Source organism: Bifidobacterium olomucense (assembly GCF_012932375.1).
In the GTDB taxonomy this organism is placed as follows: Bacteria; Actinomycetota; Actinomycetes; order Actinomycetales; family Bifidobacteriaceae; genus Bifidobacterium; species Bifidobacterium olomucense.
In genome coordinates this window covers 1-57,671 of the sequence record NZ_JAAIIG010000009.1, presented here as the reverse complement: position 1 = coordinate 57,671, position 57,671 = coordinate 1, and the positions used below count along the sequence as shown (strand labels likewise).

Here is a 57,671-nt window from a genome sequence, read left to right as displayed (position 1 = left end):
TGCCACCCAGTCGGTAGGCGCGCGGACCGCCGATTCTCGCGGTAATCCAGATGAAGAAACCGACGCACGCGATGCCGAACAGCAGGTTGACGCCTGTGGCGAGCGAAACGGTCTGTGGATCGAGCAGCAGCACGAAAATCACGAAGTAGGTATTCAGCGTGCCGCGCACCGTACGGAACATCTCCTCCGACAGGTACAAACCAAGATAGTTGCGGAATTCCTTGACCTTCAGCACCGAAAGGAAGTTCCACACCACCGAAACCAACCGCTTGCCGACACCGATGTGTGTCTCGCCGCCATCGCCGGCAGCCCCGTCGGCGGAAGCCACGTTGGTGGATTCATCAAACGGACGCTCCTGAATCGATAGGAAGCCCAGCACCAGCACTGCGGTGCCGATGATGCCGTACAGCAACGCCATGTTGAAGTACGATTCCCAGTTGTCCTTGCCCCAGATAGTGAACAGGTACACGTTGAGCACCGAGAGGAAGGTGCCGCCGATGGCACCGGCGATCTGATTGACGCCTACGAGCTGCGCGCGCTGGCTTGGGTTCTCGGTCATTTCGCTGGGCAAGCCGTACTGCACGGTGGTGATACCGGCGAAGAACGCCCAGTACAGCAGATTGGCGAAGAAGTAGACGGCTATCGGCAGGTTGGGGATCCACAACAGCAGATAGAACACGAAGTTCGCGGGGATGGCGAAGATCAGAATCGAGCGACGGCGGCCGAAGCGGCGGCCGAGCGCATTGTGGTACATGCGGTCGGAGATGTAGCCCCACACCGGGCCGATCACCGAGGCGACGATCTTGCCTGTGGCGATGAGCACTGCGGTGACGGCCATCGATACGTTGAGGAACGTGGTGAAATAGAACATCTGCCAGGTCACGATCATCGTCTGCATCACATACGACAGCGAGAATGTGGCGTAACCGAGTTTGGACTTCCATGACAAGGCGGCATCCACCGCTTCAGATGCCGTAGTGGCACAATGAATACGATTGTTGCCGTTGTTCGCTCGTGGCATCGTCACGCTCCTTCCTCAAACGGCCGAACACGGCACCGTGTCTCCGGTCGGTACGATCTCAAGATTGCCTCGGCGTATTCGCGCCATCGCGACACGCCGCTTGGTTGTGCTGCCTCAAACTCTATCATCGTTAAGATTTATGCACCATATACGGCGTTTTGAATCCCGTCAAAACCGTTATTTGTTCACAATCTTATCGTTGAGATGTTATGATGTGTTTCGTCAAAGACGAACTCCCCTGGACTCCTCATTGAACATCATCACTGAAGAAGCCAGAGTCACACGTTTCGATTGATCAGCCCCGACGCAGGAGCCAAGAAACCACTCACCACATCATCCAAGGCATGGAGGTCTTATGATGACAACAAGCAATCGCCCGGCAGCCGAAGAGGTGCTCACCGGACGCTCCAACAACTTCAACTCGGGCTGGCGGTTCTTCCGCGGCACACCAAACGGCGCCGAACGCCCAGAATTCGACGACTCCGACTGGCGCAAGGTCAATCTGCCCCATGATTACGGCGTGGAAGGCAAGTTCTCCCGCAACGCACGCGCCACCGTGGGCTATCTGAAGGTGGGCGAGGGCTGGTACCGCAAGACGTTCACCGCTCCGGCCGAGCTCGCCGGCAAGTACGTGACCCTGGACTTCGACGGCGCCATGGACCGCGCCGAAATCTGGCTCAATGGCGAGAAGCTCGCCGAGCATCACTACGGCTACACCAACTTCGCGGTTGACCTGACTGGCAAGATCAAGCCCGGCGAGGTCAACGTGCTCACCGTGCGCACCAACAACGAGGAGCCGAGTTCCCGCTGGTATGCCGGCGCCGGCCTGTACCGCGACGTAACACTGACCGTCACCAACCCGGTACACGTGACCCGCTTCGGCACCCAAATCACCACCCCGACGCTTGAGGAGGACGTCAAGGAAGGCCATGCCACCGTTGCCGTCTCCACCATTGTGGCCAACAGCACCCCAGCCGATGCCGCAGTCACCTTGCGTCACGAAATCCTCGACGCCAACGGCACTGTGGTCGCCACCGACGATGCCGCAGTCACCGTCCCAGCCAACACCCCGGACACCACCAAGGCGGCCGCCGCCTACGATGCCGCAGAAGCGCCGAACCGTTTCTCCACCACGCTCTCTGTCACCGATCCACACCTGTGGAGCACCGCCGACCCGTACCAATACACGTTGCGCAGCACCGTGCTCGACGTCAACGGCAACGCCGTGGATACCACCGAAACCAAGTTCGGCCTGCGCTGGATCATCCTTGACCCGCAGCGCGGCCTGTTTCTTAACGGTGTGAATATGCGTGCTCTTGGCATGTGCATGCACCACGACCTCGGCTCCCTGGGCGCCGCCACCTACCGCCGCGCCGTGGTTCGCCAGCTCGAGATTCTGCAGGATGCCGGCGTGAACGCCATCCGCACCTCGCACAACCCATGTTCCAAGGTGTGGGCCGAGGAGTGCAGCCGCATGGGCTTCCTGCTGCTCGAAGAGCTTACCGACATGTGGACCGCTCCGAAGAACCGCAACGACTACTCCAACTACTTCGCCCAGGATTATCCGGAAGACTTGGCCGCCATGATTCTTCGCGACCGCAACGAGCCGGCCGTGTTCATGTGGGGCATGGGCAACGAGGTGGCCTGGCAGGAGAGCGAGATTCCGATCGCCGCCGACCTGACCCGGCGCTGCCATCTGCTGGACCCGACCCGTCCGAACTCTGTGAATGACGCCTCGTACCTGTCCAAGGGCATCGACGGCATCGGCAACAAGATCCACGAACAGATGGATGTGCGCGGCTACTCCTACATCAACCGCGGCCAAATGGAGCAGGTGCATGAGAAGCATCCGAACGATGTGATTCTGAACTCCGAATCCGGCAACTGCACGCCATGCCGCGGCTTCTACGTGCACCCGACGATCCTCACCGACGAATGGCAGCTGCGCGGCCGCGACTACCCGTTCGCCAAAGGCCGCCAGCCGTGGAAGGAAGACACCTACGAAATCTCCGACTACAACGTGACCACCAACCGCGGCTACCCGCTCGACATCGCGTTCGACCGCCTCGTGAACCTTGAGTTCAACGTGGGCGAATTCGCCTGGACCGGCTTCGACTACATCGGCGAACCCGCTCCGTACATCTCCAACTTCTACTGGAACAAGCCGGATATGCCGGAATCCGACGGCACGGTGCTGGCTCCGTTGCGCTCCTACTACGGCATGGTGGATACGGCCGGCTTCCCGAAGAACCCGTGGTGGCTGTACAAGGCGTTGTGGACCGACCCGGATGATGCTCCGGTCGTGCACCTGTTGCCACACTGGAACTGGGAGCAGGGTGAATCCGTGGCGGTGTGGGCGTACACCAATGCCGCTTCCGCCGAACTGTTCCTCAACGGCAAATCCCTGGGCAAGCGTGAGTTCGAATCGCATCAGGCCACCTTCCATCTGAGCAACAAGTATGCGGACAAGCCGTTCGAATACCGCTATCAGAAGAACGGCAACGAGCCCAAGCAGCTCACCCTGCAGTGGGAGGTACCGTTCGAGCCGGGTACGGTTGAGGTTGTGGCCTATAACAAGGCCGGTCAAATCGTGGCCCGCGACTCCATCACCACCGCCGGCGCACCGGCCGGCATCAAGCTCATCCCGGACCGCCACGTCATCGACGGCGACGGCCACGACCTGAGCTTCATCGAAGCCGATGTGATCGATGACGCCGGTGTGATCGTGCCGCGCGCCAACAACGAGATCACCTTCCACGTGGAGAACGGCACCCTGCTCGGCACCGACAACGGCTACCAGGCCAACACCGAACCGCTGCAGTCCCCAGTGCATTCCGCCTACTCCGGCAAGGTGCTCGCCATCGTAACTTCCGACGGCTCCGGCAAGCCAATCCGTGTGACCGCCACCGCCAAGGGACTGAAGTCCGACACGGTGAACGTGTTCATCACCGAGGGTCTGACCGCCGACGCCGACGCGTTGGAAGCCCGCGGCGTGGCTGTCCGTGTCCGTGCAGGAGAAACCCCGGTGCTGCCGCAGACCGTCACCGTACTCAAGGCTGATAACACCACGGCCGAGACTGCCGTGACTTGGCAGGATTCCTCTCTGGCCATCGATGTGCAAGCCGCTGCAACCAAGTCTGGCGCACAGTCGTTCACGCTGACTGGCGAAGCCGCAGGACTGCCGGTCAACGCAACGGTAACGGTGACGCACCCGGTCGCCGCCCGCCCGGCTTCACTGGCCGCCCCGGCCGGTGCCGCACCAACCCTGCCCGCCAAGGCTCTGGTCGTCTTTGACGATGGCAGTGCCGTCGATGTACCAGTGGCTTGGGATGCCGCCGAGGTCGATTGGAACAAGGCCGGCACAGTGGTGGTATTGAACGGCACCGTTGCAGGCTACAATCTGCCGACTACCGTGAACGTTCGCCTGACCGACGGCGAGACCACCGCTCACGACACCACCGACCTGGTGTCCGTGACCGTGGACGGCAAGCCGGTCGAGTTCGACGATCAGCATCGCACTGTGCTGCACCGCGCCTACACTGCTGGCGCCCCGGCAATCAGTGTCGAGGCCGCCGACAATGCCGTGGCATACGTGGTGCCGCCGCTCAACTATCCGTACGGCTCCTACGTGATTCGCGTCACCTCTGAGGACGGCGAACAGCATGCCGCGTACGCGCTTGATTTGGATGTGCCGCCGGCTCCGGTTGCCGAAGTCACCTTGGTGCCACCTACCTTCACGTTGGCCGAGGATGAAACCACCGATCTTGCGGTGTCCGCCACCGATGAGACCGGTGCAGCCATCGAGCTGGGCGAGGGCAGCGAAGCCGCAATCACGTTTGCTTCCAGCGACGAATCCGTGGCCGGCGTGGACTGCAGCGGCATCGTCACCGGTCGCCTGTCCGGCACGGCGAACATCACTGCCACCGTTACGTATGGTGGGGTCTCCAAGACCAGTACGCCGGCCATCGTGACGGTTGCCGAGGGTACTGAGCCGAAGCAGCCGGCCGACGTTCAGGTTCCTGCCGTACGTACAATGGCGGGCACTGCGCCCGCATTGCCGGCCACCGTCATCGTCAACTTCGATCACGGCGTTGCCGCGCCGCTGCCGGTCGCATGGGAAACCGTGCCGGCTGCCGCCTACGGTCACGCTGGCGAAGTGAGCGTTGCCGGTACAGTGACTCGCTTCGACCTGGATGTGAGCGTCAAGGTGCAGGTTGTTGAAGTGAGTGAGGTGCAGTCCGTGGCGTTGGACACCATTACCGGCATCGAGCCGCTCGTGGGCGAGACTGCTCCCGAGGTAACCGTCCACTGGTCTGATGGTGCCAAGGAACAGCGTGCGGTGACATGGGCCAAGCCTGAGGCTTCGCTGTATAGTCACGCCGGTGAATTCACCGTGCTGGGTGATGTGGAAGGTTTGGAACAGCAGGCTGTGGCTCATGTGCGCGTAACCGATGACTACGTGCAGAACCGCGATCTGTTCTCCTACCGCAACGACGTGTATCCGCAGGTGCGCGCCTCCTACACGAACCCGGATCCGAAGGCTCAAGAGGATGCTTCGCTGCTGATGGACGGCATTGTGTCCTACACGCCGCGCGTCGGCTACAACCTCAAGAACCGTTGGTCCACGTTCGGCGACCCGTCCAACACCGCTTGGCTGGAGTACCGCTTCGGCTATGGCGAGGAGGAACCGTTCATGCTCAACTCCTTCACCATCTACTACTGCTTGGATGGTGAGGATGTGGCGCTGCCCGAATCCGTGGAGGTGGACTACTTGGCCGCCGATGGCTCTTGGCAGCCGGTACGCCATCTGACCGCGACCTCCAACCCGGTTGAGCAGACCAACGATGCCGCTTGGGTGTATGCCACGGTCGGCGATAAGCCCGGCTCCTCGATGAGCTCGAACGGTGACGAAACCACCTACTCCTTCGACATGGTGCGCACGTCTCGTATCAAGATCACGTTCACGTCCGCTGCAGGCAAGTGCGTGGCCATCACCGAGGTTCGCGGCGATGCTCGCATCCCGGCCCCGCGCAGCGAAGCTACGTCCGAGGAAGCGAGGTGACACCACATTAGCGTAGATTACTCATTCCGATCCTAGCTTGGCACATGTCAAGGCCGCCCGGCTCTCATACGAGGACCGGACGGCCTTTGCTGCTAGCTATTCAGCTCTGTGGCGCCTACGCACCCAGCAGATCAAGCATTTGCGGGATGCTCTTCTTGCCGAATTCGACGGTCTGGCTGCCGTCGGACTTGTTGATCACGATGCAGGGCACGCTCATCGCACCGTACTGGTCCTTGAGCTCGGGGAAATGCGAGACATCGTAGGCTTCGGCGCGCACGTTCGGGTTGAGCGAGGCGATGCGCTGCGAGGCGAGCACGGTTTCCGGACACATCGTGCAGGTCAGGGAGACCAGAATCATCACGTCAAGCGGACTGTCGATGGCCGCAGCACGTTCGCGCAGATCATCATCGAGCGGCTGGCCCGGACCGGCCGCGTTGTAGAGGCCGAGCACGAACGAGTTGAACTCGTGACCGGACGGCACACCGTGGAAAGCCAGACCGGTGAAGGTGAGCTTGCCGTCATCACCGGCCGTGCAGATACGCACGGCCGGACGGGCGAGCGGCAGCGCCGCGGCCACGTCGAACTCAGCGCGGCCGGAGTCGTCAAGCGAACCATAGGCGGTCAGCGCAGAGCCGTCGCTCGGCAGCGTCACCTCAAGCGGCTCCCCTACTACCAAGTTCACAGGCGCCGACTCACCATCAATTGCAGTAATCAGCCCATCGGCCCCGACTGCCACCGAATTGAGCTTGCCGCCGGACAAGGCGACCATCTCACCGATGAATCCTTGCAGTTCCGCGGAAAGCGGGGTGCTGTCAAGTTCCAGGGCCAACGTCACCGGGCGCGTCATACGGCCGAACACCACACCGAGCTGCTGCTTGATGGCGGCGGAGAACAGTTCGCCGGGCTTCTTGGCGGTTTGCGCCGCGGCCGCAGCGGCATCGGCGCTACGCTTGGCCGGAGCGGGGGCCGGTGACGTACCGGCGGCCGCGGTCTTGGCGGCAGTCTCGGCTTCGGCCTGCTCGTAAGCGGAGGCGGTCGGACGCGGCGGCACCAAGCCGGTTTTCTCGCTCATCTGCTTGGCGTAACGCTCCAGTTCCACGGCCGCGATGGCACCGTCAGCAGTGGCGGTGACCACCTGACGCAGATTCTTGACGCGCAGGTCGCCGGCCGCGTAGACGCCGGGCACCGAAGTCTCCAGATAGCCGTGCGTGACCACATAGCCGTGGTCATCAAGTTCGACCACACCACGCACCAGATCGGTGGCGGGTACGTAGCCGGCGAACACGAAGACGCCGAACGTGCCGCCGTCGGCCGGCTTCCAGGTTTCGGTCTCGCCGGTCTCACGGTTCAGGATTGCGGCCTCGCGCAAGCCGCCTTGACCTGCGGTGACCCCCTTGAGCTCAACGTTGTAGCGCACGTCGATCTTCGGATGATTCTTGGCCTCGGCAGCCACGGAAGCATCGCAGGTGAAGTCGGGTTCACGCACCAGCACAGTGACCTTGGACGCATACTTGGTGAGGAACACGGATTCCTCGGCGGCCGCGAAACCGCCGCCGACCACGAGCACTTCCTTGCCGGTGAAGAACTCGCCATCACAGGTGGCGCAGTAGGCCACGCCGCGGCCGGCGTATTCGGCCTCGCCCTCGAAGCCGAGCTTGCGCGGGGAAGCGCCGGTGGCGATCAGAATGCCGAAAGTCTTCAGGTCGCCGCGCGAGGTGTGCACGGTTTTGATATCGCCATCAACGTCGAGCCCGGTGGCCTCGGCGGAAAGGAACTCGGCGCCGAAATCCTTGGCCTGCTGGCGCATGGTCTGGGTGAGCGCACGGCCGGTGGTGCGGCCGACGCCCGGATAGTTCACCACTTCATTGGTGATGGTGATCTGACCGCCGAAATCATCCTTTTCGAGGACAAGTACACGGTAGCGAGCGCGGGCGAGGTATAGGCCAGCGGTAAGTCCCGCAGGTCCCCCACCGATGACGACGACGTCGTACAAATCGTTGTTGGTTTGAGTCATGATGATGCTTTCTATACAAAGGAGGCTCCCTCATTGAGGGAGCCCGGTTTTCTTACTGCGGCGCTCGCGACGCTATCGCTGTCACAGCTGGCCGACGAGGTCGAGGCTGGGCTCGATGGTCTCTTCGCCCGGGGTCCAGTTGGCGGGGCAGACCTGATCGCCGTGCTCGTAGACGAACTGGGAGGCCTGCACGCGGCGCAGCAGCTCCTCGGCGTTGCGGCCCACGTTGGAGGAAATGACCTCGTAGGCCACGACCTTACCCTCCGGGTTCACGATGAAGTCGCCACGCTCGGCCATGCCGTCGGCCTCGTTGTAGGTGTCGAGGTCGCGGGCCAACAGGGCGGTCGGATCGGCAAGCATCGGGTATTCGATCTTGGCGATCTTCTCGTTGGCGTCATGCCAAGCCTTGTGTACGAAGTGGGTGTCGCAGGACACGGAGTAGACCTCGCAGCCGATCTCCTTGAACTTGGCGTAATTCTTGGCCAGATCCTCAAGCTCGGTGGGGCACACGAACGTGAAGTCGGCCGGGTAGAAGAAGAACAGGGACCAGTGGCCGAGCACATCGTCCTTGGTCACCTCGCGGAATTCGTTGTTCTGGAAGGCCTGCACCTTGAAATCAGTCAGCTCGTGCTGCAGAAGCGTCATCATCGATCCTTTCATGACCGTGTTGTGCCGGGCACCGAGAACCGAGTCGTTTTACGGCGTCCGGCATCTGTTGCCTTCTCCATCGTAACGTTGCCGTTCAAGACACGTCCGGCGCAAGGCTATGAGCATAATCACAGCGGCGTAAAGGTAAGCCCGGCGGCAGGGCGGCAGGGGGTACGCAAGGGGTTGAAATCAGTACACACATACTGTGCACACGCTCCAGCTAAGATAGGTGACCAGCAAGAGCCAATAAACATGGAGGTGTAATGGCCTTAACGGATTCTCTGGCGGAAACCACTGCGAATGCCACGTGGAGCCGTATGTTGCAGGGCAACAGTCGTTTTGCCGAGGGCAAGGCGGAGCATCCTTGGCAGGACAAGGAAACCCGTCACATGCTGGTGGACGGTCAGAAGCCGGACGCCGCAGTACTGTCCTGTTCGGATTCCCGTGTTCCTCCGGAAATCATCTTCGATCAGGGATTGGGCGATCTGTTCACCGTACGTACGGCAGGGCAGACGATTGACGACGCCGTCATCGCCTCACTGGAGTATGCGATCACCAAACTGCATGTCAGTCTGCTGTGTGTGCTTGGTCACGCCCGTTGCGGCGCGCTGGAGACCGCGGACCGTCAGTTGGATGAGATGATGCGTGCGATTACGAACGATGCGGACGATTCCTTGACCGCCGCCGACGCCATCGAAGACTTGGATGAGCAGATCGCCGCCTCGGATTCGATTGTGATGCGTCAGGCCGGCATGTCCGTATGGCAGGCACGTGAAGCCGAGCTGGAATGCGCGGAGGATTTCGAGCGCGTGCACGTGGCCCGCACCATCGAAACGCTGGTGGAACGTTCCGAAGTGATCCAGCAGGCGCTGGCCGACGAACGGCTCATGATGGTAGGCGCACGTTACGAACTGGAATCCGGCCGCGTTGAAGTCCTGAGCTTCTGACAGATCAGGCCGGCGCGTTTTTCTTTACACACGCCCACACCCGCATTACCGTTGCCCAGCCGCTGAGCCTCGATGGGCAACAGTAATGCGGGTGTGGTATTTCTGATGGCAGAGAATGAAGAAACACGAAGAAGTCTGGACCCATGCCATCTACATTGCCTCCCACCCTTACCGTTTGTTACGGCTCCACTCAGGTTCCCGTCGATCCGGCACATCCATTGGTGATCGGCCGCGCCTCCGACTGCAATCTGGTGATTCATAATCCGTACGTATCGCACCATCACGCACGCATCAGGCTGACCAACGACGGTTGGCTGATAGAAGATCTGGGCAGCGCGAACGGACTGTCCATCAACGGCATGCACACCACTTCGGTGCTGCTGACCGGCACCACCACGGTGACGTTGGCGCGCGGGGCCGCCATTCGGTGCGTAGTCGGCGCTGTGACTCCAGCGGGCGTTCCGGCGATGCCGGCGGCCCCTGTTGCCCCGTCCGTTCCAGCGCAACCCACAGCCACCCCTGCTGCCCCGGCACAGCCCATGGCCGCACCGGCCATGCCACGTGCCGCCGCAACGCCGGCACCGGCCGCCGCAGCCATGCCCGCACGTCCTGCGACACCAGCGCCGGCCACCCCGGTTCCAGCACGGCCGCAACAGCAGCCGGCTTCAGTCGCACCGGCCATGCCTCCGGTTGCGCCGGCACAGCCGGCAGCACCGGCATCGCCCGCACCATCGACGTCGTCCTACCCGGCAACCGGCCAACCCGGCAACCAACCGACCCGGCAACCGGTTACCCCGGCGCAACGTGCGATTCCGGCACAGCCCGGTCCTACAGCGCCCCCTACAGCCCAGCCAACACAGCCGAACCCGGCCGCACAACCGAACCAGAATCTCGGCGGCACGATCCTAGCCAACAACACGGTGCTGGCCGGCAGCACGCAAGCCATGCATCTCGAATCGCAACCGGCCATCAATCGCGTCCACGGCTCGTTCAATCCGGAAACCGACGCCACGGGACTGATCGGCCGCGACCCGGCGTGCCTGATCCAGATCAACGACGTACTGGTCTCCCGGCGGCACTGCTCGCTGGAAGCCACCGGCAACGGCATTCTGCTCACCGATCTGAATTCGGCCAACGGCACGTACGTCAACGGTCGTCGCGTGGCCAAGATCTGGCTTGAGGAAGGCGACGTGGTCACGGTCGGCAACACCGATCTGACCGTGCACGAGGGCGTGCTCACCGACCGTGCGCCCTTCGCCAGCGCCGACGCGGTGATCGCCGAAAACATCGGCCTGACCGTCGGCAAAGGCACCCGCCTCCTCGACGGCATCAATGCCGTGTTCGCCAAAGGTACGCTAACCGCGGTGATCGGCCCGTCCGGTGCCGGCAAATCAACCTTCACGTCTATTGTGGCGGGCCTCAACTCCCCCACGGAAGGCCACGTGCTGTTCGACGGGTACGACGTACACCAGAACATCGAACTGCTGCGCAGCCGTATCGGTTTCGTGCCGCAAGACGATGTGGTGCACCGCAAGCTCACGGTGGACGCCGCACTCGAATACGCCGCCAAGCTGCGTCTTCCCGGCTCCACGAAAGCCGAGCGCGCCGAAATCATCGACAACGTGCTGGAGGAGTTGGAGCTCACCTCACGCCGCCAGAATCGCATCGATCGGCTCTCCGGCGGCCAGCGCAAGCGCGTCTCCACAGCCATCGAGCTGCTCACCGGCCCGGAGCTGCTGATTCTCGACGAGCCGACCTCCGGACTGGACCCGGCACTGGATCTCACCGTCATGAAGATGCTGCGCAAGCTGGCCGACGCCGGCCGCGTGGTGCTCGTCGTGACCCATTCGCTCTCCTACATCAACAAACTGTGCGACAACGTGCTTATGCTCTCCCCCGGCGGCCATCCGGCATTCTTCGGCACGGTGGCCGAAATGGAACAGGCGTTCCACGGCAAGGAGTGGGCGGACATCTTCAACGATGTCACCGAACGCCCGGAGCAGGTGTACTCGCTCACCGATTCACGACAGCGCACGTTGGAGGCCAAAGCCACGGTCCGCCAGCATGCCGATCATGAGAAACCAGCAAAGCCGTTCCGTATCAAACAGACGCTCACCTTGGTCACCAGACAGCTGCATCTGATCGTCGCGGACCCGGGTCTGCTGATCTTCCTGCTGTTGCTGCCGCTCTTCCTGGGACTGCTGTCTTTGGTGGTGCCCGGCTCGCACGGCTTGGGCGAACCTGATTTCAAGGATGCGGCCACCGAGCCGAGCCAGCTGCTGTCGCTCGTGATCCTCGGCGCCTGTTTCATGGGTTCGGCGCTGTCGGTGCGAGACATCGTCTCCGAACGCGCCATCTATGACCGCGAGCGCGCGGTGGGCCTCTCCCCCACGTCGTACACGTTCTCGAAGCTGATTGTGATGGGATTGCAGACGCTGCTGCAGGCGGCGATTCTCACCACGGCCGTCAGCATCGGCAAGCCACGGCCTGATCACGGCGTGATCACCGACGCCGGCGTGGCCGAACTGGTGCTTGTGGTCTGGTTGACCGCTTGGGCTTCCGCCATGCTGGGCGAAGTGGGTTCCGCACTGGTCAAGTCCGGCGAGCAGACCATGCCGTTGCTGGTGATTCTGGTGATGGCACAGCTGGTATTCTCCGGCGGTATGATTCCGGTCACCGACCGCGACGGTCTGGAACAGGTCAGTATGATCTTCCCCGGCCGCTGGGGCTTCTCGGCCGCAGCTTCCGACATCGATCTGAACGGTCTGTTGTACGGCCCCACCAAGGTGCCGACCTTCAAGAAGGACGACCTGTGGGAGCACACGAGCGACCAGTTCTGGCTCGATATCGGCATTCTGGCGATTATGGTGGTCATCTTCACCATCGTGCTGCGCATCTGCGTGAGCAACGCCGTGGCCAAGCTGCGCCGCCGCTCGTAGTCGCTTGGAATCGCTTGGAATCGCTTGCGATCAGCAGATGCTTGCCAAGCGATTGTCGGCTCTTACAACGATTGCAAATACTGTCCTAAGTGCGGCACCGCAAATTCCAGCTGACCGTGGCCCACCGGTCGGATGAGCTTGTCTTTGATGAGAATCGCTCGGTACTTGCTCACCCAACTGCGGCTTCTGCGCGTACGTTCCGCAATATCACCGACCTGCGTATAGTGCGGCACATCTTTGGCCATAGCTGTCAAGAACAGCCGCTCCGCACTGGTGGTACCGTCCAAGGCCGGAGCGCATATGGCATCATCAAATGCGAGCAGCGCATCGGAAACGCCGGTGTCCACATCATCCGATGTGATGACGTTTGAACCTCGACGCTGCGCGGACTGCCACATGTAATAACCAACAAGTTGCACCATGTACGGATAACCCTCGGATTGTCGGGCAGCCTCAAGCGCATCGGACTCACTGATGGTCTTACCGGAATCGGCAACCGTCTCCAGAAATGCGTTCTTGACATCCGGCAACGGCACGTTATCCAATTCACGACGCAATGCCCGCCGCAAAAACGTAGTCACCTCGTTATCCAGCAGATCATTGACCATGTAGGGTAATCCGGCGAAGACGATGGCAACGCCCCTCTTATCCGCATCAGGCGTGTCACTTTCGTCGGCATCCGTAATCACGTGCTGCACAGCCGTGGCAATAGCTACCAGATCATCATGCGAAGCCGCTTGTGTCTCATCGATGGTGATGAGAATGCCCTTCCCTTTACCGATCTTCTTGCTGCTTAACCGTTTGTTCAGCGCATTACGCAGTGTCAGCGGATTGGATTCCGCAGAAAAATGCGCCTGCCCAAGACTGGCAGTGGCAATGCCGGAAATACCGATGGAGGGACTGATGTTGGCCTGATCGAGACGAAGCCCCGAAGGCGCCAACGCCGTGATAAGTCTCGTGACCAATCCCGTAGAGGCCGTCTCTCCAATGACTTCCCAATGCTGCGCTTTAGCAATACGACGGAACTCGGTAAGCATAACAGTCTTCCCGAAACCACGCTGTCCGGTGACCAACATGATGCGCCCCGGCGCGCCCACACCATTGACCAACGCTTCGGAAAAGTCTTCGATAATGGACTGCCGACCAATAAAATCGGAGGCATCTTGCCGGCAGTTGGTTTGAACGGATTAATCACCATGATTACGCTCCTGCCTCAACGCACACCAAATTACACGAATGCGTACCATGTTACACGAATGCGTACCATTGCGTACTTGTACATGTACGGGTACGTTTACTCACGCACGTGCGCACGCATACACGTACTCGCACACGACTCTGTGCCATTACGCTCGCATGACTGCCGTACCCCAATTGACGTGCCGCTCTCCTAGAGTTGGAGGCATGTCACTTGGTTTGAACATCCTCCTGATCTTCGTGTTCCTCGTCATCGGTTCCGTGTTCTCCGGCACCGAGCTGGCACTCGTCTCCCTGCGTGGTTCGCAGATCGAGCAGATGGAGCAGGAGGACGCCCGCGGCGCGAAGGTGGCCAAAATCGCGCGCGACCCGAACACTTTCCTGTCCACCGTGCAGATCGGCGTAACGCTTTCCGGCTTCCTGTCCGCCTCGTTCGGCGCCTCCTCGATCGCCCCGTACCTGATTCCGCTGGTGGAAAGCTGGGGGGTGCCGGTTGGCATCGCTGGCGGCTTGGTGAACATTGTGCTCACCCTGATTATTTCCTACTGCTCCATCGTGATTTCGGAAATGGTGCCCAAGCGCATCGCCATGCAGCGCACCGAGCAGATCGCACGCGCGGTAGTGCCCGCCATTGACGTGTTTGCCACGATCTGCCGCCCGATCATCTGGTTGATCGGCAAGAACACGAACGGCATCGTGCGCCTGCTGGGATTCGACCCGCAGCAGACCGAATCCGAAGTCTCCGATGATGAGTTGCGCGTGCTCGTCAGCTCCAATACGAACCTGTCCAAGGACGAACGCACGATTCTGGACGATGTGTTCGACGCATCCGAAACCATCGTGGCCGAGGTGATGCGTCCACGCGCCGACGTGGTGTTTATCGAAGCCGATCAGCCGATCGCCGAAGCGGCCGCGTTCGTACGTGACCAACCGTACTCCCGCTACCCGGTGACCGGTAAGGATTTCGATGATGTGATCGGCTTCGTGCATGTGCGCGACCTGTTGGACGTGCGCGACCCGAACGCCAAAGTGGTACGCGATGTGGTGCGCGAAGGCATCTCCCTGCCCGGCACTTCCAAGCTGCTGCCGTCACTGGAGTTGCTGCGTAAGCGCGGCATCCATCTGGCCGTGGTCATCGACGAATACGGCGGCACGGACGGCATCGTAACGCTGGAAGACATGACCGAGGAGCTGGTAGGCGACATCCGCGACGAATACGACCTGCCTACCGAAAAGGGCGGCGAGCGGCGAGCCCGCACCGCGTTCGTCAACGGCGTGGCCACCATCGAAGCCAGCATGACCATCGAGGACTTCGCCGACCTGACCGGCATCGAACTGGAAGACGGCCCGTACGAAACCGTGGCCGGCTATTTCCTGGCCCACACCGGCAAGATGGGTGCCGTGGGCGACGTCCTGCATTCGGACGACGGTTACGACATGGTGATCACCAAGGTCGACGGCCGCCGCATCGAAACCATCGAAGTGCGCAAAGCTGGCGCCCCTGACCACGCACCAACAGCCGAAGCGTGACCTCTTCTCGGCTCTCCTTGTCAGGGGAGCTGACAGCGCAGCTGACTGAGAGGTAGTCCATCGAGGGAGTGCAACTTTCGACATCCGGTAATGCTCTGCCAATAATTCCTTCGTGATTATTCCCACGCCTGTTCCGGGCCTGTGGCGGAGGCAAACAGCCTAGACTGGAATGACTGTTCCAAATATGAAAGGAAGGAACACCATGACACTTGCATTCATCGTGCCGGGTCTCGACGAAGCCACCTCGGAGAAGGCGATCGCCATTCTGCAGAACCGACTGAGCCAGGAGCAGGAGGCCGCTCTGGTCTTGAAGCACGCGCATTGGAACGTGACCGGCCCGAACTTCATCGCCGTGCATGAGATGCTCGACCCGGAGGTCGAGTCCGTGCTGGCTCAGGCCGACGAAACCGCCGAGCGCATCGCCACGCTGGGCGGCACTCCGGACGGTCGTGCTGACGCGATTGTGCGGGGCCGCACGTGGAAGCCGTTCGACGTGGAAGGCCGCGCCGGCACCGAGGAGTACCTCAAGGCTCTGATCGAGTACTACGACGCCTTCATCGCCGAAGATCGCAAGGCCGTTGCCGAGCTGGATGAGCTGGACTTCGTCAGCTCCAACATCATTCAGGATCACGTGCAGCAGCTCGAAAAGTTCCAGTGGTTCATGCGCTCCCACTTGGCGTGAGATTCTAGCCTTACGTAGCCGCGACTGGTTGAGTAGCGGCTCTATGAAGCGGCTCTGTTTTCGGATGGAGCCGCTTTTTCTTTGCTTACAATCGACGACGAATTGAATGGTGGGGCGTTTCCTGCGCGATTTGGCCCGCGATAAGTAAATAAGTACTTACCACGGACCAAACACGACGATGGGATTCATCGCGCAGGGCATTGGGGGGCACAATGGGTGCCACAATGCGACCGTCAAACGTTTTATGAGAATGTTGTGGTCAACGGTGTTTGCCACAACAGTGCATTTCGCCTAGTTTTTACATTTTGTGGCAGGGGTTTCTGCATAATTCGGTTCGTACCCGTATCAATGGCACGGAATCGTCTGTTGTGGCAAGAATTATTGCCACGACCGGCATATCAATCGATTGATGCGGCCACGGGGACATATTGTTATGTCTCGGTAAGTGATTCTGATTGTTTTCCACGCACCGGGACGAATTTATTCGCCCGACTGATTCTCACACCGCATCAAAACCGCGGAATTAAGCCGATTCTTAATTCGTGGATATGTGAATCACCACTCATCGAGTGCGAGATTCTGCCACGGTAATCGCAAAAAACGCGAAAATCATCTACCGAGACACGAAAAACTGTCCCGGTAAGCATATCAATCGATTGATGAAGCTATCGAGACAAACCAAGTGCGCAAAGACGGAAAAGTTGTGGCCCCAGCCACAACTTATGTATTCTCGCCGCGGCGATGCCCGCCACACCGTGCGATCACCGCACAACCACACACAACCACACACAACCACGCGCAATCAGTGGGTGGCGATCTCGTCCACCTTGGTCACATGACCGCCGAACTGGGCGCGCAGGGCGGTCACCACGCGCAGGATGTCGTCGGCACCGCCGCGCGAGGTCTGGCGTTGCCAGAGGGCCGCCGCAGTGGTGGGCACCGGCACGCCAAGCTCAAGCGCCGCTTCGACCATCCACTTGGCCTCGCCGGACTCGTTGGCCACGGCCGGCACGCTCTTCAATTCCGGATCATCCTTGGTGGCGTTGTCGAGCAGGTCGAGCAGCCAGCTGGCCACCACGGAACCGGTACGCCACGAGGTCATGGTTTCAGCCGGGTTGGTCACGTATTCGCTGCGCAGCATCGTGGCAAAGCCTTCGCCGAAGGCCTGCATCATGCCGTATTCGATGCCGTTGTGCACCATCTTGGCGAAGTGGCCACCGCCCACCGGACCAGCGTGTACCAAACCATATTCGCCTTCCGGCTTGAGGCTTTCGAAGATCGGTAGCACGGTCTCGTAATCCTTATCCGATCCGCCGATCATCAGCGCGTAACCACGCTCGGCACCCCAGACGCCGCCGGAGACGCCGCAATCCAGGAACCCGATGCCCTTTCCCGCCAGGGCGGCCGCATGCTCGCGGTCTTCGGTGTACTTGGAGTTGCCGCCGTCAACCACGATGTCTCCCGGCTCAAGCAGCTCGCCCAGTTGTTCCACGGTGGAATCGGTGGGCTTGCCGGCCGGCACCATCACCCACACCACGCGCGGGGCGTCCAAAGCCGCCACCAGAGCCTCCAAAGAGTCCACATCACGCCCGGATTCCGGGTTCATATCAAAACCGACGATCTCATGGCCGTCTTCGCGCAGGCGCTTGACCATGTTGCCACCCATACGGCCGAGGCCGATCATTCCCATCTGCATAATGTTCCTTCTTCCATCGAAAATAAGTGCAACGTGACGTGATGAAGTACGTCGCAACGTACGTTTTGTGCGGTTTTATCGCTCGTAATCCGGAAAAACGTACACCGAGTGCGACTAAGCGTACGTTTCCCCCGATCAAGGGGCACGAAGTCAGGGTCGTCGTACGCTGAGCGCAACCCAACGTACGTTGTCCAGCGTGAAGATCTACAGGCTCAGGGCTCCGGCCACGGCCATGGCTTCCTGATCCGGGTCGGCCAGTCCGATGTGTACGTTGACGTGTACTTCGTCATCGCCCGGCTCTTCGAGGATGTCGAACTGGCTCTGCAGCATGCTCGGCTTCATGAAATGGCCTTCACGGTGGGAGAGACGCTCCATCACCTCGTCGAAAGTGCCCTGCATGTAGACGAACACCACGCCCGGTCGGCGCAACTTGTCGCGGTAGACCTTCTTCAACGCGGAGCAGGTCACCACGGCCGCCTCGCCGGCGGCGATGCGCTCATCAATCCAAGAGGCCAGGATATCGAGCCAGGGCCAGCGGTCCTCGTCGGTGAGGGGGATGCCGGCGGCCATCTTGTCGATGTTGGCTTGCGGGTGGAAGTCGTCGGCTTCCGCGTACTTCAGGCCGTATCGCTCGGTCAGGTGCGCGGCCACGGTGCTTTTGCCGCAGCCGCATACGCCCATCAGTACGATGATCGGCTTGGTGTTGGCGAAGTAGTCGGCGGGGATGGTGTTGGCGGTGATGATATCTGTGTGTTCGTTAGTTGCGATGGTCATAGGAGTCTCTTTTCAGCTGAGTAGGGGAGAGGATTACGAATGATTGATGGTTGACGGGAAGGCTGCTAGACCAGCGGCACGAAGATGCTGCAGATCATCACGAGGGCGAGCACCACGACGGACAGCAGACATTCGAGCACGGTCCAGGTCTTGAAGGTTTCGCCAACTTCCAGGCCGAAGTATTCCTTGATGAGCCAGAAGCCGGCGTCGTTGACGTGGGAGAGGAACACGGAGCCTGCGCCGATGGCGATGACCAGCAGGGCGATGGCCGGAGCGGTGACGCCCATCTGGTCGACGACCGGGCCGAGGATGCCGGCGGTGGTGATGATGGCCACGGTGGCGGAGCCGGTGGCCACGCGCACGAAGGCGGCGATGAGCCAGGCGAGCAGGAAGATGGAGATGGCGGAGCTTTCGACGAATTTGCCGATGATGTCGCCGATGCCGGTGTCCACCAGCACGCCCTTGTAGCCACCGCCGGCGCCGACGATGAGCAGGATGCCTGCGATGGGCGGCAGTGCGGCCTTCAGGGAGTCGTTGACGGTCTTCCAAGACATGTGGGTGGTACGGCCGAGCACGATCATCGCGAAGAGCACGGCGGTGGCCAGTGCGATGGCGGGCTTGCCGAAGAAGGCGAGCACCTGGGCGTAGACGGCCTTGGAGCCGGCTTGGTCAGGGGCCACGATTTCGAAGATGGCGTTGCCGAGCATCAGGATGGCCGGCACGAGGATGCACAGCACGGACAGGGCGAACGGCGGCTTGGTGGTCACCGGGTTGCCGTCGGCATCCACACGACCCTTGCCGGTATCGAAGTTCTCAGGAGCACCGACCGGCACCCACTTGGCGGCGAACTTGGAGAACAGCGGGCCGACGAGTGCAGCGGTGATTACGGCGATGGGAAGGCCGAACATCATCGTGATGCCTACGGAACCGTTCTTGAAGCAGCTCAGTGCGGCGAGCGGGCCGGGCTGAGGCGGCATGCAGGCATGCATCACCGAAAGACCTGCCAGCGTAGGAATGGCCACACGCATCAGTGGCAGCCTGGAACGGCGGGTGATGAGGATGATCACCGGCACGAGCACCACGAGGCCGACTTCGAAGAACATCGGCAGACCGATCAGGGCGCCGATCAGGGCCATGGTCCACGGAATCATCTTGGTGGAGGTCTTGGCGAGCAGTGTATCGACGATGCTGTCGGCGGCACCGGTGTCCATCAGCACGCGACCGAGCATGGCGCCGAGGCCGACAAGGATGCCCACGGATGCCATCGTGGAGCCAAAGGTGGTGGAGAAGCTTTCCACGGTGGCCACCGGGCCGTAGCCGGAGCCGATGCCGACCACGAGGGAGGAGATCAGCAGGGAGACGAACGGGTGCAGCTTCGCGACGGTAACCAGTAGAATCAGCACGACAATGCTGGCCACCACGCTGATGCCGAGCTGGGTGCTGTTGAGCTGGACTGCTGCGTTCGTGACTTCAGCCAAAACAAGCGTATTCATAATCCATCTCTTCTTTGAGTCGGTGTATATGGATGACATTTCATTGTCACCATATGCATATCGTATGTTGACATCTAATATAACCAACGATTATGGAATACGCAATACTTTTACGCACCGGCGTGTTGAATATGTATGCCATAACCAACCGAACGTGCAATACTTGTCTTATGACTTCCGCGACTTCCCTGATTACTGCAGCATCCGGCACAGCTGCCGCCAACGAACTGTCCCTGCACGATCGTCTGCTCGACGAATGGGGCATGGCCGTAGTGAGCGGCGACGTCAGCGCAGGGGAGCGGCTGCCTGAGCCGAATATGGACGGCGACGCCACCCCCTCGCGCACGGTGACGCGCGAAGTCACACGCGTATTGGAATCGATGGGATTGGTCAGCGTCAAGCGCAAAGCGGGGGCGACCGCGAACCCCGTCGAGCAGTGGAATATCCTCGATCCACAGGTGATTCAGTGGCGACTGCGCGGCCCGCATCGCATTTCGGCCTTGCACGAGCTTTCGCAATTGCGCGCCGCCGTGGAGCCCGCGGCCGCGCGGCTCGCCGCCTCACATGCCACCGCGGAGCATTGGGCGGCGCTGACCCGCGCGGCCATCGACATGGTGGCGCACTCCGACCACGCCGACGAAGCCGAATATCTGGAAGCCGACATTCTCTTCCACCGCACATTATTGGAAGCTTCCGGAAACCTGATGTTCGCCGCCCTCGGCGACGTGATCGCCTCCACGCTCACCGGCCGCACGCACCACGAATTGATGCCGAAAGTGGCCGATCAGACGGCGCTCAGCTGGCACACCGAGGTAGCGGCGTTGATTCGCAAGGGAGACGGCAGCGCAGCCGAGGCAACGATGCGGCAGATCGTCAGCGAATCCGATCAGGCCATCAGCCACATCGCCGGCGACCAACGATAACGATCAGGACACCGGATCTCCGACCGTTCTGGGGCGACACCCAGCAATCCCCAGCTACACCCAGCCGCACCCCCAGCAATGCCCCAGACTCTACGACCAGCGCGGTTTTTCTCGAAATAAACCCACCTTTCGCGAAAATGACTCATTGAGTTCCCATCAGCGGTACATATTCGCGAAGTAAGGCCATATTTGCGAGAGCCCACCTCTCGCGAAATTGAGAATCCCCACAACATGACGCTCACGCCGCGCCCGCCACTCACCTCCAGTAATCTCAACACCCGATCTACAGCACCACACGGCGATTGAGCTCGCGGCGCAATTGCCTCCAATTCGGCAGATAGGCGCTCATACGCCGCTGGAATCCGGTGCCATGCCCACGCTCCCACAGGTGGGTCATCTCATGCACCAGCACGTATTCCAGAAAACACGGCTCCATCAGCCCCAATTGCAGATTCAACCGAATACGACCGGTGGCCGGCGTACACGATCCCCAGCGCGAGGTCATCACACGCAACGTGATATGACTGGGAGCCCGCCCGATCACCGGCTCCCACCTAGCCAGCAGCCCCGGCAATTGCGCATTGATACCGGCCGCGGCCTGAGCCTTGCGCTCCGGCGTCCAGATCGCGGCACGATCGAACGTAGGCACCGCCCCAGAATCACCCGCAGAACCGTCTTGCCCGGCTCCTCCACCAACACCCGGGCGACCCGCACCAACGTCGGCCAAGTCACCACGTCCGGCAGCATCCCCGCCGCGCTCGACGCCAGACGCGGACCCATCATCAATCGGCCCACCCGCGTCCATCGACTTCCTACGCGCCTCGGCCATGCGCCGTACGTGCTCGTCAATCCACGAACGGCGGCCACGCACGAAGTCAGCAATGATGTGGTCACCCATACGCTTGGGGGCTGAGATTACGACTTCGCCGTTCGGCGGCTTGATACGAAGGTACATATTTTTGATGGGCTTACGCACCACCGTAACCGGCAATCCGTCAATGGTCAGATTGATGGCTGTGGCAGGGGAGCCAGAACGAGACGATGATCGGTATGGCATGTGCGTCATTGTGACGCGCGCAACCGACAGCGCACGTACGTCACGACCTGACGATCCGCGATTGACGAAAGACTTCCGGCAAGGGCCGTCTCCGGCACCGCCGCAAAATAATCTTCAGCGACCGCTGGGAGGGCGGACCGCCGCGGAAAACCGGTCAGCTCGTCATCGATGACTCAGCACCCCACCGCGACACGCCGAAACGTACGTCCCGTTGACACCTTCACGTTCAGTGGTATTGTAATCACTTGTGCGCTTTTGAAGTGCATGGATCGGGCCCATAGCTCAGCTGGTTAGAGCGCATCCCTGATAAGGATGAGGTCGGAGGTTCAAGTCCTCCTGGGCCCACAGGAAAAGAGGCGGCCGCGTGCCGCTCTTTTTTTCCCGAATAAATCAACATGGGGCTATAGCGCAGCTGGTAGCGCATCTGCTTTGCAAGCAGAGGGTCGCCGGTTCGAACCCGGCTAGCTCCACTACCCGAAACCCTTGGAATTGCAACGATTCCGAGGGTTTTTCTGTATCGCATTTTCTGCGTGTTTTCATCTCATTTCAACAAATTTCAACAGGTCTAAGGATGCACAAGGGATGCAAGCCGCTGAAGTTCCTTAGACCCACGACACGCCGAAGTGAGGGCTTAGGAATGAAAAAACGCAGTTTTGGGAAAATCCAGCAAATGAGGTCGGGACGTTACCAAGCGTCCTACATCGATAGCGCCGGTACGCGGCGTTACGCGCCGGATACCTTCAGCACGAAACAGGCGGCGGCTAGCTGGCTATCCGATATCCGCGCCAAGCTGAACACGAATAGCCTTATCGACTTGGAGACGGCGGCTAAGACGTTCGAGGAATACGCAATAGATTGGCTAGTCGATAAAAAAGAGACGGTGCGCCCTAAGACGGCGCTGCTGTACGCCGGTATCATCGACGAACATTTAACGCCGTTCCTTGGAGCCTACCCGCTTAAGGACATAACACCCAACGTGGTGAAGAAGTGGCGGCGCTGGATGCTGCAACGTTTCGAGCAACGGCGCGACTTGGGGGACATACCCCGCAAGGACACTACCGGCAAGACGCGCACGGCACAGGCATACCGGTTGCTTCATGCCATCATGGCGACGGCCTACCGTGACCAAGCAATCAGCCTCAACCCTTGCAATATCGTGGGCGCTTCTTCTTCGGATACGGCGGAACGTAAACCGGCCACCATTAGGCAAATCGGCGTTATTGCCGACAACATGCCGGAACGCTATAGCGCGCTTATCCATGTGGCGGCGTGGTCGGGGCTTCGCTTCAGCGAGCTTGCGGGGCTTACACGCGCGGACGTTGTTCTAGTCAGGCTGGAAGATGGCGAGAACGCCTACAGACTTAATGTGGACAAGCAGACCTATCGAATTAACGGCAAGCTGTATGAGAAGGAACCGACCAAGACGCGCGCGGGGCGGCGCGTGGTGTTCCTACCCCCGCACGTCACGCCGATATTGACCGAGCACATGGAAAAATACACCGGAACAACCAATGATGCTTATGTGTTCACCACAGGGCGAGGCACGCCCATAAACAGCAACTCATTAGGCAAGGCGTTTCGAGAGGCACGCAAGGCAGCGGGACGTGATGATTTGCGTTTTCATGACCTACGGCACACTTGCGCCACGTTCGCGGCACAGACTGGAGCCACCACCAAGGAACTTATGAACCTTATGGGCCATAGCTCCCCACGTGCCGCGTTGATTTACCAACATGCCACCGAGGAACGCACACGGCAGATAGCCGCGAACATGTCACGATTGGCCGAACACGCGCAGACACGCGAACAGGTGCGCCAAGGTCTGAAGGTCATAGAAGGCGGCGCGGCACAGGAACACAAGAGCGCAGCACGCGGAAGGGTGGCGGCATGAGCATGAAACCGCAGCCGATACCCGAGGCATGGCGCGCACCTATCATCGGTTTTCTGGAATATGGGCAAGCGCAAAGCTTCAGCCCGGAGACTTTGAAGACGCGGCGCGCCCAGTTGGTCAGGTTTGCCAAGCAATCGGACGTGCCACCTAGTCAGGTAGACAGGTCACATATTACGGCGGCTATGGCGCGTTGCAAGTCGCAAAGCACGCGCCGGAACCTACGCAATGCACTGGTTACGTTCTTTCGCTGGTGCTTCCAAGAAGGCTTTACCGCTGCCGATTTGTCCGAGTTTGTGCCGCGTGCGCGTATGGCTAACCCGCACCCGCGCCCTTGCCCCGAGCAGTACATAGAAGAAGCCATGAGCAAGGCCACGGAATCGGAGCGCGTCATGTTGGCGTTAGCTGCCGAGTATGGACTACGGCGAGGTGAGATAGCACAGGTGCATAGCGATAATGTCGTGACACGGGACGACGGCTATTCGTTAGTCATCAACGGCAAGGGTGACAAACAACGAATATTGCCCATAAGGGAGAACATGGCGCAGCGTATACAGGCGGCAAAAGGTTATGTGTTTCCGGGACGTTTTGGCGGTCATGTGGAAGTGTCCTACATATCCAAGCACTTGTCTAGGTTGCTGCCTGATGGGTGGAGCGCACACAAGCTTCGGCACAGGTTCGCTACTACGGCTTACGCACAATCACATGACATGCTGGGGGTATCCCACGCGCTCGGGCATTCTTCCACCGTTGTAACCGAGCATTATGTGGCGCTGCCTGATAACGCATTATGCACGTTGGTAAACGCTGCCGCGCTGCCCGGTGAAAGCGAGCATATCAAGCCGTGTGCGCCGAGACCGCAGACGGCACCGCCGAGGCGAGCTAACGGCAGTATTCGTTATCCGTATGACGGCAAGCACGGCAAGGAAACGGCAAGCGACGCGCCCGAGGCGGTGCGCATGGCCCTTATGCTCACATTGGACTTCGCGGCATGGCGTGCGCAAGGCGTGCAATCGTTCGACATATTGGCCGAGCATTACGCCGAGCTGCACAGGGTGCGGGCGATAGGCCACGCGCGCCGTTCCAGCGTGGTAAGGGCGGCAGCAAGGCGCTTGGCTAAGGTGGGCATGATTGAACTAGTGCCCAACCATTTAGGGCGCATACGCGGCAATATCTGCCATGATACGGCCACATTGTGCGCTTTAGCTGGAATGCTTGCGGCGGAATACGCAAGCAAGGTGCCAAGATAAGTGCCGCGCCTCTCGCATTAGGCCCAGTAGTGGCACGTTGATATGTGACAATCGTCTAGAATGCTCGACATGAAGCCTGAGCATATCGAACGACTAAGCACGATACTCACCATATTGGGCCTACTTCTTAAACTCTTAGTGTTGCTGTTGTTCATAATGACGCTTACCACCGTTACGTTATACGTTCTATGGAGCGTATTAATTGTTTATCCCAGCACGAAGGGGTGAGGGGGGCGGCGCGGAACCGGGGGGTGCGGGGAAGTAGCTAAAGCAATCTATGGCGCGTTAGCGCCATTCCACGAGAGCGACAGCACGGAGAACAACCCAAACGGCATACAGTCCCTAAAAACATGGCTTATAACGTATGTAGTGGGGAACATGCGCTGTTTTTACTCGTGTTTTCCTATCCCGTGGTGAAAACATTTTATTTATCTCGTGGGGAACACAAAACGGTGAGGCGCGGGGTGTTCGTTGGGGTCACTTCTAAAAAAACGGGGCTTGACTGCGGCGAGGTTATCCACAACGTAAGCGATTGCGAAAGTATTACTACTAATAAGATTCTTACTATATTTCTATTCCTTATATGTACTGCAAAAAAGCAACTAGGTAGTTGCACTTTTAACAACTAGGTAGTTGCTTTCATAACAACTACCTAGTTGCAGTTACAACAACTACCTAGTTGTTGTCCGATAACAACTAGGTAGTTGCGATTAGCTTCTAACACGCTTCAATGTGGATAACCTAACAGTCGGGGTTAGTCCAGCCGTCACCGTCCGTGTCTGCGTCCCAAGTGTTCCCGGCTAAGTCGGTGGGCGGCAGATTCGTAGCACTGCCACTTTTGCCGCGCCGCGCCTTTGGATATTCAACAGGCACGCCGAACTCTTCAGCGCGCGCGATAATCAGTAGTTCGGTCAATGGCATCTTGTCGCCACGCCGGGAGCCATGAAGGCGCAGCAAGTGGCAGCGTTCCAGCCGTCGCAAACTGTCCATAGCCATATTCACGGTGCTACCCGTCACACTATCCTTGCCCAACACGCGGCCTATCAATTCGGATATGGGACGACATACCCAGCACGGCAACGGACGCGCCCTAATGTCGTATTTATCTGGGTTTTCCCCATAGTCTTTCATTAGCCTATCGGCTAAGAAGGTTTGAGGGTCTACCGACTTCGCGGCAAGGTAATTAAGCATGTTCCAGTCGCGCTCACGTAATGCGTGCGCGGCTTCCACGTTTGGCGCGGCGCGGGGCTGTTGACCCCGTGGCGCTTTGATTTGCGCGCCTAGGTTGTTATAGGGGACTCGCAGCATATAGGCAGTATTTAGCAATATGAACCCCATAGGCTAAGCCACCTTGCCATTGTCGGGTTGCCATTCGCTATCGAAAACGTGCCAAACGTAATCATCGCCGTAGCGGCGTAGCTTGTTGGGGCGACATAGAAGCCGCACAAGAACTGTGTCGTGCGTATCCGGTTTGACACCGACTAGCCCTATTGCTTCCATTCTTGCCAAGGCGGCGCGCAGCATGACTATAAGCCGGGCGTTATCCCCGGTGATTACCCACGGCAAACCGATATGCCGCGCCAAGGCGGCGTAGGTAAGTTGTTTGTATGTTCTGCCGTGGTGGTGGAATTGCTCGGCTATGTACAGGTATAGCGACGTAACCGCGTAACCTTTGAGTTGGTTTGTTTCCTTGTCGATTGGGTTACGCTTCATCGCACACCCCCATTTCCTGAAGGGTGGCGACGGCGGAACGGCGGCGCGTGTTCTTGCGGCTGGACTTGCCCCGGTCGGTGGCGTTCGGTGTTTCCTTGGTAACGGTGTGTTCCGCTATGAAGCGTTCAAGGTCGGCAATGGCGTACATGTTGCGCGGACGGCCTACCTTGCCCGTGCTGGGCATAAGCACCACAGGCAGCACGCCGTTAGCGGTCATGCGTTCCACAGTCACCGAAGAAACGCCGAGCATTTCAGCGGCTTCATATTTGCTTGCCAAGAGCTTAGGCACGCGCTTGTTTTTAGGCATGATGAATTAACCCCTGTTTTCAGATAAAACAGGGCTACAGCCACGGGGACGCGCCTAGAGGCGGGTTAGGCGCTGCAATGTTCCCGCGCGGCTACAGCCCGGTTGCTGTATCCGCTTGCGGGGTATCCTTGCGGGGCACGTGGCGCAAGGATGGATGCGACTATGAGAAGCGTAGCAGTTGGAAGTATGGCAGTTGCCTTATTTGCCGCCGTGTGTTGTTTCTCGGTTAGCCGTCGTTGTTCGGCAAGAGCGAGGATAACGGCGATAATCCAAGCAAGCGGCGGCACTGCGTACAGGGCTTTAGCGTGAGACGTTATAGCGGGTATCCCAGCACGGAACATAGAATTAAATGTTTCCCAGTCTCTATAGGTCACATTACCGAGAATGATGGAAACAAGCCATTCTATTACCGCTTCCCGGTTGTCTTCGTTCCCCAAGTCCTTGCATTTGTCCAGCACGTCGGAACACGACGGAGCGTTAGCCTGAGCTTTGCAACCGGCTTCTATAGTTTTCGCTAGTTCCTCAAATGTTCCGGCCTGAATATGTCTATCGAGAATATTCTTTGCATGGACTCTAAAAAGTCGCTCTTCTGAATCTATGAACGTCGCTATAGCCTTCGGCCTACGTCTACCAGATATCTCATAAGACGTATTGCGGTATACAGAAGAACGGCGCGCGCAGCGGTTTTCACCTAATTGCTTCAGGTATGCGTTACACGTCGGGCATTGGGTAGGAATGTTGGGGTGCCGCAAAACCGAACGGTCATGATTTTTAAACGCATTAAAGACGGCGCAACAATCAGGGCATGACGTATCGGGGTCGCCACGATGGGTGGCGCAACACGTCACGTTGTCCCTTGTTTCCATGCCTCACACCTTACCGTGTTTTTTCGTCTATGTTCCTCGATTCCAGTCAACCGAACAAGCGTTTTCCACGGCTAAGGATGCACAAGGGATGCAAGCGAGAGTACAGGCAACCGAAAACCCCTGTAAAATAAGGTTTTGAGCGTGAAAGTACAAAGACTTTGCAAGCAGAGGGTCGCCGGTTCGAACCCGGCTAGCTCCACTACCTGAAACCCTTGGAATTGCAGCGATTCCAAGGGTTTATTGTTTTCATCGGCCTATAGGAACTTTCGTGGAGCATTAGGTTTGTCTTACCTCCTTTCTGAGTGGCGGCCACGTCCTGTCCTTGCATGGCGTTTGTTCCTGTGACGGGCGGGGTGTTTGCCCATCTCAGGCCTATAGGACCTTTTGTGGTGTTTTGAACCTCGGCTTCTAGTCGTTTGTTTTCATGTGGATTCGTGTGTGGAAGTCGTTCCAGCCGATGCCGGTGCTGTATCTCATGGGTGGTGCTGCAATCTTGCGGTCAACCAACGCCGCACATGCCCATCTCTCTTACAAGGGGCTGATTTCGGGTCTTTCGAAAAGCCATCTTGCTTACAAGGGGCTGCCCAGCGAGGAAAACGAAGATACCAGCGTTGGAAAATGGCGGTTTTTCAACGCCGATACTTGCAGTATCGTCATTCTGGAGCCCCTCGTAAACGAGATAGATCTCCGGCAAGCCCGCAAATCAACGCACACCGTCATTGAACAACGATAAGCACGGCGACTGCGACTCCGGTGGCACCACTAGCACAGAACCGGATCCGAAACGGCTGTCTGAGATATGGCGATTACGACAAATGCACGCGAGTACCCACAACCACAAACACCCCACTTTTTGACACAGCGTCAAAGCAGGGTTTACACTATGCTACGAGAGAAATTGACGCTTCGTCAACATCGGCGGCACAACAACGTGCGGCAGATGTCTCGCCGGCGTCAGACACCCGACGTCCAGCGCGGGACGACGAGCGTAACCATAACCGCATCGGAACAGTTACCGCAGCGCAGCGCAACAGCACTACGGTCGCAACCGATCCGATGCACCCAAGAAAGGACCGCAATGCTGTTTCAGGTCTACGGCGATACCGCCGTCTATCAGTGGATCGGATGGATCCTCGTCTTCTGCTGCCTCATCGGTGCCAACGAACTGGCCCGCCGCACCAAAACCGGCGGCGTGATCGCCTTCCTCATCGTGCCGGCGATCCTGACCGTCTATTTCATCACCATCTACACTGCCGCCGCCATGGGTGCCGAGTGGGCCTTGAACAACCCGACGTACGTGCATATGACCAGCTGGTTCCACTACGCCAAGCTGTATGCCGCCACCGCCGGCTGCATCGGCTTCATGGCCCTCAAATACAAGTGGGGCTCCATCGGCAAATCCCACTGGTTCAAGTGCTTCCCGTTCGTGATCGTGGCCATCAACATCCTCATCGCCGTGGTCTCCGACTTTGAATCCGCCATCCGTGGCTGGGGCGGCACTTGGGTCTCCACCGAAGGCGTGACCCTGTACGGCGGCTGGCACAACGTGTTCAACGGTGTGGCCGGCATCCTCAACATCTTCTGCATGACCGGCTGGTTCGGCATCTACGCCTCCAAGAAGAAGGACGACATGCTCTGGCCGGACATGACCTGGGTGTTCATCGTGGCCTACGATCTGTGGAACTTCTGCTACACCTACAACTGCCTGCCCACCCACTCCTGGTACTGCGGCCTCGCACTGCTGCTGGCCCCGACCGTGGCCAACTTCTTCTGGAACAAGGGCGGCTGGATTCAGAACCGTGCCTTCACGCTGGCCATCTGGTGCATGTTCGCTCAGGTGTTCCCGATGTTCCAGGATTACTCCGTGTTCTCTACCCAGTCCGTGAACAACCCGAACGTGAATCTCGTGGTCTCGCTGATCGCGCTGGTTGCCAACGTGCTGGCACTGGGCTACATCCTCATCCGCGCCAAGAAGCAGGGCATCAACCCGTGGATGCAGGAAGTGTTCAAGGGCACCAAGGACTTTGAGCAGGCCATCGCCCGCGCCGCGTGATTACCTCACGACTGCCGTCGCTCGGCGTCGCGTGACGTTCAAATTGTCGCGTGACGCCCGAGCCGGCCAGAACAGGCAACAACGCCAACAACGAAAACAAAACAACATAAAACAACGCCAAACGGGGCGGTCCTCGTCGGATCGAACGATTCATATCGTCGATTCGACCGGGACCGCCCCGTTTGGTGTATGGGAAGGAAGGGGAAAGAAAGAATCGAAAGGAACGAGCGGCTTGACTACTTCACCGACTTGATGAAGACGATCAGCACCGCGCCGATCAGCGAGCACACGGCGGCCAACGGGAACAGCGCGTGGTAGCCGATCGACTGGATCAGGGCGGCGGCAAGTACCGGGCCGAGCACCTGTCCGCCGGTGTTGGCGAGGTTCAGGATGCCCAGATCCTTGGCGGCGGTCTCCTTGTTCGGCAGCACGTCCACGTTCAGCGCCTGGTCAACCGAGTTGTAGGCGCCCATGCCGGTACCGGCCACGAGAGCGTACGCGATCATCATGTGCGGGTCGTTCGAGAAGAACGGGATGATGGAGCCGACGGCCACCAGCAGGGAGGAAACGATCACCGGAAGCTTACGGCTGCCGATCTTGTCGGCGATCGGGCCGGAGATGATGGTCATCACGATGGCGGTGACCATCATGCACATGGACATGATCGTCACGTAGCCAGCGGCGCCTTCCTTGGTCTGGTTCATGTAATCCATGAGGATGTACAGCTGGAAGCCGGAGATGGCGAACTTGGCGGCCACGATCAGGAACTTGCCGAACAGTGCCAGGTAGTAGTCACGGCAACCCTTGACCGGGAAGGTGAAGTGCTCGACGAACACCTTGGAGTCGAAGGACTTCTTCGGCATGGCCAGGCTGGAGGGCTCACGCATCAGCACGGCGGCGATAGGGCCGGAAAGCAGGGTCAGTACGGACAGGACGATGAAGCCGAGGGTCACATTGGTCAGGAAGCGGGCGCCGATCATCTGACCGGTGTAGATGCCCACCGAATAGCCGAGCGCGTACATCGAGGTGATGGCACCGCGGAACTTCGGGGCGGTACGGTCGGCGAGTACGGCGATCAGCGGGGCGATGATGGCGTTGAGGAAGCACTGGTAGACGCACCAGGTCACGATCAGCATCGCCACGTTGGTGGCGACGTTGACCAGCATCATCGAGGCGGCGGCAAGCACGGAGCCGCACACGATCCACGGCGTACGACGGCCCCAGCGCGAACGGGTCAGGTCAGAAAGCGCACCGAAAAGAATGTTGGCGATGGCGGCAACGATCATGGCGCTGGTGGACAGCGCGGCCACAACAGCCGCCTTGGAATCGCCGGCGAGCTCAGCGGTTTTGGCCGGCAGCAGCACCACGTTGACGCCCATGTACGGGCCCATCCACAGGAAGCAGCCCAGCACCAATGCCACGCCGACGATCCATGGCGCCTTGCTCTGCTCCTCGTCGCTGACGGTTCCGGTCCACACCGGCTGTCCCGGCGCGGTTGATGTGGTAGTGGCTACGTTGCTCACAGTTCGACCTCCATTGTCGATGCATCAGGATCGCCCCAGTACGACGACGCCTCGATGCGCATTGTTCCTTGGGGAAGCGCGAGAGTTCGCGTTTCGTTGTTCCATCGGCCGATCGCCGACAGATCGAGTGCAACCTTGACCTGCGTCGTAGAATGCGCGGGCACCTGGGCCGAGGCGAATCCGAGCAGCTCGCGCTCCCCGGCCCGCTCGCCTTCCAGCAGGGTGCCGTACACCTGCACGACGTGGCGGCCGTCGCAATCGCCTTCGTTGCGAACGGAAACTTGCATAATGGCCGTCTGATGAGAACGGTCGAGATCGAGCAGACGCGGCGACTCCTCGATGCCGTAGGTCTGATAGGACAGGCCATAGCCCAGCGGGAACAGGGCTTTCGAACCGCGATGCTGGATCAGTCGCTGGCCGTACCAGCGGTCATAGGTCGCGGCGGTGGCGTCCGAATCGAACGGAGGGAGATCCTCCTCGCTGGCCGGAATCGAGTAGGGCAGTCGACCGGACGGATCGACGTTGCCGGCGATGATGTCGGCCAGCGCATGACCGCCTTCCATACCCGAGTACCAGCCGAGCAGCACGGCGGCGGGCTCGTTGATCCACTCGTCCATCAGCACGGCACCGGCGGCCACTACCACCACGATCGTGCGCGGATTGGCGGCGGAAACGGCACGGATGAGTTCCACGTCCTCGGCCAAGAGGCGCAGGCTGTGGCGGTCGCCGCCCTCGGCGTCGGAGCCGAAGGTGCTCATGCCTTCCTTCATGAAGGCTTGGCATCCGGCTTTGGCTTCCTTCTGTTCGTCGGTTACCGGTTCGGGCAGCAGGGGCAGCATGTCGGGGGAGACGACGGACTTCAGGTACTCGCCTTCATCGTTGGCGGTGTATCCGACCACCACCACGGCGGCATCCGCACGAGCGGCACGTTTGGCGGCGATTGCAGGGGCTTCGTCCGCACGATAGCCCACCACATCGTCGCCGTAGATCTCGCGCAAGCCCTGCAGCGGGGTGACGACGTACGGGGCGCGCACCTTGGAGGAGCCCTCGTCGCCGGTGTTGGGCTTGTCGGCGATGCGACCGAACACGGCCACGCGCTTGAGATCCGCGGTGGGGCGAAGCGGCAGTGCGGATGCGGCGGGAACGGCGGCGGCATTGTCATCAGCCACAACACCGTCATTCTTCAGCAGCACGGCTGCACGCTCAGCCACGGTACGGGCCAAGGCCACATGCTCGGCGTCGGCCATCGTGCCGTGAGGCTCGGCGGCCGCGCGCTGGGCGTAGAAGCGCAGCTGCGTGGCAAGGATGCGTTCGCCCGCCGCGCGCACGTCGGACCAGTCGGCCTCGCCGCGCTCCATGGCGGCACGAAGCTTGGTGTAGCGCTGCTGATGGAACGGCTCTTCGATATCAAGACCAGCCTTGACGGATTTGGCTACGTCGCGCAGACCCCACACGAAGTCGGAGACCGCGATGCCGGTGAAGCCCCAGTCGCGGCGCAGCGTCTGGTCGATCAGCCAGCTGTTCTGGCCGCAGTATTCGCCGTTGACCGAGTTGTAAGCGGTCATCACCGCTTGGGCGCCGGCTTCGATGGTGCGCTTGAAATGCGGCGCGTAGACCTCGTGGAATGTGGCTTCATCCACGGTCACATCCACTTTGAAGCGTGCGTTTTCCATCGAGTTGCAGGCGAAGTGCTTGGCGCAGGCGATGGCGTTGGACTTCACGCCGCGCGTGATCGCAGCACCCATCTGGCCGAGCAGCACCGGCTGGTCGGAGTAGGTTTCCTGCACGCGCCCCCAAGCGGGGTGGCGGGGCAGGTTGATGCATACGCCACCGAAAAGGTTGCCGCCCTGTTCGCGCACCTCTTCGCCGATGGCGTGACCCACCCGCTCTTCCAGTTCGGTGTCCCATGTGGCGCCGCGGGCCATGGAAACCGGGAAGGCGGTGCCGTTGCCGGCCACGCAACCGCGCGGACCGTCCACAAATCGGATGCCGGGAATGCCAAGACGGTCGATGGCACCCATCACATATGGCTTGATGTTGTATCCGTGGCGGACGATATCCAGTCGTCCGCTCCAGTAGTAGACGTCGCCGTCCAGCAGGTTCAGGCGTTCGTCCTCAGTGAGTTTGTCGTAGAGTTCGCGGGCCGCGCGTTCGGCGCTGGCTCCTGCACGTACGGAAACGACGGCTGCGTCAAACGCGTTGCGTTCTGATGAATTATCGCTGGTCATGGTCGCCTGCCTCGTCATCGAGTTCCTTACCGACATTCGTTAATTAACTTCGTGGTTAATTACGTGAGTATTACTATATCACTTATTTACTGTGCAGTTAATTAAAAATGCGACAAACGTCAGGAAACGTTGAAAATCAAGACTTACGAGGCGACACGCCGACCGTACGGGAGGCAGTTGGGCGACCGTCCGGCAACAGCCGCACGCCGGTGAGACAGCTGGCCAAACGACAGCAAGGCGATAGTCGAGAACGATACAGCAACGAACGATAAGCGATAGTCGTACGGGAGACAGCCAGTCAGTCGCGACGCGGCCAGCGCGAATCAGCGTACGCATTCCATTCGGCGACGAGATCCACGGCGTCAGGCTCACGCAACCAACGCACCTGGATGCCGTCCATCATGGACAGTGCGGCGAGCGCTTCACGGCGTGGATTCTCGATGCCGTCACGCTCGGCGGCGCGAGTCAAATTACCCAGAACGCGCTCCTCACGCCGCTGGAAGTACTGGTATGCCGGATGATGGTCGTTGAGCGATTCGCCCTGCAGTACGGTGTAGAGACGCACCATCTCAGGCTGCGCCACGTTGCGGGCCACCAGTGCCGCACACAGTTCGCGGATGCCGAAATCCACCGCGCCATTCCACACGTCTTCGGCCTCGACGCCGAGCGTATGGGCGAATATGGTCATGTCTTCCCGATCGCGATGCTCCAGCACGGCGATCAACAGACCGACCTTGTTTTTGAAATGGTAGATGACGGCCGGCTCGGTCAGCCCGCATTCGTCCGCCACCTGCCGCACTGCGAACCCCCAGAAGCCGTTCTGGGCGATGACGCGGGAGGCCGCTTCGATAATCTGCTCACGGCGTTCGGCCGGTGCCAGTCGGGATTGAGGTGCGTTGGTGCCGCCTTCATCTGCCCGACGTGCCATTGCCATCCTTTCATCGCCGTTTCGCTACGCCGCCATACTACCTGCCGGCGTTCCGTAACGCCACGTACGTCGTGCAGCGCCACGCAACACCACGTAACGCACCGTCATGCGCAGCGCGACAGGTACTCCATTTCAGGACAGATGAAGTTCGTTGTTGTCCTTGGCCTTGTTCACCAGATCGGTCAGATCGGAGTCGTCCACGGATACCGCGTTCTGCTGGCTCAGCGTCAGCGACAACGACCCGTCATAGGAGCCGTAGTAGCTGTCCTCTCCTGAGACGCTGATCGAAATCGAGTTCATCAGACGCTTCTTGCCGTAGTTCAGGTCCACCTTGATGGTCGGCATCTCCACGTCCTCATCGGTGCCGAAATCCCAGTTGCGCACGTCGTCGAGCGCCTGACGGTACTTGTCCTCGGCATCGCTCGTGCCGGAAGCCTCGATTTGCTGGATTATCCACGACTTCAGCCGCGGGTACTCGGCTTCGTGCGCGGTCCAGTAATTCACGAAATGCTGGGACAGCGCCTTCACGTCGATTTCGTACGACAGTTGCGTATTGCCGGAGGATTTGACGGAGGTCGTGTTCGGGAACAGTTGGGCGCGCACGTCCTTGTTTTCCAGCTCCACGCCGAAGTACTGCTGGGAGAATTTCTTGGCCTCGGCCTTCACATCGTCGGATGGTTTCGTTTCTTTGGCGCGGTCGATATCGTCCGAGTATTCGTCGCCGTTGATTTTGCTCAGCTCATCGTAGAACGTCTTTTCCGCACCGTCGATGTCCCAGGAACCGTTCTTGACCACCGCGTCCTTGACGTTCAGGATCAGGTCTGCCCAGTCGCTGCCGACCGTGCTCTTGAGATCGTCTTCGTATTGATCGGACGGATAGTAGATGTAATACGGCTTGTCACCGGCCCACGACCACGCGCTTTTGCCGGCGATGTCTCCCTTGTACCAAGCGAGGGATACCGACTGCGAATCGTTCTTGAAACTGAGCGAGGCGGAGGATTCGTCGGTGGTGCGGCCCAGCGAATACATGCCGGAGCCCTTCATATCCAACTCCCCGTCCGTGCTGCTGTTCGTTCTGATTTCAAACTTGGTGCTGCGCAACGTAGACAGCGAATTGACGGCATCGAAGGTGACGACCAACGGATTGGTAGGGCGGAAGCCCAGCAATGCTTTGATGGCGGTGAAGTTGGGGATGATGAATGCCAGTGCGGCCACCAGAATCACCGCGATCAAGGCGGAGATGGCGGCCAAGAGCTTCTTGTGGGATTTGCGCGGGGCGATCGCAACGGCCGCGGCTGGACCGGCGGGCATGGCGGCAGCACCTGGGGCGATCGGGCTTGCTGCCGGGATGAACGACGGGGGGGTCGCGGCGACCGGTGGCATCACCTGCGTTTGCTGCGGCGTCTGCTGCGGCGACTGATATGCCGGAGCGGCTGCCGGAGCGGGAATCGCGGTCGTAGGTGCGGACGTTGCGTATGACGTGCGTTGTGCGGCAGGCGCGACGGGCGGCACTGCGGAAGGCAGCGGGGTAGTGGCACGGACAGGGGAGGCCGGCGGCACTGCGGGAGCCGGCGTTGGCATCGTAGGTGCCGGCGGCATGGCGGACGCGGCTGGTGCCGGTGTCTGTGCAGTGGGCGCCGGTGCAGTGGGTGCCGGTGCAGTAGTCACAGCGGCGCCGCACACCGTGCAGAATCGCGCTGAACCATCAATTCGATTGCCACAATGAGTACAGTACGACATTGTTCTCTCCATTCCCCCAACCGGTCTGATTACCGCTTACGCACGATTTTACCGCTTCCAGCGTCTTCCGGCCGCTTCCCGTTATCCGGGCGGACCTCTTGGCAAGCCAGCGCCCCACACCTACAATGAAATCGTCTTATTGATTACCGAACCCTTAGGGAGAATTATGCTCACTGACGAGTACGTCAAGCGTGTATACGATCAGGTCGTGGCCCGCGATGGCGATCAGCCGGAATTCCTGCAGGCAGTCTACGAGGTGCTGGACACCCTCCAGCCGGTTATTGCCAAGCACCCGGAATACGAGAAGAACGGCGTGCTTGAGCGCCTGGTCGAGCCGGAGCGCGTGGTCAAGTTCCGCGTGGCCTGGACCGATGACGAAGGCAAGGTGCAGGTCAACCGCGGCTACCGCGTGCAGTTCAACTCCGCCATCGGCCCGTACAAGGGCGGCCTGCGCTTCCACCCGACCGTCAACGAAGGCGTTATCAAGTTCCTCGGCTTCGAGCAGATTCTGAAGAACAGCCTCACCACGCTGCCGATGGGCGGCGGCAAGGGCGGCTCCGACTTCAACCCGAAGGGTAAGTCCGACGCCGAAGTCATGCGTTTCTGCCAGGCCTTCATGACCGAGCTGTGCCGTCACATCGGCCAGTTCACCGACGTTCCGGCCGGCGACATCAACGTGGGCGGCCGTGAGATCGGCTATCTGTTCGGACAGTACAAGCGCATCCGCGACGAGTACTCCGGAGTCCTGACCGGCAAGGGTCTGGAGTTCGGCGGCTCGCTGGCCCGCACCGAGGCCACCGGTTACGGCGTGTGCTACTACACCGCCGAGGCCCTGCGCGTGCTGAAGAACGATTCGTTCGAAGGCAAGACCGTGGTGATCTCCGGCTCCGGCAACGTGGCGATCTACGCCGCCCAGAAGGCCGAGCAGCTGGGTGCCAAGGTCGTGACCGTCTCCGATTCCAACGGCTACGTGTACGACCCTGAAGGCATCAAGGTCGACGTCGTCAAGCAGATCAAGGAAGTCGAGCGTGGCCGCATCAAGGAGTACGCCGAGCGCGTGCCGGGTGCCGAATACCACGAGGGTTGCTCCGGCGTGTGGACCGTGCCGTGTGACATCGCCCTGCCGTGCGCCACCCAGAACGAGATCAACGAGGAGTCCGCCAAGGCCCTCGTGGCCGGCGGCTGCAAGGTGGTGTGCGAGGGCGCCAACATGCCGTCCACCCCCGAAGCCATCGAGGTCTACAAGTCCAACGGTCTGCTGTACGGCCCGGCCAAGGCTGCCAACGCCGGTGGTGTGGCCGTCTCCGGTCTGGAGATGAGCCAGAACAGCTACCGTCTGTCTTGGACCTTCGACGAGGTGGATGCCAAGCTCAAGTCCATCATGGAGTCCATCGTGGCCGCTTCCCTAGCCGCCGCCAAGGAATACGGCGAGGAAGGCGATCTGATGGCCGGCGCCAACATCGCCGGCTTCGTCAAGGTGGCCAACGCGATGGTCGCCCAGGGCGTGCTGTGACGTTGAGTGCTGTGACGTTGACGCGGCAATAGTCGCGTCAACGGGTCTCCGAGAAAAAACCGCGCTGAGCAATCCTCAGTGCGGTTTTTTCTCAGTTATAGGCCTCATTTCGAGAATTTGTTGCACTGACGGTTGCTCAGCGAGGCTTTTTCGCAGCTATCGGGCACAGCGCACAGCCCCATCCACAGCCCACACAGCTTCTCGCGAAAATGTTGCACTGACGGATGATCAGAGCAACATTTTCGCGAGGAACGCACCTCCAGTTACAGCAGCTCCAACGTCACGTCGAGCTTCAACGGCTGATCGGCGGGCAGCTGGAATTCATCGTGAACGGGCGCACCCCACGTGTCGTCGCCGCCGACACCCATCTGAGCGGCCAACAAGCGCAGGAACGTATGGCGCACAGGCGGCAGCTCATCGGCATGCAACGCCTCCTCCAGCATCAGCGAGCTGTACGGCAACAGGCTCATCGCGAACGGCGCCGCATCAGCAGCACCAACACCGGCACCCACACCGCCGGCGGTCACCTTCATGCCGAACCCGTCGGCATCGGTGATCTCCGCCCAACGCACGCCTTCATGATTGCCGGTCTCCTGCGGCACCAGATATGGCGCGAAGTCCTGCCGAGCGGTACGCGAGAACACACCCAGCTTGGCACCGTGCAAACGATCCGCATAGGTCTCCTCAGGGCCGTATCCGTAGAACTTCAGTCGATCGTAACGGGCCGGCAGCATCCATTCAATGCCGAACGCCGGCAGCGTAGAGGCATCGGCCTCGCCCGGGTATTCGGCGGTCAGGTGCACATGCAGCGACGCATCCACCTCATAACGAACCACCACCGGCGTATGTGCCACATCGGCCAGCTCGTACCGGTATTCGGCAACCAATCCGTCACCGTCGCCGATACGGGATATCCGGGTGTCCACCACGCGCGCATAACGACCGGCGGCGAACCACTGGGCGCGGTCGAAGCCGGACTTGTTGCCGCGATCGTTGTCCACCAACGCGCGGAACGTCGTGAGATTCGGACGGCGGATCACCATCTCGCGACCGTCTCGCACGAATGAAACGATGCCGCCGGCCGACTTGGACAGCAGCACTTCGCCGGAGTCGTTGTGAATTCCGGCGTTGAACCCGTCCTCAGCCACGAACGCGAAGTTCATATCCGAGCCAACACCCGACACCGCATCAGCATCGGCATCAGCATCAGCGCCGGTCTCCCCGTCGAACGACACACGCGCCACGTACTGCCCGAACGACAATTCATAACCGGCAGGTGCCCAGTCGGTAGCCGCGCCGAGACGCTGATCGACCTCGTACGTCACTTCGATACCGCTCGCAAGCTGCGCGAACGACGCCAGATCGGTCAATCGCGGGAACGCGATCGGCTCACGGACGCTCTCGCCGGCCGGCACATCGAATCGGTAGTCGGCATGCCAACGCTCCACACCATCCACCAACACGCGCGCGGTGAACACGAAGCCGGCCGTGGAGATGAACAGGTTGTCGTTCGTGATCGTCACGCCCGACTCATCCGGCAATAGCTGCACGTTCGCGTACAGCTGTTTGACTTCCTGCGCCTTAGGGGTAGGCGTACGGTCGGCGAACACAATGCCGTTGCCGCTGAATTCGTAGTCGGTGGGACGGTCTTCGAAGTCACCGCCGTACGCAAGTCGCTCGGTGCCGTCGCCGAGCCGCTGGAACAGGGCCTGATCGACGTAATCCCAGATGAAGCCGCCCTGATATTTCGGGTACTGCTCAAGTTCGGTGTACAGGTGCAGGCCGCCGGTGGAGTTGCCCATCGAGTGCGCGTATTCGCACGAAATGTACGGCTTCTGATCGTCGCCGAAGAGGTACAGATCCTTGATTTCGTCCGGTTTGGCATACATACGGCTCATGATGTCCGTAACGTCGCTGTACTCGGGATCGTTGAACACGCTTTCGTAATGCACAGGACGGGCGGGGTCGTTGGCATGCACGAAGTCACGCATCGAACGGAATACGTCGCCGCCGTACGACTCGTTGCCCAGCGACCAGATGATGACGCTCGGATGATTCCAGTCGCGACGCATCATGCTGTTCAGGCGGTCCACGCAGGCCGCTCGCCATTCGTCATGACTGCCGGGGATGGCGGTGGCCGGGCTGAACGAACCGTCGCCGTTGCTCCATGTGCCGTGGGTTTCGAGGTTGGTTTCGTCGATCACGTAGATGCCGTATTCGTCGCACAGCTCATACCAGCGAGTCTGGTTGGGGTAGTGGCTGGTGCGCACGGCATTGATGTTGAGCCGCTTGAATTCGCGGATGTCCTTGAGCATCACGGCTTCGGATACCGCGCGGCCTTCGCGCGCATCGAATTCGTGACGGTTGACGCCCTTGAAGACGATGCGCTTGCCGTTGAGCTTCATCAGTCCGTCTTCGATGGCGAAGTGACGGAAGCCGACGCGCTGGGGGACCGCTTCGATCACACGGCCGTCCGCATCCAGTGCGGTGATGGTCAATGTGTACAGGGTCGGCTCCTCGGCACTCCACGGGTTCACAGTGCCGACGTTCGCCTTCCAACTGATGGCGATAGGGGAGTCGTCAAAGTTCTCGATGGCGGGCATATCAGCAATGCTGTTTCGCCACACTTCGGCACCGGCGGCATTCGTCAACACAGCCTCAAAACTATTTGCGCCAGCGATATTGCGTACGAATGCATCAACGCTCAGATCGCCTTCGCCAGCGGCAACATCGTAGTCGGCGGTAACGCGCAGATCCTGAATGTGAACCGCCGGCTGGGCCGCGAGTTCCACCGAACGGAACAGACCATGCATACGCCAGAAGTCCTGATCCTCCAACCAACTGGCGGAGGTGAATTCGAATACCGCGACGGCCAGCACATGCTCGTCGGATACGGCAGACGCCACATCAGCAGCGCCGGCAACACCGCCCCTCAGCGCCGCGGTGACGTCGAATTCGCTGGGCGTGTAGGAGTCTTCGGCATAGCCGATGAATGTGCCGTCAAGCCACACGGCGATGGCCGTGGCGGCACCGTGGAAGATGAGGGTGACTGGATTGCCGGCGTCCACAGCGGCTTCCACTTTCGGACTCAACGTGAACTTACAACGGTATAGCGCCACATGGTTGTGCTCGGGAATACCGGGGGCTTCAGGCTCTTCGTGCCCCGACCACGGGTACTGCTGGTTCACGTACTTGTGCTTGAGGAAGCCTCGGGTCTCCAGTGTGGAAGGTACGTCGATCGTGTCGAAATCATCATCGGGGAAGGCCGGGCGGGCGAACGTGGCGTCCGTCAGTTCTTCGGCGCCGTCCTCCACATCCGCCAGATCGGCCCAGTCAGCCAGATCAGTGACAGTCACACGCCAGGTACCGTCGAGACTTTGCGTCAGATCGCTGGTCTCGCCGGCCGCCGGTGCGTGATCGTAGAACCGGTGGCTGGAGTGCGCGGCGAGCCGGTTGACCGCGAACACGCGCGGGTCGGTCAGCCAAGCCGGATCGAATCGATCGGCCTGCGCAATCGCCGGTGCAATTCCCGCGGATTGCGCAATCTTCACTGCATCAGACATAATCAATACCTTTCTTGAAGCTTCCGAAGCTTCACACCGACGCACGTCACGCTGAAGTTTCGCACGTGATATCGCTGTACGCAATGTAATCACAAACACCAGTACGACTTGGAGGCCAAGCCAAGCCGGCAAAGGAACAGCCGGGATTGCATGACTACAACCCCGGCTGCGGAAGGAGATGATGAAGTTTTCAATTGATGACGGACTGTAGGCTCAGCCCTCCTTGACGTTGAAGCCCTGATCGCTGCCGTACTTGACCAGTGCATCCTGGAAGGCGGCGAGGCCCTTCACCAGCGTGGTGGACTTGTCGGTGTACGCCTTGCCCACGTAATCGCCGTAAATGGAGTTGGCCTGACCTGCGTAGGGCAGGAACTGGAAGGTTTCGGTCACCTGGTTGGCGGCCTCGGCAAGCACCTGGTTGTAGTCCTGATCGCCAAAGTAGGCGCGCACATCATCGGAGCCCTTGAGGAAGTCGGCATCCTTCAGCGTGGCCTTGTCGGCCGGGAAGGCACCGCCATCGGTACGAATCTTGATGCCCTCCGAGCTGTGGTTGGCGAACTCGATGAACTTGAAGGCGGCATCCTGGTTCTTGGAGGCGGCGGTCACGGCCAGCGCGGAGCCACCGTTCTCACCGTTGGACGGCTTGGAAGCATCCCAGTTCGGCTGCAGGGCCACACGCATGTTGCCCTTGGCGGCTGCGGAGTTGGAAACCAGGTTGGCCGGCATCCAAGCGCCTTCGAAGATGGAGGCGATAGTGCCGTCGCCGATGCCACGGTTCCATTCGTCGGCCCAAGTGGCCACCTTGGTGTTGATGAGGTCTTCGTCGATCATCTTCTGCCAGAATTCGGCAACCGTCTTCACCTTGGGATCGGACTTGAAGTTGATCGTCACGTTCTCGCCCTCGGATTCGTACGGCTTGGCGCCGGCCTGCCACAGGAAGGCGGTCATCACCTTGATATCACCGGCGTCGGCGGTGATGTAGTAGTTGCTGCCCAGCGCACGAATCTTCTTGGCGGCCTCATAGTATTCGTCCCAGGTCTTCGGCACTTCGGTCACGCCGGCCTTGTCGAACGTGTCCTTGTTGTAGAACATGGCCTGAGGGCCGGAATCCATCGGCAGCGCGTAGACGCCGCCGTTAATGCTCACGGAGTTCCAGGTGCCGGGGGTGTAGAAGTCCTCGTAGCCGGAGGTCTTGTCCTTGATGTTGGCCAGCTGGCTCTGCTCGCCGATCACGAACTGCGGCAGGGTCATGTATTCGAGCTGCACGATGTCCGGGATGCCGCTGCCGGCCTGAATGGCGTTGTTGAGCGAGGTGACGGTAGTATCGGCCTTGCCGGTGTTGTTGAAGTCGATCTTGATGTTCGGGTACTTCTTCTGGAACGCCTCGATCACCGGCTTCAGCGTGGGCTCCCAAGCCCACAGATTCAGCGTGACGTCACCGCTGGCATCTCCTGCGAAACCGCTGCTGTTGTTGGACGAACCGCATGCGCCGACGGACACCATCATTGCCGCAGCGCCGAGTATGGCCACAGCCTTCTTCATTGACAAGCTCATTGTTGCCTTCCTCCTCATCGAGCTTATGTTTGGCCGCACAACACACCGTGTGACCGGTTACATTTCGTACTATACTCCATTGTGTAACCGGTCACAACAGCGTGTTGCATCATGTGTTGCCCCACAGCCGGCGAGCATCAGGTAAGCGACGAATATACGATTGGCATATGATCATGGCAGGTAAGAAAGCGACCATTCGCGACGTGGCGCAATTGGCCGGAGTGTCCTACGGCACCGTCTCCCGGTACCTCAACGGCAATACGCACGTTTCCACGGCCGCCGCCGAACGTATCGCCAAAGCCATCGAAGCCGCTCAGTACACCCCCAATCAGGCGGCCCGTTCCCTCGCCCAGCAACGTACCCAAACCATCGCTTTGGTGATCCAAGTGGAGTCCAACGAAACCCTGATTCAGGCCAGTGTGTCCGAGGCGATGGCCAGCGCCAATCAAACCATCGGCGACGCCGACTACCAGATGGTTACGCTGATCGCCAACACCGAAGCCTCCACCCGACGCATCGCACAGTTGGTCAACAGCGATTTCGCGGACGGCTATCTGCTGTTCTCCCTGAGCGAGGATGACGCACTTGCCGAAGCCTTTCTCAATACCGACAGTCCGGTGGTGGTGTCGGAAGTCAGCAATAACAACGAATGGCAGTTCCCGACCGTGGACTTCACCAACGCCGATGGCCAGCGCCAAATCACCGAATATCTGCTGCACAAAGGCCGCGAACGCTTGGCGTATATCTGCGGACCGGGCTACTCACCATCCGCAGTCAACCGTCTTAAAGGCTTCCGGCAGGCCATGGGGGAGCGGTTCGACGAAAACAAGGTCTATTACTCGGACGACTGGGAAATGAACAGCGGCGAGATGGCGGCCGTGGCATTCCAGCCGATGCTTGGCGAGCTGGATGGCATCGTGTGCGCCAACGACGATATCGCCATCGGCGTGATCAACCAGCTCACCCGCTTCGGGTATCGGGTACCGGACGATATCGCCGTGACCGGCTTTGACGACTCTCCACTGGCTGTTCTGTCGAATCCGAAAATCACCACGGTGCGTCAGGATTCGCGTCTGCACGGGCGGACGATGGCCGAACTGGTGCTCTCCATGATGAAAGGCACCAAAGTGGAACACGGGTACGTCAAGCTGCTGCCGACATCAATCGTCGAACGTCAATCCGCGTGATGGTGACGATTGACGGCACCTCTTTTAGCGTTTTATGCGAAAATGACTCACTGACTTTCGTTCAGTGAGTCATTTTCGCATAAAGAGAGGCTACGGGAGGGGAGAACTGCCTTGTATCGATAACTTTATCGATACACCACATGGTATTATCGATAATATAGATTTGCCAAACCAACGAAGCCAGCGTTATCGACTTGTTATCAAGGAGTATCCATGACGGATGTCAAGGCACAGCAGCCGGTCACGATATCAGTGCGCAACAGCCAGCCGGGCACACCCATCAGCCCGGACCTGTGGGGCATCTTTCTGGAGGACATCAACTATGCGGTGGACGGGGGCCTGAACGCCGACCTCATACAGAACGGCGCGTTCGAATACAACCGCACGGACAACCCCCGCTGGAGTCACCTGTTCGGCTGGACCATCGCCCAGCAAGACGCCCGGCACAGCACCGGCTACCGTGACGTGTCGATCCGCACCGACGAACCGGTGGCGGCCGAGAACCCGCATCATCTGGCCGTCCGACTCACCGGCGGCCGCACTACGCTCGTCAATCGTGGATTCGACGGCATCCCGCTGACCGCCGGCCAACAGTACGAGTGCTCGGCTTGGGTACGTACGGATGGTGCCGATGTGACGGCAATCGCCGAACTCATCGATGACTCGCCTGCCGCGGCCGCCAACGAAACCTCGCCTTTGGCGCACGCCGAAGTCACCATTGCCGACTCCCGCGGCTGGCAGCACATCAGATTCACGCTGGATTGCGCCGCAGCCACTGCGCAAGGCGCGTTGCGACTGACGGTGGCCATGGCCGATAGTGGCAACGGCAATGACTGCACCGACCCCGGCGCACGCACCGCATGCACCATAAACGCCACCTTCCGCATCGATTGGGTATCACTCCGCCCCTGCGGCAGCGACGGCAGCCCGCGTCTGTTCCGCGAGGATCTCGTACAGGCCCTGCGCGACCTGCATCCTCGCTTCATGCGCTTCCCCGGCGGCTGCATCACCCACGGCGTGGAAGTGGACAACATGTACCGCTGGAAACGCACCATCGGACCGGTCGAGCATCGCCCGCACCAGTACGGTTATTGGGGCTACTATCAGTCCTTCACCATCGGCTTCCACGAGTATTTCCTCCTGTGCGAAGCCATCGGCGCCAAGCCGCTGCCGGTGCTGCCGGTAGGCGTCTCCTGCCAGAACACGGCCGGGGGAGTGACCACCGTGCCCATGGACCAGATGGGAGCATTCGTCCAGGACGCGCTGGATCTCATCGAATACGCCAACGGCCCCATCACCTCACCATGGGGCGCCAAGCGCGCCGCAGCCGGCCATCCGGAGCCGTTCGGGCTGGAATATCTGGGTCTCGGCAATGAGGATGCGGTCAACGAGGCGTTCCGTGAACGATTCACGATGATTCACGACGCCGTCAAGCGCGAGTACCCGAACATTGCCGTCATCGGCACCGCCGGGCCGGTTCCCAACGGCGAGAACTATGAAGCCGGCTGGTCGTTCGCCCGTACCAAGCATCTCGACATGATCGACGAACACGCCTACAAGTCGCCGCAATGGTGGTTCTCGCACCTCGACCATTACGATGGCCGCGATCCCAACGGACCGGCCACCTATATCGGCGAATACGGGTCATGGTCGAACATGCAGATCAGCGCGCTGGCCGAAGCCGCGATCATGACCTCCATCGAACGCAACGGCAACACGGTTCGTATGGCCTCCTACGCGCCGCTGTTCGGCCGTTTGGCGCATACGCAGTGGAATCCCGACCTCATCTACTTCGATAACGAACAGGTGATGCCCACGCTCAATTACTGGGTGCAGCAGATGTATACGCGCACCACGATGAGCCATGTGCTGCCCACTGCAGTGGACAACGCGCCACGGTTCACGCCAGCACCCCGCGATTGGACCGGTCTGCGCTTCTCCAGCGTGGATCAGGGCACGTTCGTGTTCAGCGGCATTCGCATCACCGCGAAGAACGCCGACGGTACCGAGCAGACCGTCACCTCGCCCGCGCTGACGCTCACCGGCGCAGGTACCGCGCTCGACACCGGCCTCAAGGTGCCGGCCGACGAGTACCGCATCGATTTCACGGTACGCCGCACGGACGGCGAGGATGGGCTGATCATTGATTTCGGCGCGCTGACCGGCTCCGACTACTTCCGTTGGGCGTTCGGCGACTGGGGCAACAAGTACTACATCTTGAAGCGCGTGGGCGACGGCCTTCAGGACGAGGCCGTACCGGCGTACGAGGGCGGCGTGGAATCGAATATCGACTACCACGTAACGTTCGAAGTGTCCGGTCAGGGCAGTCGAGTACGAGTCAAGCTCAATGGCCAGCCGATCCACGACTATCAGGACAACAGCGCACAGACTCGATTCGTGGCCCACGCCGGGCGCAATACGAACGGCGAGCTTATCGTTCGCATCGTAAACGCCACTGATCAGCCGCAGTACATTACGCTCGATGGCGACGAGCCGCTGCTGACCAGCGCAACGCACGGTACGGCCACCGTACTTGCCGCCGATTGGGATGCCGGCAAGCCCTTTGAGCCCGCTCCCGTACGTCCGCGGACGGTCACCGTAACGGCAGACGACTTGTCCTCGTGGCAGGTCGAGCCGTATTCGTTCACCGTCTTCCAGCTGCCGCAGTGACGATCGGTTGGCGAACAACAACCAGTACTGTAACGATAAAACCACCCGGTTCGCTATATTGGTGGACAGCAAAGGGGTTCCTATGGTCACCATGAAAGATGTCGGACGCGAGGCCGGAGTCTCCGCCATGACCGTTTCCAACGTGTTGCGCGGCAATACGAACGTCACACCGGAGACGGCCAGGCGCGTGCGCGAGGCGGCCGACAAGCTGCATTACCGGCTCAACACCACCAGTCTGTCCGCCCGAAGCCTGCGCGTCTCCACCAGCCGACATGGACGCAACTTCAGCACCATAGGCTTGGCCATTTTCGAGCTTGACCGTCCGTATCCCTCCCAGCTCGCCTCCCTGATCTCGCAGGCTGCGGAAAAGCGCGGCTACCAGACCGTGGTGCAGGAGACCCGCATCAATGCGGAGAACGAACGCTCCATCATCGAACGGGTCTCCAACCAGTTCTGCGACGGTCTGATCTTCAGTTCCAGCCGACTGTCTGCCTCGGAAATCGAGCAACTGTCCAATCATCGGCCGACCGTGCTGCTGGACGACGACCGTCCCCAGCAGGATCTCGATACGATTCTGACTCCGAGCGAAGCCGGCGCACAGGCCGCCATCGAATATCTCTGGAGCACCGGCAAACGGCATATCGGCATCGTTGGAGGGCTTGGCGAAAACCTTGTCAATGCAGCCGGTGAAGACAACGACAGCAGTGCGACATTCGACATCAACGACACCCTCCACCGTCGTCTGATGGGCTGCTGCAACGCTTTTGAGAAGCTTGGCGTGCAGTGGGAGGACGTGCCGATCATCGCCACGCCGTGGACGGACACGGATGCTCGCAAGGCCATCGCCGGCAACGCCGATCTGGTGCGCTCCTGCGACGCGCTGTTCTGCATGACCGATACCACCGCGTTCGGCGTGATTCGCGGACTCAAAGACATCGGATTACGTGTGCCGGACGATATCGCGGTGATGGGCTTCGACGGCATTGACATGGGGGCCATCATGACGCCTTCGTTGACCACCGTTGCGGTCGATATCCCGATGGTCGCCCAGAAGGCGGTGGACCTGCTGATCGAACGCATCGATGACGAATCGGACCGCGAGCGCCAGCGCATCGTGGCCGACTTCCGCATCGCCCAGCGCGAATCCGCCTAAGGAATCAGCTCTCAGTCGATTCCGATAACACAAAAGCGGCCCCGCAAGGCCGCTTTTTACGTATGAGCAGTGTTCGCAGTACCGTTCGATCAGTCGTCGCCGAGGGTCAGGTGTACGCCGCCGACCAAGGAGCTGACCACGTTGTAGATCAGTGCGATGATGGTGGCGAGCAGCGTGAAGATCACCACTTCAACGATTGAGAAGATGGTCACGCCGGAAACCACGGTGGTCAGGGACAGCACGTTCTTCAAGTCGAAACCGTCGGCGTCAAGACCGGTGGAGGAAACGATCTGCGTAATCTGTCCGAAAACGCCGGCCAGATCGAGCAGCAGCCACACCAGAGCGGCGGCCACCACCTGAATAATCGCACCGGCGATGGAAAGCATGAACGTCACCTTGGCCACGGACCAGGCATCCACGCGGGTCAGGGACAGGCTCATGCGACGGGCGCGCGGAGCGCTGCGGCGCGGAGCCGGACGCACCGGCGTGGTACCGGACGGCAGTGCAGACTCCTCCGGATCGCTGGACACGGAACGTGCCTTGCGAGGAGCGTGACCGGAGATCGGAGCGGAACCGCTGAGCGGTTCGGCCGACTGGTTCACGTCGTACTCGTTCTGGGGCTGAATCACTGCGGGCTCGTCGTTTTCGAGGTTCTCGCTCATCGTTTCTCCTTACAGGACTCCCTACAGAGGCTGCCTACTGACAGGGTTATGGTAGCCCCACTTCTTAGCGAGGCTACCAGTGTTTCAGGACGCCTATCGTATGGCGTCCGGCTTGTTCACATTCTCACCGGATTGAGGTGGTCGAATCAGTCCTCGGCTGGGGAATCAGCCACAGATTCGTCGGCGGCATGGTCCGCAGACTCGGTGCCCGCAGAGGCAGCGGAGGCGGCGGAAGCAGCGGAAGCCTGGACCTCAGCCGACTGCTCAGCGGCTTCGGCGTCTTCCTCGTCCTTCTCCTCGTTACGCGCGATGGACAGGATCTCGTCGCCCTTGTCCGGCTTGGCGAAGGTGACGCCCTGCGTGGCGCGACCGGTGCGCTTGACCTCGTCCACGTCGGAACGGATCACCTTGCCGGACTTCATAATCGCCATGACCTGATCATCTTCGGACACCACCAGCGCACCGACCAGCGCACCACGGCCCTCGACCAACTGCACGGCCTTGATGCCCAGGCCGTTACGGCCCTGCAGACGGTACTCGGAGATGGCCGTACGCTTGGCGAAGCCTTCGTTGGTCACCACGAACAGATCCTTGTCGGAATCGTTGGGCACCACGTCCATGGCCAGCAGCTCGTCGCCGTCGCGGAACTTCATACCCTGCACGCCGGCGGTCTGGCGGCCCATCGGGCGCAGCTGCTCGTCGTTGGCCTCGAACTTCAGGCTCATGCCCAGTTTGGAGACCAGAATGATGTCGTCCTCGGCGTTGCACAGTGCGGCACCGATCAGTTCGTCGGCGTTCTCGCCGTTCTCGTCAGCCATCAGACGCACGGCGATCAGACCACCCTGACGCGGCGAATCATATTCGGCCAACGGCGTCTTCTTGACCTTGCCCGAACGCGTGGCGAGCACCAGATACTTGGCCACCTCATAGTTCGGGATGGACAGCACGGTCTGAATGGCCTCATCCGGCCCGAACTGCAGCAGGTTGGCCACATGCTGGCCCTTGGAGTCGCGTGACCCCTCCGGCAGCTCGTAGGCCTTGATACGGTACACGCGGCCCTTGTTGGTGAAGAACAGCAGCCAGTTGTGCGTGGAGGTCAGGAAGAAGTGATCCACCACGTCGTCCTCGCGCAGCTTGGCACCCTTGATGCCCTTGCCGCCGCGGTGCTGGGCTCGGTATTCGTCGGCCTTGGTGCGCTTGATGAAGCCGGAGTGCGTGACGGTGACCACCACGTTCTCCTCGGCGATCAGGTCCTCGACGTTCATTTCGCCGCTGAAGGGCAGGATGCGCGTGCGGCGTTCGTCGCCGTACTTGGCCACGATCTCGTCGAGCTCATCGCCCACGATCTTGCGCTGGCGTTCCGGCTTGGCGAGGATGTCGATGTAGTCGGCGATGCGACGCTGCAGCTCATTGTGCTCGTCGATGATCTTCTGGGCCTCCATATTGGCCAGACGCACCAGCTGCATCGACAGGATGGCGTCCGCCTGCACCTGATCGATGCCCAGGAAGTCCATCAGCTTCGGACGAGCGTCCTCACGGCCCTGGCTGGAGCGGATGAGGCGAATCACCTCTTCGATGGCATCCAGCGCCTTGAGCAGACCCTGCAGGATGTGGTCGCGCTCTTCGGCCTCGCGCTTCAGATACGCGGTACGACGGGCGATCACGTCGAGCTGGTGGCTCACCCAGTGGCGGATGAACGCGTCGAGCGACAGTGTGCGCGGCACGCCGTCGACCAGCGCCAGCATGTTCGCGCCGAACGTCTGCTGCAGCTGGGAGTGCTTGTACAGGTTGTTCAGCACCACCTTCGGCACGGCGTCGCGCTTCAGCACCAGCACGAGGCGCTGGCCGGTACGGCCGGAGGTCTCGTCGCGCATGTCGGCGATGCCCTGAATCTTGCCGTCGCGCACGGCCTCGCGGATGGAGACGACCAGTCGGTCCGGGTTGACCTGGTACGGCAGCTCGGTGACGACCAGGCACATGCGGCCGTTGATTTCCTCGGTGTTGACCACGGCACGCATGGTGATCAGGCCTCGGCCGGTACGGTAGGCCTGTTCGATGCCCTTGTGTCCCAGAATCGTGGCGCCGGTGGGGAAGTCCGGTCCCTTGATGATGCGGATCAGGTTCTCCAGCAGCTCCTCACGGCTGGCGTCCGGGTGCTCCAGCGCCCAATGCACGCCTTCGGCCACCTCGCGCATGTTGTGCGGCGGAATGTTGGTGGCCATACCCACGGCGATGCCGGCGGAACCGTTGACCAGAAGGTTCGGGAAGCGGGCCGGCAGCACGGTCGGCTCCTGCGTCTTGCCGTCGTAGTTCGGTACGAAATCGACGGTGTCCTTGTCGATGTCACGCACCATTTCCATGGCGAGCGGCGCCATACGGCATTCGGTGTAACGCATGGCGGCTGCCGGGTCGTCGCCGGGGGAGCCGAAGTTGCCCTGACCGTCCACCAGCAGGTAGCGCATCGACCAGGACTGGGCCATACGCACGAGGGTGTCGTAGATGGCGGAGTCGCCGTGCGGGTGGTACTTACCCATCACATCGCCGACCACGCGCGAGCACTTGTTATAGCCGCGATCCGGACGGTAGCCGCCGTCGTACATCGCGTACACCACACGGCGGTGCACCGGCTTCATACCGTCGCGCACATCCGGCAGGGCGCGCTCGACGATGACGGAAAGCGCGTATGCCAGATAGGATTCGCGCATCTCCTGCTGCAGGTCCTTGCGCTGGATGCGTTCGCCGCTTTCCATCAGACCGTAGTCGGTAGTATCTGCCTCCTGCGGGCTCAACGGCTCCATCGAGCCGTCCGGCGTGAACTGCTCGTCGTTCTGATCGTTCTCGTTGTTGTTCGTTTCGTCTGCCACTTCGTTTTCCTTTAGTTATCAGGCGTCAATCCAGCGCACGTTCTTGGCGTTGCGTTGGATGAAGAGTCGGCGGGGCTCCACTTCGTCGCCCATCAGCATCGAGAAGGTCTCATCGGCTGCTGCGGCATCTTCGATATGCACCTGCTTCAAGATGCGGTGTTCGGGGTCCATGGTGGTCTCCCACAGCTCCTGATAGCTCATCTCGCCCAGACCCTTGTAACGCTGGATGCCTTCGCCCTTGGGCAGCTGACGGCCGGAAGCCTTGCCCTCGGCAAGCACGCGGTCGCGTTCGGCGTCGGTATAGACGAAGTCGTGCGGGCCCTTGGTCCACTTCAAGCGGTACAGCGGCGGCATGGCCACGTACACGTAGCCGGCGGTGATCATCGGGCGCATGTAGCGGAAGAACAGGGTCAGGTTCAGCGTGGCGATGTGGGCGCCGTCCACATCGGCATCGGCCATGATGATGACCTTGTGGTAGCGCACCTTGGAGATGTCGAAGTCCTCGCCATAGCCGCCGCCGACCGCGGTGATCAGCGATTCGATGGTGTCGGACTTCATCATGCGGTCCAGGCTGGCGCGCTCGGTGTTCAGAATCTTGCCTCTCAGCGGCAGGATGGCCTGGGTGATCGGGTTGCGGCCCTGAATGGCGGAACCGCCTGCGGAATCACCCTCCACGATGAACAGCTCGCACTCTTCCGGATTCGAGGACTGGCAGTCCTTGAGCTTGTCCGGCATGCCGGCGGACTCGAAGATGGACTTGCGGCGCGTGTTCTCGCGGGCCTTCTTGGCGGCCAGACGCGCGCGGGAGGCTTCGATGGCCTTCTGGATGATGTTCTTGGCCTCGGACGGGTGTGCGTCGAACCAATCGCCGAGCTTGTCGGTCATCACGCGCTGCACGAAGGTCTTGGCCTCGGAGTTGCCGAGCTTGGTCTTGGTCTGGCCTTCGAACTGCGGGTTGGTGAGCTTCACGGAGATCACGGCGGTCAGGCCTTCGCGCACGTCGTCGCCGGAGAGGTTCTCGTCCTTGTCTTTCAGGATGCTCTTCTCGCGGGCGTACCGGTTGACCAGGCTGGTCAGCGCCGCACGGAAGCCTTCCTCATGGGTACCGCCTTCGGTGGTGGAGATCGTGTTGGCGAAGGTGTGCACGGCCTCGGAATAGGCGGTGGTCCACTGCATCGCCAGTTCGGCGGAGATGCCGAGCTTCAGGTCCTCGGCCTCGAAGCTGATGACTTCATCCTCGACCGGGGTGGCCTTGCGGGTCTTGACCAGATAGTCGACGTAATCCTTGATGCCGTTGGCGTACTGGTAGGTGACGGTCTGGTGGGTCTCGCCGGCGTCCGGCACGTCATCGCCGGTGACCTCGTCGCCGGCCTGATCGTTCTCGCGCAGGTCCGTCAGGCTGATCTTCAGGCCCTTGTTCAGGAAGGCCATCTGCTGGAAGCGGGAACGCAGCGTCTCGAAATCGTAGACGGTGGTTTCGAAGATCTTCGGATCGGCCCAGAAAGTCACCGATGTGCCGGTGGACTCGCCTTCCGCCATCGGCTCGCCCTGCTTCAGGCGAGCGGTGGGGTGCTGGTCGATATACGTCTGGGTCCAGTGGAAGCCCTGACGACGCACTTCGATATCCACGCGGGTGGAAAGCGCGTTCACCACGGAGATGCCCACGCCGTGCAGACCGCCGGAGACCGCATAGCCGCCACCGCCGAACTTGCCGCCGGCGTGCAGCTTGGTCATCACGGTTTCCACACCGGAGACGCCTTCGCCGGGCACCTCGTCGACCGGGATGCCGCGGCCGTCATCCACCACGCGAATGCCGTTGTCCGGCAGGATGGTGACCTCGATATGGCTGGCGTATCCGGCCAGCGCCTCATCCACCGAGTTGTCGACGATCTCGTAGACCAGGTGGTGCAGGCCGCGCGGGCCGGTGGAACCGATGTACATACCCGGGCGAATACGTACCGCCTCAAGTCCTTCCAGAACCTTGAGGTCGGACGCCTCGTAATGCTCAGGCGCCATCGACTCGTCGAGCTCGCCCTCGGTGAGCTCCGCACTGTTGATGTGCTCTGCAGCCGCCTTCAGCTGCTCCTCTTTGCTGGTTTCGTCTGCCAACAGGCTTCCTCCCAATGACTACAGGGTCAGCCTCGCCAATGAAGGTCATTCGCAAGGGTATTATGGCTTATGAAGCCCGTAAAGGGCTCTTCCAGCCGTTTGACCATACTGCATGTGATTTTACTCGTCTAACACGACGAGCGCCATAGCGAGGCTTCTACGCGGTTTCTTCAGGTTTTTCGCAGTTTTCGTTGTTCGTATGTTCATCTGCGCGTATCGCTGAAGTCGCTTTGCCGCGGGCCGCCTTGCTGACATCGCCCTGTTGGAACCCGGTCGGAACCGCCCGATCCCAAGCCGAGCATGATGCACTCTGGGCAGCCGGGCTCTCAAGGACTTATTCGGATTTGAATTATTCGGACTTGTTTATTTCCGTCTGGCCCATTTGCGGCTATAGCCCACGGCCGGCCCGGTGACGCGAATCTCGTCGATGGTCAGTCCTTTGAGATTCTTGCGTATGGTATCGGTCAGCTGAGGTATCAGATAGGTCAGCTGCGTGGCCCATACCGCCGATTCGGCACGAATCACCAGTACGCCGCCGCTGAAATCGGCCACCGCCGAATGTGCGGCCACACCCGGGCCGACCACCTGATCCCAATGATTGCGCAGTTGCGCCAGCTTCAGATTCGTAGACCACACGCCGTTGCCGGCGATGGTGGTCATCACGCTGCCCAGTTCGGCTGGGTCGCGTCCGGCCTTGCCGAAATTCTCGATGGCTTCCTCACGCCGACGCCGGCGGTCCTTCAGTATCGCCCCGCGGTGGGAGATACGCTCGAACACTTCGGCCGGCAGCTTGGTCTCGTCCAGATGCAGCTGACGGGCGATCGGCGGTTTCACGAGCGCTCCTCAGACCGACGTTGCCGAGCGCGGACCACCGCGGCCATCGCTTCGGCAAACGCAGCATCCGCGCCGGCATCAGTCGAAGATGAGGCAGTGCCGATGCCCGACGCACCGGCAACGTTCCCGTCACGAACACCGGCCAACGCACCGACGTCAATCACATGAGCCTTCTCACGGCTCGGCAGTGCCGGTACATCGCCGAGGGAAGCCGTCGTGATCAATACCTGATCCTGACGCCCGGCGAACTCAAGAATCTGCGTGCGGCGATGGTCGTCAAGCTGGGCGAACACATCGTCGAGAATCACGATCGGATTGATGGCCAACGTTTCGCGCACCACACGGAACAGCGCCATTTTCAAGGCCAGCGCCATGGTCCACATCTCGCCGTTCGACGCGAATTCGCGGGCGGGGCAGCCGGACAGGGTCAGTTCGAGATCGTCGCGCTGCGGGCCGATCAGGTTCACGCCACGGGCCACCTCGCCGGGGTAGATGCGCTGGAAATGCTCGCTGATATGCGGGTGCGGATCGTCGCCGTACAGCAGCACCTCATCGAACGATGGGGCATAGGTGAGACGGACCGGCTCGCCGCCGCCCGCCAGATCGGCGTAGATCGCACTGAACGGCCCGGCAAGGCGGTCGACCACCCGGTTGCGCATACGGGTCAGGGCCACGCCGGTTTCGATGAACTGGCCGGTCCAGATCTCCAAACCGCTGAGCGCCGCATCCATCGGCTGCCCGGTGTTCGCGGCGGCCCCCAGCTGCTTGAGCAGGGCGGCCCGTTGCCGGCCGATGCGGGTGAGCTGCTGCAGCGTGGCCATATAGTCCGGTTCCAGCAGGGCGGCGGCCTGATTCAGGAATCCGCGGCGGGAAGCCGGGTCGCCCGACACCAGACGCTGGTCTTCGGGGGTGAAGGCCACGCTGGGGATGCTTCCGACGATGTCGCGCAGATACACCGAAGAGCCGGAATTGACGCGGGCTCGGTTGGCGCCACGCGCGTGGATCGAGGCCTCATAGGTGGTGGCCTGCTCTGTTGCGCGATCGTCGGCATCACCAGCTGCGTTACCGTCCGCGCGACCATCCATCACATTCGCGCGAATCGTGGCGGTCGGCTGGCCGCGCTCGATCAGCGGCAACGTGCTGGAGACCCGGTGACTGGTGCCGGTGGAGAGCACTTCGACGGCTTCCACCAGATTCGTTTTGCCCAGACCATTGCGGCCGACCAGAATGTTGACGCCTGGTACGAAATCGACCACTACCTGACTCCAGGAGCGGTAGTGGTCGAGCGCTAATCGAGAGATATACATCGTAGCTTTTTCGCGGAAAACCGGGGTTTTTTCGGATTGTGGGGAGTAGTGGGGAGGGGTCAGTTGTTGAAGCGCATCGGCACCAGCAGGTAGCGGTAATCCATGGATTCGTCGGAATCGGACTCCTGCTGACCGTTGAACTCGACCGGCTTGACCGGGGTCGTCATCTTGATGCGAATGTACGGCTCGGTCACGGCGGACAGACCTTCCTTGAGGTAGGAGGGGTTGAAGGCCACGGTGATGTCGTCACCATCCATGTCGATGTCCAGCGTTTCGTTGGCCTGGGCCTCATCCACGGAACCGGCGGAGAGCGCCAGTTCCTGACCGGAGAAGGTCATGCGGATCGGAGCGTTGCGCTCGGCCACCAATGCCACGCGGCTGATGGCGTCGAGCAGGTCCTGCTTGTTGACCACGGCCTGAATCGGATAATCGTCGGCGAACAGGCGGTCCACCGCCGGGAATTCTCCGTCGATCAGCTGGGAGGTGGAGACGCGGCCGGCGTTTTCGAAGCCCAGCAGCGTCGGGCTGTCGGCGTCGAAATCAAGTTGGATGTTCTGGTGCTCGTCCAACGAGCGGGCCACATCCTTGAGCAGGGTGCCGCGCACCAACGTAGTGGTATCAACATTGCTATCGGCCGGGGTCCACGTGTAGGTGGCGCGGGCCAGGCGGAAGCGATCGGTGGAGGTCATGATGACCTTGTCGCCGCGGAACTGCATGCGCACGCCGGTCAACACCGGACGATTTTCTTCGCGGGAGACGGCGACGGTCGCCTGGCTGACGGCCTGCACGAACGTCTGGGCATCAACTTGGCCGAGCATGGCCGGGACCACGGGCAGATCCGGGTATTCGGTGTCCGGCATGAGCTGCAGCGTGAACTTCGACTTGCCGGAAGTGATGGTCAACGTGGAACCATCGGTGGCCAGCATTGTTTTCTCCGAACGCAGCGACTTGGTGATGTCGGCGAGCAGTTTGCCCAGAACCAGAACGCTGCCGGCTTCGTCCACACCGGCCTCGATGTGATGGCGAGCGGAAATCTCGTAATTGAAGGCGGAGAACTGCAGGGTTCCGTCGATGGCTTCAAGCTTGATGCCGGCGAGGATCGGGTTGGAGGGACGTGAGTCGATGACTCGGGAGGTCCAGGCTACGGCATCGGCCAGGGCTGCGGTATCGATTTCGACTTTCATGTGGTGTTCGTTCCCTTCATCAGATTGGCTGAGCAACATTCTAGCTGTTGACAGGTGGGTTCGGTGCCGTCCGGCTTCGCGGCGTTACTGTGGCGGTGATGACCTTTACGTAAGTTCGTAAGTAATCGTCATAATAAGCGCGGTGGATAGTGTGGATAAGTGGGGAAACCCCTACTGCGGCAACGTGGGAGAACTAGTGAGCTGTTGTGGATAACTTCTGGATATCCGGTGGACAAGTCGCCGAGTTATCCACCGTCTCGAAGACGGTTTTGAGTTTTCCACGGCGAATGTGCATTTATGCACGAGTTATCCACAGGAAAACAGTGGGTCATCCACGACTTATCCGCAGAGTTTACCCACATTTGTGAATAACCATGTGGATAACTTTTCCCCTTTCTTATGCGCCGGCCGGCGTGTTGCGGACGTCTTCCGGCTGGGAAAATCGGTTTCACAGACCGTTTTCGGCACTTTTCTTCGGGCGGCGCGCAAAACATCGAAAAACGTTCTGTCAGAGCGATTCTGCTGGATTGGGGTGTTGGGATGGCTGTGCGCGGCGGACGGGCGGAGGGTTGGCGGCGGATTGGAGAGGGGG

Annotated in this window: 36 protein-coding genes, 2 tRNA genes and 2 pseudogenes (1 of these 40 running past the window's edge); 16 read left to right on the top strand and 24 right to left on the bottom strand. The window is 60.4% G+C overall.

Annotated features, from left to right (window positions below):
• Positions 1-1,021 carry the 5' portion of an MFS transporter gene (locus tag G1C97_RS09300; protein ID WP_100497016.1) on the bottom strand. The gene continues 581 nt to the left of window position 1, outside the view, so 1,021 of the gene's 1,602 nt are visible here — the first part of the coding sequence; it begins with the start codon at positions 1,019-1,021; the stop codon falls past the left edge of the window.
• Positions 1,022-1,376: 355 nt separating this feature from the next.
• On the opposite strand from G1C97_RS09300, the gene G1C97_RS09295 reads away from it, so the two are divergent.
• Entirely contained in the window at positions 1,377-6,083 is a 4,707-nt protein-coding gene (locus G1C97_RS09295; protein ID WP_169241524.1) for an Ig-like domain-containing protein, read from the top strand.
• Positions 6,084-6,198: 115 nt separating this feature from the next.
• On the opposite strand, the gene G1C97_RS09290 is transcribed toward G1C97_RS09295, so the two are convergent.
• The gene (locus G1C97_RS09290; RefSeq protein ID WP_169241523.1) at positions 6,199-8,097 is read right to left on the bottom strand and encodes an FAD-dependent oxidoreductase; all 1,899 of its coding nucleotides are present in this window, start codon (positions 8,095-8,097) and stop codon (positions 6,199-6,201) included.
• 81 nt (positions 8,098-8,178) lie between these two features.
• Positions 8,179-8,742 carry an alkyl hydroperoxide reductase subunit C gene (gene ahpC / locus G1C97_RS09285; RefSeq protein ID WP_100497012.1) on the bottom strand — a complete coding sequence of 188 codons (564 nt, stop codon included), beginning with the start codon at positions 8,740-8,742 and terminating at the stop codon, positions 8,179-8,181.
• Positions 8,743-9,008: 266 nt separating this feature from the next.
• Between ahpC and G1C97_RS09280 the strand changes: the two genes are divergently transcribed.
• Both G1C97_RS09280 and G1C97_RS09275 read left to right on the top strand, forming a co-directional pair.
• Positions 9,009-9,692, top strand: coding sequence for a carbonic anhydrase (locus G1C97_RS09280; protein WP_169241522.1), 684 nt, complete (start codon positions 9,009-9,011; stop codon positions 9,690-9,692).
• A 143-nt stretch (positions 9,693-9,835) separates the two neighbouring features.
• Positions 9,836-12,631 carry an FHA domain-containing protein gene (locus G1C97_RS09275; protein WP_169241521.1) on the top strand — a complete coding sequence of 932 codons (2,796 nt, stop codon included), beginning with the start codon at positions 9,836-9,838 and terminating at the stop codon, positions 12,629-12,631.
• A 62-nt stretch (positions 12,632-12,693) separates the two neighbouring features.
• On the opposite strand, the pseudogene G1C97_RS09270 reads toward G1C97_RS09275, so the two are convergent.
• Positions 12,694-13,829 (bottom strand): annotated as a pseudogene (locus tag G1C97_RS09270) (ATP-binding protein).
• Positions 13,830-14,035: 206 nt separating this feature from the next.
• On the opposite strand from G1C97_RS09270, the gene G1C97_RS09265 reads away from it, so the two are divergent.
• Both G1C97_RS09265 and G1C97_RS09260 read left to right on the top strand, forming a co-directional pair.
• Positions 14,036-15,358, top strand: coding sequence for a hemolysin family protein (locus tag G1C97_RS09265; RefSeq protein WP_169241520.1), 1,323 nt, complete (start codon positions 14,036-14,038; stop codon positions 15,356-15,358).
• A 202-nt stretch (positions 15,359-15,560) separates the two neighbouring features.
• On the top strand, positions 15,561-16,040 hold the full coding sequence (locus G1C97_RS09260) for a Dps family protein (protein WP_169241519.1): 480 nt from the start codon (positions 15,561-15,563) through the stop codon (positions 16,038-16,040).
• Positions 16,041-16,842: 802 nt separating this feature from the next.
• On the opposite strand, the gene gnd is transcribed toward G1C97_RS09260, so the two are convergent.
• From gnd to G1C97_RS09245, 3 genes are all read right to left on the bottom strand, one after another.
• Positions 16,843-17,736 (bottom strand): phosphogluconate dehydrogenase (NAD(+)-dependent, decarboxylating), encoded by an 894-nt coding sequence (gnd, locus tag G1C97_RS09255; RefSeq protein WP_169241518.1) that lies wholly within the window; start codon positions 17,734-17,736, stop codon positions 16,843-16,845.
• Positions 17,737-17,940: 204 nt separating this feature from the next.
• Complete coding sequence (locus G1C97_RS09250) at positions 17,941-18,510, bottom strand: gluconokinase (RefSeq protein ID WP_240951092.1); 570 nt, start codon at positions 18,508-18,510, stop codon at positions 17,941-17,943.
• Between the two features lie 65 nt (positions 18,511-18,575).
• Complete coding sequence (locus tag G1C97_RS09245) at positions 18,576-20,003, bottom strand: GntP family permease (RefSeq protein WP_169241517.1); 1,428 nt, start codon at positions 20,001-20,003, stop codon at positions 18,576-18,578.
• 170 nt (positions 20,004-20,173) lie between these two features.
• Between G1C97_RS09245 and G1C97_RS09240 the strand changes: the two genes are divergently transcribed.
• Complete coding sequence (locus G1C97_RS09240) at positions 20,174-20,926, top strand: FadR/GntR family transcriptional regulator (RefSeq protein ID WP_169241516.1); 753 nt, start codon at positions 20,174-20,176, stop codon at positions 20,924-20,926.
• A 283-nt stretch (positions 20,927-21,209) separates the two neighbouring features.
• Here G1C97_RS09240 and G1C97_RS09235 read toward each other — a convergent pair whose 3' ends face one another.
• The gene (locus G1C97_RS09235; RefSeq protein ID WP_169241515.1) at positions 21,210-21,983 is read right to left on the bottom strand and encodes a M48 family metallopeptidase; all 774 of its coding nucleotides are present in this window, start codon (positions 21,981-21,983) and stop codon (positions 21,210-21,212) included.
• A gap of 271 nt (positions 21,984-22,254) precedes the next feature.
• Between G1C97_RS09235 and G1C97_RS09230 the strand changes: the two genes are divergently transcribed.
• The 4 genes from G1C97_RS09230 to G1C97_RS09215 all read left to right on the top strand — a co-directional run bounded on the left by G1C97_RS09230 (position 22,255) and on the right by G1C97_RS09215 (position 25,121).
• Positions 22,255-22,328: transfer RNA gene (locus tag G1C97_RS09230), tRNA-Ile, on the top strand.
• A gap of 52 nt (positions 22,329-22,380) precedes the next feature.
• Positions 22,381-22,453 (top strand) — tRNA-Ala (locus G1C97_RS09225).
• A 167-nt stretch (positions 22,454-22,620) separates the two neighbouring features.
• Entirely contained in the window at positions 22,621-23,874 is a 1,254-nt protein-coding gene (locus tag G1C97_RS09220; protein WP_169241514.1) for a tyrosine-type recombinase/integrase, read from the top strand.
• Positions 23,871-25,121, top strand: a complete 1,251-nt coding sequence (locus tag G1C97_RS09215; RefSeq protein WP_205832595.1) for a tyrosine-type recombinase/integrase — start codon at positions 23,871-23,873, stop codon at positions 25,119-25,121. The genes G1C97_RS09220 and G1C97_RS09215 overlap by 4 nt, the downstream gene beginning before the upstream one ends.
• A 741-nt stretch (positions 25,122-25,862) precedes the next feature.
• Here G1C97_RS09215 and G1C97_RS09210 read toward each other — a convergent pair.
• The 3 genes from G1C97_RS09210 to G1C97_RS09200 are packed head-to-tail and all read right to left on the bottom strand — an operon-like array spanning position 25,863 to position 27,141.
• Complete coding sequence (locus G1C97_RS09210) at positions 25,863-26,459, bottom strand: hypothetical protein (RefSeq protein WP_169241513.1); 597 nt, start codon at positions 26,457-26,459, stop codon at positions 25,863-25,865.
• Positions 26,460-26,462: 3 nt separating this feature from the next.
• Positions 26,463-26,834 (bottom strand): hypothetical protein, encoded by a 372-nt coding sequence (locus G1C97_RS09205; RefSeq protein ID WP_169241512.1) that lies wholly within the window; start codon positions 26,832-26,834, stop codon positions 26,463-26,465.
• Entirely contained in the window at positions 26,824-27,141 is a 318-nt protein-coding gene (locus G1C97_RS09200; RefSeq protein ID WP_169241511.1) for a helix-turn-helix domain-containing protein, read from the bottom strand. The genes G1C97_RS09205 and G1C97_RS09200 overlap by 11 nt, the downstream gene beginning before the upstream one ends.
• Positions 27,142-28,443: 1,302 nt before the next feature.
• Between G1C97_RS09200 and G1C97_RS09195 the strand changes: the two genes are divergently transcribed.
• Positions 28,444-28,740 carry a hypothetical protein gene (locus G1C97_RS09195; RefSeq protein ID WP_169241510.1) on the top strand — a complete coding sequence of 99 codons (297 nt, stop codon included), beginning with the start codon at positions 28,444-28,446 and terminating at the stop codon, positions 28,738-28,740.
• 345 nt (positions 28,741-29,085) lie between these two features.
• A complete protein-coding gene (locus G1C97_RS09190; protein ID WP_169241509.1) occupies positions 29,086-30,060 on the top strand; it encodes a DUF5692 family protein in 975 nt (324 codons plus the stop codon).
• Between the two features lie 236 nt (positions 30,061-30,296).
• Here the strand turns inward: G1C97_RS09190 and G1C97_RS09185 are convergent, their stop codons facing one another.
• From G1C97_RS09185 to G1C97_RS12545, 5 genes and pseudogenes are all read right to left on the bottom strand, one after another.
• Positions 30,297-31,583, bottom strand: coding sequence for an MFS transporter (locus G1C97_RS09185; protein ID WP_169241508.1), 1,287 nt, complete (start codon positions 31,581-31,583; stop codon positions 30,297-30,299).
• Positions 31,580-33,829, bottom strand: coding sequence for a glycoside hydrolase family 3 protein (locus G1C97_RS09180; RefSeq protein ID WP_240951091.1), 2,250 nt, complete (start codon positions 33,827-33,829; stop codon positions 31,580-31,582). Before G1C97_RS09180 ends, G1C97_RS09185 begins: the two co-directional genes overlap by 4 nt.
• A 280-nt stretch (positions 33,830-34,109) precedes the next feature.
• Entirely contained in the window at positions 34,110-34,739 is a 630-nt protein-coding gene (locus G1C97_RS09175) for a TetR/AcrR family transcriptional regulator (protein ID WP_205832594.1), read from the bottom strand.
• Between the two features lie 132 nt (positions 34,740-34,871).
• Positions 34,872-36,407 (bottom strand): hypothetical protein, encoded by a 1,536-nt coding sequence (locus G1C97_RS12335; protein WP_240951090.1) that lies wholly within the window; start codon positions 36,405-36,407, stop codon positions 34,872-34,874.
• Between the two features lie 6 nt (positions 36,408-36,413).
• Positions 36,414-36,479, bottom strand: a pseudogene (locus G1C97_RS12545) (zinc-ribbon domain-containing protein); the annotation flags it as partial.
• 166 nt (positions 36,480-36,645) lie between these two features.
• Between G1C97_RS12545 and gdhA the strand changes: the two are divergent.
• A complete protein-coding gene (gene gdhA / locus G1C97_RS09165; RefSeq protein WP_169241505.1) occupies positions 36,646-37,992 on the top strand; it encodes an NADP-specific glutamate dehydrogenase in 1,347 nt (448 codons plus the stop codon).
• Between the two features lie 263 nt (positions 37,993-38,255).
• Here the strand turns inward: gdhA and lacZ are convergent, their stop codons facing one another.
• Together lacZ and G1C97_RS09155 are read right to left on the bottom strand one after the other, a co-directional pair.
• Positions 38,256-41,555, bottom strand: coding sequence for a beta-galactosidase, LacZ type (gene lacZ / locus G1C97_RS09160; protein ID WP_169241504.1), 3,300 nt, complete (start codon positions 41,553-41,555; stop codon positions 38,256-38,258).
• Positions 41,556-41,768: 213 nt separating this feature from the next.
• Complete coding sequence (locus G1C97_RS09155) at positions 41,769-43,109, bottom strand: ABC transporter substrate-binding protein (protein WP_169241503.1); 1,341 nt, start codon at positions 43,107-43,109, stop codon at positions 41,769-41,771.
• A gap of 173 nt (positions 43,110-43,282) precedes the next feature.
• Here G1C97_RS09155 and G1C97_RS09150 point away from each other — a divergent pair, with 173 nt between their 5' ends.
• From G1C97_RS09150 to G1C97_RS09140, 3 genes are all read left to right on the top strand, one after another.
• Complete coding sequence (locus G1C97_RS09150; protein ID WP_240951089.1) at positions 43,283-44,296, top strand: LacI family DNA-binding transcriptional regulator; 1,014 nt, start codon at positions 43,283-43,285, stop codon at positions 44,294-44,296.
• A gap of 213 nt (positions 44,297-44,509) precedes the next feature.
• Positions 44,510-46,966 carry an alpha-L-arabinofuranosidase C-terminal domain-containing protein gene (locus G1C97_RS09145; protein WP_169241501.1) on the top strand — a complete coding sequence of 819 codons (2,457 nt, stop codon included), beginning with the start codon at positions 44,510-44,512 and terminating at the stop codon, positions 46,964-46,966.
• 82 nt (positions 46,967-47,048) lie between these two features.
• On the top strand, positions 47,049-48,119 hold the full coding sequence (locus G1C97_RS09140; protein ID WP_169241500.1) for a LacI family DNA-binding transcriptional regulator: 1,071 nt from the start codon (positions 47,049-47,051) through the stop codon (positions 48,117-48,119).
• Between the two features lie 89 nt (positions 48,120-48,208).
• Here the strand turns inward: G1C97_RS09140 and G1C97_RS09135 are convergent, their stop codons facing one another.
• The 6 genes from G1C97_RS09135 to dnaN all read right to left on the bottom strand — a co-directional run bounded on the left by G1C97_RS09135 (position 48,209) and on the right by dnaN (position 57,079).
• Entirely contained in the window at positions 48,209-48,781 is a 573-nt protein-coding gene (locus G1C97_RS09135) for a DUF3566 domain-containing protein (RefSeq protein ID WP_169241499.1), read from the bottom strand.
• A gap of 146 nt (positions 48,782-48,927) precedes the next feature.
• Positions 48,928-51,645: a DNA gyrase subunit A gene (gyrA, locus tag G1C97_RS09130; RefSeq protein ID WP_335341358.1), complete on the bottom strand. Its 2,718-nt coding sequence runs from the start codon at positions 51,643-51,645 to the stop codon at positions 48,928-48,930.
• 18 nt (positions 51,646-51,663) lie between these two features.
• A complete protein-coding gene (gene gyrB, locus G1C97_RS09125; RefSeq protein ID WP_100497192.1) occupies positions 51,664-53,754 on the bottom strand; it encodes a DNA topoisomerase (ATP-hydrolyzing) subunit B in 2,091 nt (696 codons plus the stop codon).
• Positions 53,755-54,117: 363 nt separating this feature from the next.
• Complete coding sequence (locus G1C97_RS09120; protein WP_100497193.1) at positions 54,118-54,588, bottom strand: DciA family protein; 471 nt, start codon at positions 54,586-54,588, stop codon at positions 54,118-54,120.
• Positions 54,585-55,895 carry a DNA replication/repair protein RecF gene (gene recF, locus G1C97_RS09115; protein ID WP_169241498.1) on the bottom strand — a complete coding sequence of 437 codons (1,311 nt, stop codon included), beginning with the start codon at positions 55,893-55,895 and terminating at the stop codon, positions 54,585-54,587. The genes G1C97_RS09120 and recF overlap by 4 nt, the downstream gene beginning before the upstream one ends.
• Positions 55,896-55,954: 59 nt before the next feature.
• A complete protein-coding gene (dnaN, locus tag G1C97_RS09110; RefSeq protein WP_100497195.1) occupies positions 55,955-57,079 on the bottom strand; it encodes a DNA polymerase III subunit beta in 1,125 nt (374 codons plus the stop codon).
• Positions 57,080-57,671: the final 592 nt, after the last annotated feature.

Coding starts and splice junctions, on each gene's coding strand:
- G1C97_RS09295 (WP_169241524.1), top strand. CDS start 1,377: ATGATGACAACAAGCAATCGCCCGGCAGCCGAAGAGGTGCTCACCGGA.
- G1C97_RS09290 (WP_169241523.1), bottom strand. CDS start 8,097: ATGACTCAAACCAACAACGATTTGTACGACGTCGTCGTCATCGGTGGG.
- ahpC (WP_100497012.1), bottom strand. CDS start 8,742: ATGACGCTTCTGCAGCACGAGCTGACTGATTTCAAGGTGCAGGCCTTC.
- G1C97_RS09280 (WP_169241522.1), top strand. CDS start 9,009: ATGGCCTTAACGGATTCTCTGGCGGAAACCACTGCGAATGCCACGTGG.
- G1C97_RS09275 (WP_169241521.1), top strand. CDS start 9,836: ATGCCATCTACATTGCCTCCCACCCTTACCGTTTGTTACGGCTCCACT.
- G1C97_RS09265 (WP_169241520.1), top strand. CDS start 14,036: ATGTCACTTGGTTTGAACATCCTCCTGATCTTCGTGTTCCTCGTCATC.
- G1C97_RS09260 (WP_169241519.1), top strand. CDS start 15,561: ATGACACTTGCATTCATCGTGCCGGGTCTCGACGAAGCCACCTCGGAG.
- gnd (WP_169241518.1), bottom strand. CDS start 17,736: ATGCAGATGGGAATGATCGGCCTCGGCCGTATGGGTGGCAACATGGTC.
- G1C97_RS09250 (WP_240951092.1), bottom strand. CDS start 18,510: ATGACCATCGCAACTAACGAACACACAGATATCATCACCGCCAACACC.
- G1C97_RS09245 (WP_169241517.1), bottom strand. CDS start 20,003: ATGAATACGCTTGTTTTGGCTGAAGTCACGAACGCAGCAGTCCAGCTC.
- G1C97_RS09240 (WP_169241516.1), top strand. CDS start 20,174: ATGACTTCCGCGACTTCCCTGATTACTGCAGCATCCGGCACAGCTGCC.
- G1C97_RS09235 (WP_169241515.1), bottom strand. CDS start 21,983: ATGCCATACCGATCATCGTCTCGTTCTGGCTCCCCTGCCACAGCCATC.
- G1C97_RS09220 (WP_169241514.1), top strand. CDS start 22,621: ATGAAAAAACGCAGTTTTGGGAAAATCCAGCAAATGAGGTCGGGACGT.
- G1C97_RS09215 (WP_205832595.1), top strand. CDS start 23,871: ATGAGCATGAAACCGCAGCCGATACCCGAGGCATGGCGCGCACCTATC.
- G1C97_RS09210 (WP_169241513.1), bottom strand. CDS start 26,459: ATGGGGTTCATATTGCTAAATACTGCCTATATGCTGCGAGTCCCCTAT.
- G1C97_RS09205 (WP_169241512.1), bottom strand. CDS start 26,834: ATGAAGCGTAACCCAATCGACAAGGAAACAAACCAACTCAAAGGTTAC.
- G1C97_RS09200 (WP_169241511.1), bottom strand. CDS start 27,141: ATGCCTAAAAACAAGCGCGTGCCTAAGCTCTTGGCAAGCAAATATGAA.
- G1C97_RS09190 (WP_169241509.1), top strand. CDS start 29,086: ATGCTGTTTCAGGTCTACGGCGATACCGCCGTCTATCAGTGGATCGGA.
- G1C97_RS09180 (WP_240951091.1), bottom strand. CDS start 33,829: ATGACGAGGCAGGCGACCATGACCAGCGATAATTCATCAGAACGCAAC.
- G1C97_RS09175 (WP_205832594.1), bottom strand. CDS start 34,739: ATGGCACGTCGGGCAGATGAAGGCGGCACCAACGCACCTCAATCCCGA.
- gdhA (WP_169241505.1), top strand. CDS start 36,646: ATGCTCACTGACGAGTACGTCAAGCGTGTATACGATCAGGTCGTGGCC.
- lacZ (WP_169241504.1), bottom strand. CDS start 41,555: ATGTCTGATGCAGTGAAGATTGCGCAATCCGCGGGAATTGCACCGGCG.
- G1C97_RS09155 (WP_169241503.1), bottom strand. CDS start 43,109: ATGAGCTTGTCAATGAAGAAGGCTGTGGCCATACTCGGCGCTGCGGCA.
- G1C97_RS09150 (WP_240951089.1), top strand. CDS start 43,283: ATGGCAGGTAAGAAAGCGACCATTCGCGACGTGGCGCAATTGGCCGGA.
- G1C97_RS09145 (WP_169241501.1), top strand. CDS start 44,510: ATGACGGATGTCAAGGCACAGCAGCCGGTCACGATATCAGTGCGCAAC.
- G1C97_RS09140 (WP_169241500.1), top strand. CDS start 47,049: ATGGTCACCATGAAAGATGTCGGACGCGAGGCCGGAGTCTCCGCCATG.
- G1C97_RS09135 (WP_169241499.1), bottom strand. CDS start 48,781: ATGAGCGAGAACCTCGAAAACGACGAGCCCGCAGTGATTCAGCCCCAG.
- recF (WP_169241498.1), bottom strand. CDS start 55,895: ATGTATATCTCTCGATTAGCGCTCGACCACTACCGCTCCTGGAGTCAG.
- dnaN (WP_100497195.1), bottom strand. CDS start 57,079: ATGAAAGTCGAAATCGATACCGCAGCCCTGGCCGATGCCGTAGCCTGG.